Raw genomic sequence first — 57,671 nt, forward strand, 5'->3', positions numbered from 1 at the left:
CGCCCTTCGGCGGCTTCAAACTGTCCGGCCATGGCCGCGAGGGCGGGCTTGCCGCGGCCCTCGACTACACGCGCACCAAGACCGTGTGGCTGCGCACCTCGGACGATCCGATTCCCGACCCCTTCGTCATGCGCTGAAGGGGCGATGGAAGCATCAGGAACCACCAATCAAAATAAAGGGGAATACCAGATGAAGAAAACAGCAATCCTCGCGGCACTCGCCGCAACCCTCGCCATCACAAGCATGGCGAAGGCCGAAGACATGGTCTTCACGTCCTGGGGTGGCACCACCCAGGACGCGCAGAAGGCCGCTTGGGCCGACAAGTTCGCGGCTGAAAGCGGCGTCAACGTGCTGATGGACGGGCCGACCGACTACGGCAAGCTCAAGGCCATGGTGGAAGCCAAGGGCGTCACTTGGGACGTGGTCGATGTGGAGGGCGATTATGCCGTGCAGGCCGGCGCTCAGGGGCTTCTGGAGCCGCTCGACTTCAAGGTGATCGACAAGACCAAGCTCGATCCGCGCTTCGTCACCGATTACTCGGTCGGCTCGTTCTATTATTCCTTCGTGATCGGCTGCAACAAGGATGCCGTCGCCGAGTGCCCGAAGACCTGGGCCGACCTTTTCGACACCGCGAAGTTCCCGGGCAAGCGCACCTTCTACAAGTGGTCGGCGCCGGGCGTGATCGAAGCGGCACTGCTGGCGGATGGCGTGACACCTGACAAGCTCTACCCGCTCGATCTCGATCGCGCCTTCAAGAAGCTCGACACGATCAAGTCCGACATCATCTGGTGGTCGGGCGGTGCGCAGTCGCAGCAGCTTCTGGCGTCCGCCGAAGCGCCCTTCGGTTCGTTCTGGAATGGCCGCCTGACCGCACTGGCCGCCGATGGCATGACCGTCGAGACCTCGTGGGAGCAGAACATCACGGCAGCCGACAGCCTCGTCGTTCCCAAAGGAGCGAAGAACAAGGAAGCGGCGATGAAATTCATAGCGCTCGCCTCTTCGGCACAGGCGCAGGCCGACATGGCGACTGCGACGGGCTATGCGCCCACCAACACCGACTCGCCGGCGCTGATGGACGCCAAGATCGCCGGTACGCTGCCCGACAAGCAGACAGCTTCGCAGGTGAACGCGGACATGAACTATTGGGCTCAGCATCGCGACGAGATCGGGACCCGCTGGTACGCCTGGCAGGCAAAGTAAACGTCAGCCGGCTTGTTTGGCTTGTTCTGGGCCGCGGTGACGGCCCAGAATATCCACAGAGGTTCGGGGAGCCAAAACCTCGAACACGGCATCTCATCACCGGAAGGATGGCGAGACACCATGTCCAATGCATCGAGCACCTCCGCTTTGGTCGTTCGCGCGCCGCGACGAAATCTCTTGCCCAAGACTCTTGGGCCGGCGATGCCCGCGCTTATCCTGCTTTTCCTGTTCTTCGTCTTGCCCGTGGTGTCGCTGCTTTTGCGCAGCGTTCTCGAACCGGAGCCGGGTCTGAGCAACTATGCGACGCTTCTGGGCTCTGAGACCTACCTGCGCATTTTCCTGAACACCTTCCTGGTGTCGGCCCTGGTCACCGTGCTGTCGCTCCTGATCGGCTTTCCGGTTGCTTGGACGCTCGCTATCATGCCCGCCCACTGGTCGCGGATCGTGTTCGCGATCCTGCTTCTGTCGATGTGGACCAACCTTCTCGCGCGGACCTATGCCTGGATGGTGCTCTTGCAGCGCACCGGCATCGTCAACAAGACGCTGATGAATCTCGGCCTCATCGACCAGCCGCTGACCTTGGTCAACAACCTCGTCGGCGTCACGATCGGCATGGTCTATATCATGCTGCCCTTCATCATCCTGCCGCTCTATGGCGTGATCCGGCGTATCGATCCGGCCATCCTTCAGGCCGCTTCGCTGTGCGGAGCCACGCGCTGGCAGTCGCTCTGGCGTGTTCTCGTGCCGCTTGCGGCCCCCGGCATGGCCGCAGGCGCTTTGATGGTCTTCGTGATGTCGCTCGGCTATTTCGTGACGCCAGCGCTTCTGGGGGGCACATCCAACATGATGCTGGCCGAACTCATCGCGCAGTTCGTGCAGTCTCTCGTGAATTGGGGCATGGGCAGTGCCGCGGCCTTTGTGCTTCTTGTCGTGACGCTCGCGCTCTACGCGCTTCAACTGAAACTGTTCGGCACTTCGCAGATGGGGGGGCGCTGACCATGCTGCTGCACTTCGAGCGCCTTGGCTCGTGGAAATGGGTCCTGGTCGGCATCACGGCGCTGACCACCGCCTTCCTGCTCTTGCCCATCCTCTTCATCGCGGCCCTGTCGTTCGGCTCCTCGCAATGGCTGATCTTTCCGCCACCCTCGTGGACGCTGCGCTGGTATCGCGAATTCTTCGCCGACCCGCGTTGGATCGAGGCCGCTTGGACGAGCTTCAAGATCGCGGCACTCGTCACCGTGTTTTCGGTCGGCATCGGGCTCTGCGCTTCGTTCGCGCTTGTTCGCGGCCGGTTCAAGGGGCGTGAAGCGCTGAAGGCGCTGTTCCTGACGCCGATGATCCTGCCGGTCGTGGTGCTGGCGGTCGCGCTTTATGCCTTTTTCCTGCGACTAGGGCTCAACGGCACCGTGACGGGCTTCGTGATCGCCCATCTCGTGGTGGCGCTCCCCTTCTCCATTCTTGCCATCACCAATGCGCTGGAAGGCTTCGACAAATCGATCGAGGATGCCGCTGTGCTTTGCGGGGCGAGCCCGCTCGAAGCCAAGTTCCGCGTGACGCTTCCGGCCATCGGGCACGGCCTGTTCTCGGCTGCGATTTTCTCGTTTCTGACTTCGTGGGACGAAGTGGTTCTGGCGATCTTCATGGCGAGCCCGACGCTGCAGACACTTCCCGTCCGCATCTGGACCACCCTGCGTCAGGACCTGACCCCGGTGATCGCCAGTGCGTCGACGCTGCTCGTTCTCTTCACGATTCTGCTGATGATGCTCGTCGCTCTTGTGCGCAAAGGATTCAAATCGTGACCGCACCCTTTCTTCAGATCCGCGGCATCCGAAAGGACTACGGCAAGGTCACCGCCGTACAGGATGTCAGCCTCGAGATACGCCGGGGCGAGTTCCTCACTTTTCTCGGGCCTTCCGGCTCGGGTAAGTCGACCACGCTCTACATTCTCGCGGGCTTCCAAGACCCGACGGCAGGCGACATCCTTCTCGAAGGCCGCTCGCTTCTTTCGACACCCTCGCACCTGCGCCAGATCGGCATGGTGTTTCAACGCTACACGCTGTTTCCGCACCTGACGGTGGCTGAGAATATCGGCTTTCCGCTCAAGGTCCGGCGCAAATCCAGAGCCGAGATCGACGCCAAGGTGAAGCAGATGCTGGAGCTGGTTCGCCTCGAAGGTTTCGAGGACCGCCGGCCGTCCGAGATGTCGGGCGGCCAGCAGCAGCGCGTGGCGCTCGCCCGCGCGCTCTCCTATGATCCGCCGGTGCTTCTGATGGACGAGCCGCTTTCCGCACTCGACAAGAAGCTGCGCGAGGAAATTCAGCACGAGATCCGGCGCATCCACCAGGAAACGGAAGTCACCATTCTCTACGTCACGCACGACCAGGAGGAGGCCTTGCGCATGTCGGACCGTATCGCGGTCTTTTCCAAGGGCGTGATCGATCAAGTCGGCACCGGCTCGGAACTCTATGCCGAGCCCGCCACGCGCTTTGTCGCGGAGTTCATTGGCGACAGCGATTTTCTGTCCTGCGCGGTGGTGGCCTCCAACGGCCAATCTGCGGACATACGCTTGGGCGATGATTGGTTGGTGGAGGGCGTCCCGCTTCACGCCAGGGGCGGCGGCCGGAATGAGGGCGCGCTTTTGTTGCGCCCCGAGCGCGTCCAGCTGCATCGCAACCAGCCGGCCGCCACCGGTGCGCTGCCGGTGCGCGTCGACGACCTGACTTTTCTCGGCAGCAATGTCCATGTCGCGACGACTACCGGCTGGGGCGAGCCTGTCGCCATCCGCCTGCCTTTCGGCCATGACGCTATTGACGGCCTGTCGCGGGGAGATACGGTCTGGCTCGGTTTCGACCCGAGAACCGCTCATGTCTTTTGCTGACGAGACGTGAGCTGAAATCATAACGAATAACAACATGGTGGAAACGGCATGGCGGTGACAGCGGAAACGGCACCGAACAAACGTTCGACTCATATCAGGGTCGAGCGTCCCCAGAGGACGCTGCGAGAGCTGGCGCTCGAAAAGATGCGGGAATCGATCCTTGAGCGCTACTTCAAGCCGGGCGAGCGTCTCGTCGAGCGCGACCTTTGCGAGCAGCTTGGTGTCAGCCGGACCATCGTGCGCGAAGTGCTGCGGCATCTGGAGTCGGAAGGGCTCGTATCCTCCACGGGCCTGCGCGGGCCGGCAGTCGCTGAGACATCCCTTGAAGAAGCGCGCCAGATCTACGAAATCCGCGGCGCGCTCGAAGGCATGGCCGCCGGCATTTGCGCCGAGCGCAAGGGCGCTGCTGCGGCCGACGAACTCGATGCAGTCCTCGCGCGCATTCGTGAGGCTTATGCCGTGTCCGACATGCGGCAGGTGCTGGCCGAAACCATCGAATTCTACCGGACGATGTTTGCCGCCGCCGAATGCGATGTCGCTTGGAATATCGTTTCCTCGCTGACGGCCCGGATCAATCATCTGCGCTCGATGACGATCAACACCAAGCGCCGCGACATCGAAGGCCCGACACAGATGGGAAGGATCGTTGAGGCAATCCGCTTGGGCAATCGAGCCGAGGCTGCCCAGGCTGCTGCCATTCACGTCGCCAACGCATCGCAGATCGCACAAGCTCTTCTTCAGAAAAGCGACGATCGTGCCTAATGCATGGACCACGCGAGCACAGCCGCATAGTCCGACCGATAGAGGCCTGCTGTCGGCTTTTCGGACAATGGGTCAAACTAGCATAGCTTTGTTCTCGAACTCGGCTGAGGCCGGTATGAAAGCCTGAGCGGATACATCCAACGCACTGCACAGCCATGCCACCGGCCAGATGCTCCGGTGCTTCGCGATGAAAGCGAACCTCATGTCACTTTCCTCGCAAAGTAGGCTGAGGCCTTTTTGACGTCGCGTTCCGCCTTCAGCCTCGCCACTCCTTGTGCAACCGGTCGATCTCCAACTGCTCCGGCCTCGCCTGGCCGTGGTCGGGAATGGCATGGTGCGGGTCAGCACTCGTCTCACGGACCCATTTGCGCAGCACGTTCTCATGGAGATACGGATCACAAGCTGCCTGTGCCGCGGCAACGCCTCGATCCTTTACCAGCCTTATTGTCTCGAGCTTGAACTCGCGGCTGGAGGGGGTCGCTTAGAGATTGGGAATAAGCGCTACGAACCGCGCATCGTGCTCGACATCGAGAATGCTTCGACGTCGGAGGCCTCCTTAATCACCCCAGTCTTGAGGGACCGTTGGACGATTTTCTGACCGAATGCTTCAGCAAGCTCAGGTGGAACGCGTCTGCGACAATACTAGAAGCCATTACGTAGCTTCAGGCATTTGCAGTCAGGCAACTCGTCCATACCCCTTGTGTAACACGAGGAACGTCTGAAGCCCTGTTATCGTAGGCGTTTTATGAAAACCAAGCACTTAGGGAAAATTTGGTGGAGCAGGCAGTCATAGGCGAACGCGTCTCTACTGCCGCATTCCCTCATAAAGCGCCAAAAACAGGGAAATCCAACGAACTCACGTCTCCACGCGTGTTGATGCAATGGAATTCAGATGCGTATCAGTGGTTTATGAGGAAATTCCCTGTCGAAGATAACAGGGAATTCTGTTTGGTGAACAGGGAGCGATCTGGGTCGAGGAGACGAGTTTGTAGGGAACCAGCATTGCTTCGCGAGTTGGCATCCTCTGTTAAACTATCGCTCTGCCGTGCGACCCCAGGAGAGGGCCCAGCCCAGCAAGAAATAGTCGACAACGATCAGGCCCACCACTCCACTAGCAGTTGGAAGTCTATCCCTTCAGTCGTCTAAGCTGATCGCCCAATGCTTACTGAAGATAGTAGCAGTAAACAAACGGGAGACCGAACGTTTGGCTCTCACCCACATAGGAACTCAGCAAAATCATTCGTCCTCCCCGGCAGTCTGAGCGGCCAGCCGTTAGATGATTTGAAGAACTACGGGCTCCCGGACATACCTTCTGCGGTGTGCACGATTAGCTCGCCCATACGAGCAACCGTATCTTCGACCAAGGCACGCTGGCCGCGATGGCGCTGGGTCATGATTGAGATGACCACAGCCCTGCCGCATGGTGGGGTGAAAAGCCCAAGATCTGACGAGATGAAAGGGGGAAAGTTGCCTGTCTTATGAGCGCAGGAGACGCCCCAGAGATACTTGGGCAACATAGTCTGGAGCTGCTGGCCTCCAAGCATGCGCAGCATCAAGCCGCAGGACTCTGGCGAGGCACAGCGGTTGTCCCTTACTTGAAGCATTAGCTGGCCAAGCGCGCGGGCGCTAGCCAAGCTGAATGGCCGGTTCGCATCGCCAAAGTGAAATCGCTCTCTGGCTGCTGAGAAACTTGCGGGGGTCTTGAAAGGGTAGCCGCGCATGACGAGCTCGCTAGGCGAGACAGATGCGAGGTTGGGGTCCATGCTGCCGGCCAGCGCGCGAAACCAGGAAAGCGCGTCGCCTGTCATGACGATGTTGTCGAGACCCAGCGCGCGCATCTCCCGGTTGACGGCTTCAGGACCGCCAACACTGCGCAGGCAAAGATCGGTCGCCGTGTTGTCGGAAACCACAATCATCAGCCATGCCGCGTCGAGAAGCGTAAAAGATGCTCCTCTCTCGAACAGAAAGAGTACGCCAGTGCCTAGGCGCTTGTGGTCGTCTTCGAGCACGATGCGTTCGTTGAGATCTGCTTCGCCGCGTTCCACCGCGCGCATGAGCGCGACAAGCAGCGGAACCTTGATCAGGCTCATTGTGTCCTGCTGCCGATCCGCGTCGATGTCGATCTCCTCTGAGCCGCCTGTGAAATGAGCGTAGATGCTCCACTCCGCATCGACGCTCGCGCTCAGCTGCCGGAGGCGTTGTTCCAAGAGTTCGATCGGCGAAAGCTCAGACACAGAGATAACCCCCATCGACCACAAGCTGGGTGCCCGTGATATAGGAGGCATCCTCCGAAGCGAGGAAGCAGATGGCCTTTGCCACCTCTTCCGGGCGCCCCAGTCGGTTCAACGGGACGCGTGCCTGCAGCCAGGCGCGGCCCACGTCAGGATCGTCCATAAGACGCACCATGCTTGTGTCGATCACCCCAGGCACCACCACGTTGACGCGGACGCCTATCTTCGCCCAGTCGGCCGCCATGCCCACCGTCAGTCCGATCAGGCCGGCTTTGCTAGCGCCGTAGGAAAGGGCTGCGTCACCTGTTCCCATGCGGACGGCACCCGTGGAGGAGACGTGGACGATGCTCATCGGAGCGTTTGTGCCAGCGTCGCGCCGTGCCTGCACCGCAGCCTGCGAGACGAAGAAGGAAGCACGCAGGTTGATGCTTTGGTTGAACTCCCAATCGGGCAGCTCAACATCGAGCGCGGGCGCCAGCGCATAAACGCCGGCTGCATTGACGACCATATCGGGTGCGCCGCCCAGAGCGATGACGGCAGAATGGACGCCTTCACGTGCGGCTTCCACGTCCGCGAGGTCCGCCATGATGCCAAAGAAGCGGCGTGGATGCGCAGCTTCAATCATTTTCATGCCGGCCACATCGCGGTCGAGGCCCGCGACAGTGGCGCCCTCCGCGACCATCTGCGCGACCACCGCACGACCGATGCCGCCGGAGGCTCCAGAAACGAACGCTCGCTTGCCTGTGAAACGCGTCATGGATTAAGCTCCGAACATCGCCACAGTGTCGTCGCGTGCAAGTGCCGTTGCCGCGTATTCCGCGACTTCGCCGCATGTGGCGAACCAGATGTTTTCGCGCTCCTTGATACGTCCGATTAGGCGGTCGAGCATGGCGATGCGCCCAGGACGACCGATTACCTGCGGGTGCATGGTAAGAATGAAATGACCGCCGAGTGCGTGAACGGCGTCCAGCTCTTCCAGCCATGTGGCTTCTACCGTGGCCGCACTCTGGATCGGCCGTGCCATGTCGCCGGACGCAAAGGCAAAGAACGGCCAGTCGTCGAGCAGCCACTGGATCGGCAGCTCAATCACCTTGTTCGCAGCATGACGGTAGGGCCGGATGTCGGCCATCATCTGGCTGGAATAAAGAAAGCCGTGCTTGTCCAAGAGATCCAGCGTCGCCGGGCTGACATCCCAAGAAGGGGATCGGTAGCCTCTTACATTGGCACCCAAGTTGCTAAGAAGATTGCGCGCCTTGACAAGTTCGGCCTCTTCCTCGGCAGGTGTCAGGCGCTGGGGCGGGGTGTGGGTGTAGCCATGGACGGCAACCTCATGGCCTTCGTCCACAATGCGGCGCACGCGATCGGGATAGCGCTCGACGTTCTGACCGACCACGAAGAAGGTGGCCCGCACGTCATGTCGTTTCAATGTGTCGAGGATCAGCGGAAGGCCCACACGGGCACCGTAGTGACCGACTGAAAGGACACCTGGACGCTTGGCGTTCTCGGGGTCGAAGGCGATCCATACGGTTTCGGCATCGAAGTCGAAGGAAAGGCTCGCCGCCGCCTTGTGTCCGTCCGGCCATATCAAGCTTGTCATGCCCCAATTCCCTGCTTGCTGTTTCTGCGCAGCACCGTCAGCCGTTCCCCGAGCGACCACAGCCCGCCCGGTAGGAAGCGCAGGGTGAGCACGATCAAGACGGCTATGATCATGAAGCGCACCACGCCGAATCCAGCCAATTGCTCAGTGACGACGGTCAGTGCGATTGCTGCCATGATCGGCCCATAGATCGTGGCTCCACCGCCCAGCAGCACCATGGAAAGAATGAGCGTGGTCAGTGAGAAGGAGAAGACATCCGGCGAGGCAACAATGAGATAGTGGGCATAAACCGCACCCGCGGCGGCCGTGAAGAGCGAGCTCGCCACCATGGCCAGTACGCGCTGGCGCGTGGCCGAGATGCCACGGGCGACCGCATAGGCCTCGTTGTCGCGCAAGGCAACGATGCTGAGACCAAAATCGGACCGCACGAGAAAGCGCAGAAAGACCGTGGAGGCTATCAAGAGTAACTCGGCCAGAATCAGGTAATCGGGGCCGGATGGGGACAAGCGGTGGCCGAAAAGGGCGAGATCGGGCACGCCGACCAGGCCCACTGCTCCACCCGTCAGCCATTTCTGGCTGATGATGAGGGCTACGCATAGCTGCACGAAGGCAAATGTGACGAGCGCGACATAGATGCCGCGCAGCCGCAATGCGAGGGCTGCGGTGACCCCTGCAAGCACCGCCACCACGGCTACCGCGAGTGCGATGTCCAGCCAAACGGGCAGGCCGAAATAGATGGTGGCGATGGCGCTCACATAGCCGGCGATGCCGAAAAAGGCGACATGCGCGAAGTTGAAGATTCCGGCATAACCAAGCGTCAGGTCCCAGTTCGAAGCGACCACCGCGAATAGCAGCGCCAGAACCACGAGGTTCTTTGCGGCGCCGCCTGTCACAACGAACGGCAGGAGGATGGCGAGCAGGAGTACGACAACGGCCGCGGCGAGCCGGAGAGGGGTGGAAGGCAGGCTCATGGCGCTCTCCCCAAGAGACCGTTGGGCCGCACTAGGAGAACCAGGATCAGCACGCTGAACAACACGACAGGGGTCCAGTAGATGCCGATGTAGTAGGAGCTTGCGGCTTCGATCAGGCCGATAAGGTAGGCCGCAATCACGGTGCCAGGCAGGCTGCCTAGCCCTCCGAACACTACCACGAGAAAGGCGCGGAGCAGGGGGTCACTGCCCATGGAAGGCGTGATGTTGAAAAGGCCGCCGATCATCACGCCGGCTACGCCCGCGAGCAGCGCGCTGACAGCGAAGGTGAGAAAATAAGTTCGCTCGATCCGGATGCCGAGCAGGCGCGCAGCCTCGTCGTTCTGCGCGATAGCGCGGATGGCAAGTCCATGCTTGGAAAGCTTTAGAAACAGCGCAAGACCGCCGAGCAAGACAGGTGCCAGCACGATCACTAGCAGATTCTGCGCCTGCATGGCGGTGCCCGCAACGGAAACGGTGCCTGTTACCACTTGATCGAGCGCTTTTAGGCGGGCCCCGAAAGTATACAGTGCTAAGTTCTCAAGGAACATCGCGCCGGCCACCGTGGTCATGATCACTGTGAGTTCCGCCGCCGGCTTGCCGAGCCAGGGGCGAACGAGCAGCACGTAGAGGACGCCGCCTGCCGCGATCATGAAGATCATGGACGTGAGGACGCCGGCCGTGAGGCCCAAGTCAAGGCCTGCGGGGTCTGACACAAACCACGCGACGAAGGCGCCCGCCATCAGCAGGGCGCCATGGGCGAAGTTGAATACGCCAAGCGCGCCCCAAACGAGCGACAGGCCGCTTGCGATTAGCGCGTAGATGGAGCCGGACACGAGGCCGGCGACGATCACAGAACTCATCAGGCGGCCGTCCCAAAATAGCGTTGAACGATGTCTTGGTGCTGCAGTTCGCTGCGGTCGTTGATCTCCAATGCCACCATGCCGTTCTCGATAAGGTAGAGGCGCTCGCAAAGGCCGAGCAGAAGATCGACGTCTTGGTCGACCACGACGAGGCTGGTGCCGGTTTGGGCAACGAGACCGATCTGGCGAGCCAGTTCCTGCCGGATCTTCGGCGCCAGGCCCAGCGTGGGCTCGTCCAGCATCAGGAGACGAGGCATGGCCATCAAGCCGACACCGATGGCCGCCATCTGGCGCTCGCCCCCTGACAGCGTGCGACAGTTCTGCGAACGCCGCTCCGCAAGGCGTGGAAAGATGGCGAAGACCTTCTCCAGCGTCGCTTTACGGTGAGGCCAGGCCGCTTTGCGGTAGGCACCCAGCGTCAGCGCTTCAAACACCGTCATGCGAGGGAACAGCGCACTTGCTTGTGCCACATGTATGATGCCGGCTTCTACGATCGCATCGGCCGAACCATTCGCAATGTTGCGTCCGTCGAAGCGGATGGTGCCTTGCGCTGCGGGCAGAAGACCGGATATGGCGCGCAGGAGCGTGGTCTTACCGTGGCCGTTGGGTCCGAACAGGCCCACTGCTTCACCGGCATTCACGAACAGCGACACGCCGTGCAGGACCTCGATCCGACCATAGCCGGTACGCAAGCTCTCGACCTCAAGCTGCATGGGCGCTCTCCGAGTTCACGCCGCCGAGATAGGCGTCGATCACGCGAGGATCGCGTGCGATTTCGGCGGGGGAGCCTTCAGTTAGCTTACGACCAAAGTCCATCACCATCACGCGCTCGGACACCCCGAACAAAAGTGGCAGAATGTGCTCGATGAGCAGGATCGAAGTGCCCTGGTCACGCAGGCGCAGGATCAGCGTCTTTAATTCTGCCTGTTCGATTGTGTTGAGACCAGACGCTGGCTCGTCCATAAGGAGAAGCTTGGGTGAAGCCACCATGGCGGATGCAATCATCAGGCGCTTGGTGCCGTAGACAGTCAGTGCGCCGGCTTCTTGATGTTTTAGGGGAGTCAGTTCCAGCATCTCGAGGGCTGCATTCACCGCAGCGTTTGCGGCAGCCCCGCGCAGGCCCGCGCCATAGACCGCTCCAAGCCTTACGTTCTCTGCCACCGTGAGCTTGAAGAAGGCGGTTTCTTTCTGGAACGTGCGAGCGAGCCCGGCTCGAAAGATACGATGCGGGGAGAGGCGATCAATGCGCTGTCCGTCGAATATCACGTGGCCGCGATCGGCCACGATGGGGTTGCGGGAAAGCAGATTGAATAGTGTTGTCTTACCGGCGCCGTTCGGCCCTGCAATGCCCAGGATTTCGCCGCGTCTAATTGTGAAGGAGACATCGTCTACTGCCACAAGCGAGCCAAACGACTTTCCCAGGCCTTTAACGGCCAGAATTGTATCGGAATTGGTCATCGGAGTATCCGGGAGGGGCATGCGCTCCCCGCTTGTATGCGCAAGCGGGGAGCCGTTGCCTCACTTCATCCAGGGCGAAGTAGCGAAGGGCGCTTGTGACACCGCTTCAGGTGCGACGATAGCCGGCTTTCCATCAGACTGAAGCTGGTAGAAAAGTGTCGGCATGTAGTCGTTGCCTTGGCGCGCAAGATGCGTTTCAGCGTCGAATGCGAGGCGGCCGGAAGGAGTGTCTACATCGAGTTTGCCAATGCAGGTCCCGACGGCTAGCCGATCAGTCGGATCGTTCCCTTGACTGAGGCAGAGCGCGTAGAGCTGAACCGCATTGTAGCCGGCAACCGAGAAGTAGCCTCCTGGACCGAACTTCTCAGCAAACTTTGCCGATATCGTTTTGGTATCCTCGCGGCTGTCGATTGCACCACCCAACATAGAGTACATGACGCCTGCTGCCTGGTTGCGCGTGACGGTCTGGAATTCAGGAATCGACGGCGCATACTGGAGGAAAACGAGCGATTTGGTCGGCTGTTCAAAGAATTGGTTGAAAAAGGTGGCTGAGCCCGATGCAGACCATTCCGTGTTGACGATCACCGCTGGATCAACTTCACGGATTTTGGCAAGCTGGGTGCGCCAGTCGGTGACGGACTGAAAGGGCACAGTATCCTCGCCGACGACGTCCCAGCCAGTTTCGCGGAACACCTTGGCAAGTCCGTTGGCGATGGTCGATCCATAAGGATCATCGGAACCGATGATGTAGACGGTTTTCGCCGGCAAACTGAGCTTGCCGGACTCTAGATACTGGTTAAGCAGCGGCGGCAGATCGGTGAAGTAGCCGCCATAGTCCGGCACGCGCGACCATACAGTCGGATATGCGGAAGGATTTTTTTGGATAATGGCTTTGGTGGATTCCGCGCCGCCCGAGATCAAGTAGGGCATGTTCTCCCGCGCCATCAAGTCTATCTCGAAGTTCGAGGTGCTGGCATAGGGCGATAGGATAACGTTGAGGTTTTCGGTATCGTTGAGGCGACGGAAGGCCGTGACCACGGCGTCGTTGCGCATGCTGGTCGCGTCGGCTTCGACGAGCTCGAACTTGTAACGCTTTCCTTTGCCGCAAACGCCTCCCGCTGCGTTCAGCTCCTCGGCCGCAATCCCGGCCGCCCTGGAATAGTCGCTCGCATCTGCCGCGGTCGGTCCAGTCAGCGGGGCAAGAATTCCAATGCGGACGGGTTCGGTTTCAGTTGCATCGCAGGTGGTCAGGCTCTCAACTGTGGGTGCGGGCAGCATTTCGGCATGTGCTGCACCGAATGAGCAGAAGAGTATAGTAGAGGTGAGCGCCAGAGACTTGAGCCGTAAGCGCGCGGGTTGAGTCCTTGTCATGTTGGTTCCCATTGTTGGTTGGCGGCCCCCTTCGGCCGCGTGGGTTTAGTTGATAGCAACGCTCGGTCTTCAAGCCGGGTCGTGCCGTGGCGGAGAACGAGTAGGGCGAGCGCCTGGGCACGAGGCACCAGAGATGCGCGCTCGACATATTCGTTCGTGGTGTGGGCGTTTCCTCCGATCGGTCCGAGGCCGCAGAGCGTGGGTACGCCTAGAGATGCGGATAGGCCCGCATCCGAGCATCCTCCGGTGCTTTCTCCATCGACTGTGAAGCCGATCTCGGCCGCGCCCTGGCGGTAAGCCTCGAACAGTCTCAGGGACTGTTCACTTGGCTCCATCGGCAGAAACTCGCCAGTGACTTGGATCGTGGTGCGCGTGCCTGCGACTTCAGTAGCTGTGCAGATTGCCCTGATGTGCGCGAGTAAGCCCTCCCGCTGCTCGCGGACTGGATAGCGGATGTCGATACCCGCTTCGGCATAGGGTGCCACCGTGTTAACAGACTGGCCGCCCGACACGAGACCGACATTTGCAGTGATGCCCACTGCGTTGTCAGTCAAAGCAGTGATAGCTACGATCTTGTGGGCGATCGCCTCAATAGCGCTGGCGCCTTCAGTGAAGTTAACTCCTGAATGCGCAGATTGCCCCTCTATGGTTAGTTGTAGAAACAGCCCGCCCTTGCGCTTCACCACTACATTGCCGTTTGCACGCGCTGGTTCGGCGTTGAGCACGCAAGATGCATCTAAGGACGCAGCCTCGATGGTGCTGCGGGAAGAGGGCGAAGCCACCTCCTCGTCCACTGTGTAAAGACTGCGAACACTGGGCGCATCTGCACCAAGGCGACTGAAGGCGGCCAGCACGAAGCTGTTCATCACGAGCCCGGCTTTCATGTCAGCCACGCCAGGTCCAAGCAGCCGCTCGCCCTCGATGTGGAACGGCCGATGCGCAACAGTACCGGCAGGGAAAACAGTATCCATATGGCCGAGCAAGAGTGGTGCTTGCCCGTGTTCTGGACCGACCGAAGCATGTAGCATCGCTGAGGTAGAGTCAGCGCCTGGCCGCGTGACCACAATGCCATGGCTACGAAGGAAGGCTTCAACCCGGTCCGCAACGGTTTGAATGCCAATCGCGTCCCCACTGGGACTGTCAACATCAACCAGCACACCGAGCAACCGCTCCATCGCAGGTCCCTGAGCTGCGAGCCATCCAAGCACCTCGGCTTCTGGATTGCCCCTATCAACCATCGGACTGCCCGTCAGCTGAGCGTCCGCCAAAGCTCGGCAAGGCCGTACCATTGCTATGGCTCAAGTAGTTCGCTGCTTCCATTGCCTGCGGCGCGAAGCGGCGCTCGAACTCTTCCGCCTGCCATTTCGAACCGCTACCAGCGATGTGAACGGCTCCAATGGGGCGGCCCGCAGCGTCAATCACTGGGGCTGCAACTACAAGCTCTCCCGGAGAGCTCTCGCCGTTCACAAAGCCGTAGCCTAGTTGCGCTGCATGCCTGACTTTAGCGAGGATCTCATCAGGATCGGTCAGTGTCACAGCAGTTAGCGGGCGCAAGTCGGACTGTTCTAGGATTTCGCGTACTTCATCTTCGGGCAGGCGAGCGAGAGTTGCGCGCCCACCAGCTGAGCAGAAGGTTGGCATGCGACGGCCAATCAGCGTTGAATACTGTGGGTATTCCCGTTTGCCATGCAGCCGCAGCGCATAGACCACGCTTGTTCCATCGAAGAGGCTTAGATTGGTACGTTCGCCGCAGTCGCGCCGCAGTTGCAGCAGCACAGGTGTAGCTTTCAGAACTAGCGGGTGCGCCCGGAGATAATGGAAGGACAGGTCGAGGACCTTCTTTCCAAGTGAAAAGCGGCCCGACTGTAGGTCTTTTTCAAGATAGCCAGTTTTGACCAACGTGTGAACGCATCGTTGAGTTGCTGGCTTATCGAGCCCGCTGATCCTGGAAATTTCAGAGAGTCCGAGAAGGTGCTCCGCTGATGCAAAAGCTTCTAGGACGAACAACGCCTTTTCTAGCGACTGAATGAATAGTGGTGAGCGCTCGTTTCCCGTTCGGCTCCGAGTGGGCTTCGTTTGAGAGCTGTCACCTTCGAGTGCCATTCCATCTCCAATATTAAGTATTGCAATACGATACGGCGTATGGAATGGCAATACGTAATCAACGCGATTAGAGAGGATGTCCCATGCGGTTCAAGGGAAAGGTTGCGCTGGTCACCGGAGGATATCGAGGTATGGGCGGCGCAGCCGCCAAGGGCATGGCGCGAGAGGGCGCAACCGTGATCTCGGCCGACATCATCGAAGGCGCTCCTGCAGATGCCGAGAAAGGCATAACCTACCGCAAGCTTGATGTGTCCTCACCTGCTGCATGGCAGATCTTGGTCGACGCGATTGCTGCAGAGCATGGCTGCATCGACATCTTAGTGAACGCAGCCGGCGTCACTGAAGAGCGTTCAGAAGTTCACGGCACTGACCTTGCCGCTTGGGAAAAGGTCGTGGCCGTCAATCAAACTGGCGTAATGCTTGGCATGCGCGCCGTCTGTGCATTGATGCTGGGGCGCGGGCCCCTCTCCATCATCAATGTTTCGTCGATCTGGGGGCTGGTGGCCGGCTCAGGACAGCTATCCTACCATGCAAGCAAAGGTGCTGTGACGTTGATGACACTCAACGCGGCTGTCACCTATGCCGCTCGCGGCATCCGCGCCAACGCGGTCCTACCTGGCCTGATCGACACGGAAATGGTGCGCGATCAAGACCCCGCCATGCGTGCGGAGACGATAAGCAATACACCAATGAACCGCATCGGGACAGCGGATGAGGTGGCGAAGGCTATTCTGTTTCTGGCCAGCGATGAAGCAAGCTACATAACCGGCGCGCTTCTCCCCGTTGATGGGGGCTTCACTGCGCGCTGAAAGGTCCAAGCAATTCTTATTAGTGTTTGAGCCTTGGTGAAATGCTGACGGTATTACGTCGGTGTATTTGAAGGTGTACTAGCAACCCTACTTGTAAGCCAATCCGCACTTGGCTTTGATCCATTGGTGCCGACCTTTTCCGGGTTTCTACCTTTATTGCTCAAGCCGGACGAGGATGCCTGCAGCACTGCCGTCCTTCGTTGACTTCATGCGATTGAAGCCACGATGCCTTGATCTGAAGGTTGTTGCTAGGCACCATCAGCTTGGAGTGCTCTCGACATCAGCGCTTCGTATTGGATGTCATAACGGTGAGGGGTTCTACAGCCTGGCCAAGGCTGGGATCGTTATCGAAGGACGGCACGAGGACTGGAATGCCGTCAGTCCGCACTCACCGCTCGGCTACAAGACACCTGCGCCGGTCGCCGCGCCTTGTGGCCGTCCGCGCCAACCGGACAAGCTTCGTCAGCCACTTCAGCCGTAAGTTGCGCGGCCAACGATGCATTAAGATTAAACCCTATCTACCACATGATGTCAGGCCAGAACGCAAAGTCGATGGGGACGGAGGGCGTTGGATTTGCTTCGCGTATCATATGGGATCCTGCTTTTGAGATCCCGCCGTAATCGATCGTTGTAAAATATTGATTCATAAAGACCTGAGGTGGGGTTCTCATTCTCTACCCCAGACTTTGGTGACGAGCATGATCTGGCGCTGCGTCTCCCACCAAGCGGAGGCCAAGTTTAACCTAAGCCCATCCGAGCTTTTGATCGATACCCAGGCAATCTGAGGCGTATTTATCCAATTTTGCTGCTATCGAACGGTATTGCAGCGAGTTTTTGATTGATCCCCGATCAATTGCTCGGCTATAAGGGGTGGCGCCGCTTGGCGGTTGCGTTAGGGAGGAGACATAATGATTTCGGCTACCTTGAAACGACTTGCACTGCCGATCGCACTCGGATTGGCGGTTTCTACTGGCGCAGCCGCAGCGCAAGATGCTGCGGGCAAAAAGATCGGTATCGCTGCCCGAGAAATTACCAACGACTATAATCGTGACATTATCGCTGGCGCTGAGAAGGTACTAAAGGCAGCTGGCGCAGAGGTTGTTGTGACCGATGGGGGAGCTGATCCGCGCAAGCACAACGAAAATATCGAGAGCTTGATCAATTCCGGGGTGGCCGGAATTGTAGTGCAGCTCGGCGACGCGCAGCAGCTTGCGCCAGTAGTTGCCAAGGCGACGGCGGCAGGTATCCCGGTCGTGACTACCTCGATCGGCTCAAAGACCGAAGGTGTGCTGGCAGATGTCGGCGGCGACGACGCGTTGATGTCAGCGATGGTGAGCCGTGCGCTGCTGTCCAGCATTGACTACAAAGGCGATGTGTACGTGTTTTGGGTGCCAGGCGCGCCAATCCTTGAGACCCGCAAGCGTATTCTGCAGGCAATGGTCTCCGACTATCCGCAGGTCAAGCTGCATGAAGTGCCGACCGAGCACAGCGCAGCACGAGTGCAGGCGCAGATGGAGGACATTCTGACTGCCAATCCCGAGCCAGGCAGTGTCGCCGCAGTCTGGGGCGCATACGACCTGCTCGTATCGGGTGCTGTTGAGGCTGTCCGCCGCAACGACCGCAATGAAATTAAAATCGCTTCGATCGACGGCGACCGCGTCGGCTTTCAAATGCTGCTGGACGAGGAAAGCCCCTTCGTGGCGACCGTTGTTCAAGACGTTCCACGCATCGGCTCGCTGGCCGCTGAAATCCTACTGAAGGGCATCGGTGGCGAGAAAGAGTTCCCGAGCACACTGTTTACCGACGCTTGGCTGGCCACGCACGCCAATGGGGTAGCCTCTGCCGAGAAGCGCTGGGGTGCAGGGATTTGGGACGAGATGTCCATTCCGCGGGCCGATGTAGAAGGCCGTTGGGCGCAGAACGGCGACCTAATCGTCGTGCACCCAATCCTTCCCTGATAGCCTTTGTGCAGGGTGGCGGTAAGGGCCGCCGCCTTTTCTTATAGTTTGCCTACCGAGGGTCTGTCCCATGACAAGCACCATCGCAGTCGCGCGTCCTGAGGTCAGGCTCGCAACCCCTGTCTTGGAATGCCGCAACATCGGCAAGGAGTTTCCGGGGGTGGTCGCTTTAAGCGGCGTTTCGCTCACCATCCGATCCGGCGAGATTCATGCCTTTCTCGGCCAAAACGGCGCTGGCAAGTCGACCCTGGTGAAAATTTTGACCGGTGTCTATCGTGCCGACCATGGTGACGTGCTTGTTGACGGCGAGCCGCTGCGGTTTCGTGACCCGCGAGACGCTGAGGCCAATGCTATAGCGATCGTCCATCAGGATCAGCCGCTCGTGGCGCAGCTCGACGTCACCCGCAACGTGTTCTTGGGCCGTGAAATCACGCGCACCGGTGGTGTGCTGGACCTTAGCACGATGCGTGCGCGGACAGCCGATGCACTGAGGCAGGTTGGCGCCACCTTCGATGCGGATACGTTGGTTGCCGAACTCAGCGTCGCCCAACGAGAACTTGCTGCGATTGCCGCAGCGTTGGTGCGCAAACCTCGTATTCTTATTCTCGATGAGCCCACAGCTTCGCTGAGCGACAACGAGGCTGAACTCCTCTTCGGCATCGTGCGCAGCCTACGAGATGCTGGCGTGACGATTATCTATATCTCGCATTATCTCGACGAAGTGCTCGACCTCGTCGACCGCGTCACTGTGCTGCGCGACGGCAAGCTGGTTGCGACCATGGATGTTGGCGAAACGTCACGCGCTGGTATCGTTCAGATGATGGTTGGTCGCGACATCGAACAGCTCTACCCCAAAGAGACTATCGCGATTGGTGAGCCGCTTCTTGAAGTTCGCGGGCTCGCCCAGGGAAATATGCTGCGCGGCGTCGATCTGGACGTCCGGCGCGGCGAAATTTTCGGCATTGCCGGACTGATGGGCGCGGGACGAACCGAGCTTGCGCTTTCACTAATCGGCGCTCTGCCGCGGTCGGCCGGCTCGGTAATGCTCCGCGGTGAGCCATCCAGTCCAGCCAGCCCGCGCGCGGCCAAGCGCGAAGGTTTTGCGCTCATCCCGGAAGACAGGCGGCACGAGGGTCTTGTCACCGACATGACTGTGCGTGAGAACCTGACATTGCCTGAACTGTCGCGGTTCTCGCGCTTCGGCATCATCGGATTTCGAAGTGAGCGAGCAACCGCTACCTCACTTGTTGAGCGGCTGCGGATCCAGCCGCCGAACCTGAGCCAGCTGACACGGAACCTATCCGGCGGCAACCAGCAGAAGATAGTCATTGGCCGTTGGCTTGCAGGCGATGCAGAGGTGTTCCTTTTCGATGAGCCGACAACCGGCGTCGATGTCGGCTCCAAGGTTGAGATCTACAAGCAGATGATTGAGCTGGCACGCCGTGGTGCGGCCGTCATATTCATTTCGTCAGACTTCGAGGAAATCGCCGGCATGAGCGACAGAATCGCCGTCATGCACAAGGGGCGTATCAATAAACTGTTTCAGCCCGGCGAGGCGACGCCCGAAACACTGCTTTACTGGGCATCGGGGTCCGCAGACGAGGTGATGCCGAATGCGGACGCCGACGCCTCTCCGGCTGATGACGCCGCCACCCAGATGCCGTCGGCGACGGCGATCGCATCCGGCGCTGAGATGGCAGCGTCGCAAAGTTTCTGGGCCCGCTGGGGCACAATCGGCGGGATGGTCGTCGTTCTGACACTGATCGCGATCCTCGCCCCGCAGTTCCTTTCCCTCAACAACATCTTCGACGTCCTGAAGCAGGGCAGCGTCCTTGCATTCATCGCACTTGGCTTGACCGTTGTGCTGATTGCCGGCGGCTTCGACATGTCGGCCGGTGCCGTCAGCCAGTTTACTACTAACTTGGCAGCTGGAACGATGATTGCAGGCATGGGCTCGGCCGCTGCCATCGGGCTTGGCGCGCTTATCGGGCTGCTCGCTGGCGCAATCAACGCCGCACTGGTGCTTGTCTTCGGCATGCCGGCCTTTGTGGCGACCCTCGGGGCGATGTTCGTCGCGATGGGGGCAACGCTACTCTACAATGGCGGCCAGGCGTTGACGCTTTCCAACCAGCCAAGCTTCTTCTTCATCGGGCAGGGCTATATCGGCCCGGTGCCCTTCGTGCTCATCCTCCTGCTTTTGGCCACCGCCATTTTGCATTTCGTGCTAAAGCACACCCGACTTGGTTTGCGCATGTATGCCGTCGGCCAGAACCTCGTCGCCGCTGAACTCCGCGGCGTTGGCCGCGCTCGCTACGCGACGGCCTCCTTCATGATCGGCGGGCTAGTGCTTGGCTTGGCCGGTGTAATCTTGGCTTCCTATGCCTATGGCGCATCGGCACTGGCGACCGGTATCGACTTTCTCATCAGCGCATTGGCGGCCGCATTCCTGGGCAGCACCTTCAACCGCGCCGGCGAACTCAACGTTGTCGGCACGCTCATTGCAGCGCTCTTCCTCGCGTCACTCTCAAACGGTCTGATTCTGATCGGCATTTCGAGCCAAGCTTTGCCTGGCATCCAGGGCATAGTCCTCATCCTCTCCATCGCACTCGGCGTGATCCACAAGCGTGGCATCGGCCAGGTCCTGATCTTCTAAGGAGCTCTGCGATGTCGGTCTCCATGACTTCGAAGCCACACCCATCGTCTGCCGCAGTGATTGGCTTGTTGCGCGACTATGGCGCAATCCTCGGCATGATCGCCGTGCTTTCTATCTTCTGGTATCTGAAGCCTGCATTCCTGACGACTGGTAACATTGAGAACGTCTTTCGGCAGAGTGCAATCGTAATGATCATGGCGCTGGGGCTAACCGTCGTCATGAAAATGCGCGGCGTGGACCTCTCAATCGCGCAGACGGCAGATGCCGCAGGTCTAATAGCAGCGATGCTTATTATCGCTGGCTATCCCGTCTGGATGGCCTTTGCGATCCCCCTGCTTTTCGGACTTGTGGTCGGCCTCGTGAACGCTGTGCTGATGGCCTATATCGGCGTGCCTGCCATCATTGGAACGCTTGGTATGATGTTTGTCATACGCTCGGGTGAACTGATGGCTACGAACGGCGCCGAGCCGCAAATATTGTTCACACTGCCACGCGGCGTCACGCGCAACTTCCTGTGGCTGGGTCAACGCGACTTCGGTCCGATTGCGGCGTTGATCGTGCTTGCGATAGCGGTCTTTCTGATTTCTTTCGTGGTCATGCGCTACACGCGCTTTGCCCGTTACGCCAAAGCGGTTGGCAGCAATGTCCGCGCCGCATTCTTGGCCGGCATCGACATTCGCATGACGTTTGGTTTGGGTTTCGTCATCGCAGGTGTCCTTGCAGCCTTGGCGGGCGTGGCGCTCGTTTCACGCACCGGCATCGCGATGCCGCGTGGTGCAGAGCCGTTTCTCCTCGACTCTTTCGCTGCCGCTTATCTCGGCACACTCGCTTCACGTCGGGGTGAGATGAGCATTCCCGGAACGCTCATGGGTGCCTTGTTTATCGGCTTTCTTGGCAACGGTTTGACCCTTTTGGGCCTTGGCGCGCCGTATCGCTACGCCCTGAACGGCGGCTTCATCTTGCTTGCGATGGCCATCGGTGCACTCAAGCGCAGAAACTGACGGAGGACTTTTCATGACGCTTATTATCGACGCGCACAACCATCTCGGCACCCGCCATGGCGCGAGCCAGACTGGAGCAGATCTTGTGGCCAAGATCGATGCCGTGGGGGTCGACAAGGCGGTGATGTTTCCTTTTGTAGAGGGCAACTTCACCAACGATCCAATTAAGGAGGCCTACGACCAGTTTCCTGACCGACTCATCCCATATTGTGCTATCAACCCTTGGCAGCCAGACGCTGCAGACGAAGTGCGTCGCTGCGTCCGCGACTGGGGTTTCAAAGGGCTAAAGCTGCACCCGACAATCAACGGTTTCCACTTGTCGGATGCTGGCCTCGTCGACCCACTATTCAAGATCGCTGATGAGTACGGTATTCCCGTCATCGTCCATGGTGCGAGCGACCTGCTGAACAGCCCGCCCGAATTCCGCATCATGGCCAAGCGCTTTCCAAATGTGGTGCTGCTCATGGCACACATGGGCTTCTTCTGGTCAGTAGAACAAGCGATCGAATACGCGCAGGAGTGTCCAAATCTATACTTGGAAACCTCGCGCGCACCGATCTTTGAAATTCAGACCGCTGTCAAAGCACTGGGGGCCGAGAAGGTAATTTGGGGGACCGACTCACCTTTCGTCGATTATGAGTGGGAATTCAAAAAGATGGAGCGAGCCACCTCCGATCCGGACGGCTACCGAGCCATCGTCGGTGGCAATATCGCCAAGATCCTGAACATCCCAGGCTGACCGGGGCGCATACGCGTATGGCGATATCCGAACGAGGCGAAGCTGATAGGCGGCTCGATCAGGCGGCACGCGCGGCTTGGCTTTATTACGTAAAGAGCAAGCGCCAGGACGACATTGCGCAGGAGCTCGGTATCTCTCGTCAGGTCGTTCAGCGCTTGATCGCGCTGGCGCTCAGTGAGAACCTGATCAGCTTCCAAGTCAGGCATCCTCTTTCAGAATGCATCGCGCTGGCGGACCGGCTGAAAGAAAAATTTGGGCTGCAGTTTTGCGAGGTAGCCCTAAACGAAGCCGGCAATACTGAAGACATTCCAGCCGTGGCAACTGTAGCGGCACACTACCTCGACAACGTTCTGATGCAGAAGGCGCCGGTCACTATTGCAGTCGGCAACGGCACTGCTATGCGCGAAACAGTCATGCGTATCAGTTCAGCAGACCGGCCCCAACATCGCTGCGTTTCGCTTATGGGTAACCTTACCCCTAACGGCAGGGCAAGCCGCCACGATGTAGTTACGAAGCTTGCCGAGCGCATCAATGCGCAGAGTTACCCACTACCGATGCCGCTTGTTGCGGCGACAGTTTCCGAGCGAGAAATCCTGCAGGCTCAACTGGGTTATAAGACCTTGCGTGGGCTTGTCGACGACGCGAACCTGCTGGTTATGGGCAGCGGCAATGTCGGCTGGCAGGCAGGCATCCATGCCGACGGCTTCATCACCGATCCGGAGTTAGCCGAAGCCATGGACGCTGGGGCGGTTGGCGAGGTGCTGGGCGGCGTGATCGACAAGGCTGGGAGGTTTGTCGAGGTCAGCTATATCGAACGTTTGACCTCCCTGATGCGAGCGCCGAACAGCCGCCAGCCAACGCTGCTCGTCAGTTCTGGTCAGATTCGAGTCCCTGCAATTTATGCCGCTTTGACGGGAAAGCTGGCCAACATGCTGATAACCGACGAAAATACGGCAAAATCCATCTTGGCGGTCAAGTGACGAGGCTGAGTTTAAATTAGTCAGTTATCTTAACAGCGATAGGCAAGCTTTCAGCAGGGGTGTGCAAGATTGGCAATTAATACCTCCTCAGCTCTGCACCTTATTGCGTCGATCTCAGCTACCGTACCATCATGCCAGAGTCGAAGGCCTAAGTTGTTTGTCCTGCCATAAAGAAGTAGGATGGGTGATGTTCGCCTTTATCTGCTCCAAGATCGTGGTGCCAAAGTATAAACAAATGCCGGAGAAAGGTGAAATAATCGCACGGCTGCGTTGTATCGAAAGATTATGTTTCGGGAGGGCCGGTGTATCGTTGAGTTCGCTTGCCCGTTGGGGGGGGGGCTGCATGGCCTTGTCCTTTGTCTGAAAATTTCGCTAGAAGATTGCTTCGAAGTGTTTTTGTCGAACGTCTTGTCGCTACGAGCTTTTATTCAGATGCTGCCGGCCCTCGTTTTGCTCCGGCACCATGCGCCGGAGCATGAAATCTGCGGAGGCGAAGACCGAGAAGGGGTGCCTAGATTTGTGCGAGCCCACCGTCGACGGCGACTTCGCTGCCGGTCATGAAGCTGCTGTCGTCCGAGGCGAGAAACGCAGCGGTTGCTGCCGTCTCGGTAGGATCGCCAATGCGACCGAGCGGCGTGATACTGCCGAGTTTGCGGAAGTCCTCTTCTCCTACGACTTCCATCGCGAGTTCAGTCAGGATCGGTCCGGGCGACAGCACGTTCACGCGGATACCTGTTCCACGGAGGTCCTCCGCCCAGCTGCGTGCAAAGTTGCGAACCGCAGCCTTTGTCGCGCTGTAAACACTGAACTTCGGGGTGCCCATCGATCCGGTGCTCGAACCGGTCAGGATAACGGATGATCCGGCCTTCATCAGCGGTAGGGCCTTCTGCACGGTGAAGAGCAATCCTTTCACGTTGACGTCGAAAGTCTTCTCATAGTGCTCGAGACTGATTTCGCCGAGCCCGGCAAACTCGCCGGTTCCGGCGTTGGCGAACAGGATGTCGAGTTGTCCGCGGTCTTGTCGGACTGTCTCATAAAGCCGGTCGAGATCGGCCAAGTCGGTGACCGAGCCTCGAACCGCCCGAGCATTCTCGCCAAGTTGACCGAGTGCTCCATCAAGTGCATCCTGCCGCCGCCCGAAGATATAAACGAACGCGCCTTCCTCGACGAAGCGTTTGGCGGCGCCCAAGCCGATACCGCTTCCGCCTCCGGTGACAACCGCCGTTTTGCCTTGCAACCTATTCATCACACGTCTCCTGCGTTGAGGTTGCATAGAGCTGGTATGGCACACACCTATGGACAAGTATGCACCTTTTGGTAAGTATCAGAATTATGGATCAGATCGTTTCACCGCCGCGGGGTTTCAGTTGCGGACTGGATGCCACGCTCCGCGTCATCTCCGGCAAATGGAAGCCCTTGATCCTATATTTCCTCGGGCAGGGACCCAACCGCTATGGAGAGCTGAAGCGTGCGGTTCGCGGCGTCAGCGACAAAGTGCTGATCCAGCAATTAAAGGAACTCGAAGGCGATGGGATCATCGTGCGGCACGACTACAAGGAAGTGCCTCCGCGCGTGGATTACGCACTGACGCCACTGGGCCGTGGCTTAGCTGAGGCCCTGACCCCGCTTTGCATATGGGGGACGGAAAACATGGCAGAAGTCGCGCAGGTGCTCGCACAACGCGAAATAGAGACGAATTCAGTCAGTTGAGCCAGTCTGCAAGGCTCTTGCTCATCAGGTTATGAGGTCCAATCCAAGTTGCTCAACGCCGGGAGAGCGGCAACCAAAGCCAAGCAATATTTTATATTTGGCATCAGTCAGGCCAGTGACGAATTGCAGCTTCGCGCTCCATCCACCAATCAGCTATAGGCGTTGCCACCACTTCGTTTGACTTTCGGGCTCGCTCTAACTCCTCGGTTAGGCGTTCAGCAACTACTTCGTCTTGACCAGGGTGAAGATTGCACGGATCGAGAAAGAAATGACCATGTTCAATTTCATGGTCACGAACAATGACGGGCATGTCACCGCTAGCTAGCTTCCGGGCAAGATCCCATGCGCTAATGTGCGCGAGAATTGGGTCAATGCTGACTTTGAGGCGATCCAGAGGGTTACAAGTTGGGTCAGGCACGACCTCCGTTCTCACGCCAGGCCGATCCTTGAGTGTATTCACCCATAAATCGAGTGAATCCTGTTCGCGTTTGCGAATTGCATTGTGGTCGCGCGTCTTCCAGGCAGCAAGGGCTGCCATCACCCCGACGATGCTTTCCTTGCCTACCTTCATGCCGCGACCAATACCTCGGTTCTGAAGGTAAGTGCTGCGCACGAGATTTTTTGACCCAGCTACGATTCCACTGGTAGGTCCGCCCAGGAACTTATGGCCTGAGTAGATAACGAGGTCGGCGCCATGGTCCAGAAAGTAACGAAGGTCGTACTCGGATGCGGCGTCTATTATTACGGGCACGCCGCGTTCGTGACAAACATGGATGAATGTCGAAAGCGGAACTTGCGCGTAGTCTACTACGTGATGTGAAACGACATAAAGGGCTGCAGCAGTCCGTTCAGTGATGGCGGCTGCAAGTTGATACGCGTGGGAAGCTGTCGCCTGTCCGACGGAGACAACCTTTGCCCCAGAAAGCCTGATCATTTGATCGATAGGTGCCCCGAAGCTAACCAGGTGGCCGGAAAGGGCTACTACTTCGTTTTTCAAGGTACCTGTTTCTGGAAGCTGCTCGATTGCGGCCAGGTTATCGCCTGTCATGCATGCTGCGACTGATAATGTGATCCCAGCCGCACATGACGCCGTGACGAACCCTGCTTCTCCTCCAGTCAGTTCGGCAATGAGCGCCGAAGCCCGCTTATGTAAATCACTAATCTCCATAAACTGCGGCAAGCTTCGCTGCATTGCGTTGATAGCATCGGGAACGACAATCGAGGCCCCTAACGCTGTCATTGTACCTGAGACATTGATAATCTGACGCAGTCCTAATTCTGGTCTGATATCATCAATCATGGTAGAGATCCTTATAGGGCCCGTAGGCTGGTTCTAGTCTTTAGTTTTAAGCGAGAACTTCGAATATTGCCTCAATCTCAACCGAAATGTTGTTAGGTAGCGAGCCTACACCAATCGCGGAGCGGGCGTGTTCACCTGCTTCGCCAAAGACTTGTACGAACAAGTCAGAGCACCCGTTGATCACTTCTGGATGCCGCGTAAAGTCAGACGATGCATTGACCAGTCCGAGCACCTTAACCACCTGCACGGTTCTGCCGAGGTCGCCTATGGCCTCGAGCAGTACAGCTAAAATGTTCAAGCCTGTTAGTTGGGCATGACGGTAGCCGTCCTCGACAGTGACGTCACTGCCGACCTTACCCTTATGGAGCTCGCCATTAGATTCCCGGGGGCCTTGACCAGAAACGTAGAGAAAATTCCCAGAGCGTTTGAAATTTCGAAAATGTCCGATGGGGCGAGCAGGTGAGGGAAGTGTAAGACCTAGAGCGTTAAGGCGCTCTAACGGAGAATGTTCGGAGAGCACTTGAACGCTCATATGCGCGATCCACGGAAACGAGAGAGAAAAGCTTCGAGGCGGTCATTGCCATCAGCGCCGGACATGATGTGATCGGGGCTGCCCTCGGCTGAGACACGTCCATCCGCCATAAAAACGATCCGATGGCTTGCATCTCTGGCGAATGCAATCTCATGGGTCACCATGAGCATCGTCATGCCGTCTGCGGCCAACTGCGTTACGACGTCCAAAACCTCTCCAACCAGTTCTGGATCGAGTGCAGAAGTTATTTCATCAAGCAAGAGAACCTTCGGCTCCATCGCAACGGCGCGAGCAATGCCGACACGCTGCTGCTGTCCACCTGACAGCTCAGACGGCAGGCTTCCAGCTTTGTGTTCTAAACCAACTCGAGCCAACCAATGGCGAGCTGTATCGCGGGCGTCTTTTCTGCTTTTTCCTCGCACCTGCTGCAAGCCAAGCGTGACGTTTTGTTCGGCTGTCAGGTGTGGGAATAGGTTGAAGCTCTGGAATACCATTCCCGTTTCAGCGCGCATGCGCGCCAGATCACGCTCTGTACGCCTCCTTCGTTGGCTTCCATCGCGGAAACCGACTTCGCTGCCATCGATGCGTATTGACCCACCATCATAGAATTCGAGAAAGTTCACGCATCTCAGCAACGTCGTTTTACCACTGCCAGATGGTCCAATGATGGTGACCACTTCGCCGGCGGACACAGAGAGATCGACGGACTTCAGGACTTCATTCGAACCGAAAGATTTCGACAACTGCTCGATAGCAAGCAGAGGTACCACTTCCATTGCGATTACTCCCGCACGAAGGCATATCGACGCTCCAAGACGCGGCTGAAGCTCGAAAGACTGTAGTTGATTGCGAAGTAGAGTGCGGCTCCAAGCAGGTAGAGAGGGAGTGGCTCGTAAGTCCGCCCAATCACCTGATTGATGGCGTGCATGAGATCAACAACTCCAAGAAGCGAAACTAGAGCGCTTCCTTTCACTGCATCAGTTACGCCATTGATCCATGGCGGTAGAAACCGGCGCACAGCTTGAGGAAATATCACAAACCGAAGTCGATCTGAGAAAATCAACCCTATGGCTTTACCCGCTTCCATCTGACCGCGTGGGATAGAGCCGATAGCGCCACGAACGTACTCAACGACTTGGGCAGCTTTGAACAGAGTAAGAGCGGCGACCGCAGCCCAAAACGGATCAAGCCTGAGACCTAAGGGTGGTAGGCCATAGTACACCATAAATATCAGGACAAGGATAGGAATGCCGCGGACACAATCGCTTAGGATGCGCACGGCAAGCCGTACCGGCAACGGCCCATAAACAAGCCCCACACCAAGCGCAGCGCCAATCACAAGGGAAAGCGCCACCACGATCGCAGAGACCAGAATCGTTGTCCAAAGTCCCTGTAAGAGAAATGGAAAGGCATAGACAATCTGGTCCATCCTACCGCTCCACCCGAAAGCGCCGTTCCACCAGTCGAAGCAACAAGAGAATCATATAGCCTGCGATCAGATAGATCGTGGTCACAACAAGATATACTTCAACGATCCGAAAAGTCGTATTGTTGATCCACTGAGCTCCAAAAGTGAGCTCCGGTACCGCTATAACTGAAGCAATCGAAGTGTCTTTGAATAGCGATATGAATGTGTTTGACAGCGCGGGAAGGCTAATTCGGGTCATGATCGGCAACCGGACGTAGGCGAGCCGCTGAATCGGTGTAAGGCCAATTGCGCGCCCGGCGTCGATTTGCCCCCTTGGCACTGCATCCAGTCCCGATCGGAAAACTTCGACTAGGTAGGCCCCTGAGTAGAGCGATAGCGTCAGCACGAATGAAGTGGTGGCATCGTATGCGATGTTCACGACGGTCGGCAGACCATAGAACACTAGATATACCAGCAGGAGCAGCGGAACGTTGCGAATGACTTCGACGTAGCCAGAAATCAAACCGCGCGCGAACCGACCTGCCGAAACGTACCAGACGGCCAGTGTTAGGCCAATCACGGCGCCGATCAGGATGGAAAGCAGCGCGAGCTCGAGGCTGAGGACTAGCCCGTTCAAGAGCTTGTCGAAATGTCGCCAAACAAGATTGAAGTTGAGGTGATAGCCCATCAGACCGTCGTGACATGTAGGAGGAGCCGGAGGAGCGTGGAGCGCATCCTCCGGTTCATGGATCAGACGGAGGGAAAGCCCGGTTTGCGTTCTGGCACTTGTGCGCCGAAGTATTCCTTGAACGCCGCGTCATACAGGGCTGTTTCGTGGCCGAAGATGCCAATCGTGAACGCCGTATTGACGAACTGCAACCAGTCAGGGTCTCCTTGGCGCATTGCCGCACCATAGAGCATGGATCTCCAAGACTTGCCTGAATCGAAGTAGCGATCTGGCGTCCGAGCGACTAACCAGCGAACTGTTGAAAGATCGACAGCCGCTGCGTCTGCGCGTCCCGCCTCCAAAGCTTGGATGACGTTTGCTTGAGTATCAATCTGCAAGACTTGTGCGTCAGGCAAGACCTCGTGGATCGCTGTGTCAGCGTCAACGTTCTGCAGAATCGAAACACGTGTACCGCTTCCTTTGGCAAGAAGCTGGTCGAATGTCTTTTCCTGCGCGTCAGGTCGCGTAAGCAGGGCCACTCCCTCAACATAATAGGGTCGCGAGAAAGCAATAACTTGGGCGCGCGCCGACGACATCGTCATGAATTGGATCGTTATATCCACCTGACCTGTTGTCACATTCGGGATGCGTTGCGCCGCGTCCTGCTTAATGAACTCGACTTTGGTTTCGTCGTCAAAAAGCGCTTTCGCCAAGATGCGGCCCATGGTGACATCCATCCCAACGAGTTCACCTGCATCATTCTCGAAATGCCAAGGTGCGTTCGTGCTGCCAGTTCCGACACGAAGCGTTCCGCGCTCCAATACGGTTGGCAAAAGGCTGCCGCTTGCCGCTTGAGCTGCCGCCTGTTGAGCATTCAATGTTGTGAGGCCAGCCGCGCCGGCCAGCGCGAGGCCTGTTGCACTAAACTTAAGAAATTCCCGGCGCTGCTTTGATTCTGTCATGTTCACCTCCATTGCAGGGCGTAGGTTCGCCCGATGTTGCACCCTCATAGTCGTCCAGTATACTGGACTTGTGTCTAGCATATGAGACGTTACGTTAGGTGATTCGGGTTGGCAATGGGCGAAAGTGCAAAAGCTGAGAGGGGTGGTTCTTTGCGACCGCGAACAAATCGCCAAAGCAGGGAAAGGAGCCTCGACCGTATGGCTAAGCTCTTCGCCTACTTGAACAACCACAACCAGCCAGTGCGTGTTGCTGATTTAGCCAAGGCGCTCAGTGCACCGCGCTCGTCGATCTACGAACTTGTAAGCGTGCTATCAAAAGAAGGACTTTTGGAGTTTTGCGGCGAAGGCAATAAAGTGTTTTTTGGAAAGCTCATGTATGTGTATGGCGCAAACTTCCTTAGTCAAAACTCTATATTGCGTGAGGGGCAATTAGAAGTTGATCGACTAGCACTCGAAACCCACGAAACATTTGAGCTGTGTACCTTGAACCAAAATCGCCAAGCTATTTTGTATACGCGTTTGGGTCCGCGGCCCATGCGGATCGGTTCAGAAATCGGTTCGCAATTTCCCTTGCCTTGGACGGCGTCAGGTCGCTTGCTGCTGTCGCATATGGATGAAGAGGCTATCGACTCTCTCGTTCTGCCGGAAGATTACATCCTTCCCAACGGCTCGGTGGTCGACAGCGGTAAGTTCAAAAACGAGTGCCGAGACGCGTTAGGGGCTGAAATCGTAGTTACTCAAGGCCTCATTAATACGTTCACTCAGTGTCTTGCAGCCCCTCTTAAGGGGTCATCTGGTCTGATTGAAGCGACACTTTGTTGCGTTTTGCCTATTGATGTCGATGGAGATCATAAATCCTTCATTAGCGCGGCACTTAAAGAGAGTGCGAGCCGTTTATCTAGGCGAACATAAATTCTTTGCAGGCGCATCAAATCAAAAATTATCTTTATATTCGCAAATGTGGAAGGAGAGCTGAATAAAAAACTTGGTGTATATTGGTGCTGCTGGCCTGAAAAAATGCTATGACAAAGCTAATTATAAGTTTCTGAGTTGGTGTATCGAAGCAAAATATAAAGTAAAAAAGTTAAATGATGAAGGGTTATGGTAATTGATTGATGAAAAGAAATATTATATTTTTCTAGTTGAGGAAGTAATTGCCGTGATAAACTCTAGATTGCTTGGCCTGCCCGCCTCCAAACAAGCGGAAAGCCTAAATGTCATTTCAGTGCGCTTAGAGCGGACGATGGTCTAAAAACCTCCCTTCCTGTCCTCGAGTGCCACTCCTGCAGAGCTTCGGCTACTTTCTTGTATCCGAGCGTTCGTGCCCAGAACATCGGTCCACCCTTGCCTCGAGGAAAGCCATAGCCGTTCGCCCAGACAACATCGATGTCGGATTCTCTTGCCACGATACCCTCATCCAGTATCCGTAGACCCTCGTTGACCATCGGGAAAAGTGTTCGTTCACAAATCTCCTGTGTTTCAATACGACGACGATCAACGCCCTTCTCACTTGCGAGGCGCGCTGTCAGTTCAACGAGTTCAGCATTGGGCTGGGGCTCCCGCGGGCCAGCTCTGTAGTCATAGTAACCCATGCCGGCCTTTTGCCCAAACTGGCCACGTTCACAGAGCGTGTCGGCGATATCAGCCTTCTTGCCGAGGGATCTCCGGTTTCTCCAGCTGATATCTAAGCCCGCGAGGTCCGCCATTTGAAACGGTCCCATCGGCCATCCGAATTCGGTAAAGGCCCGATCGACACCTTGGGGCGTCGCGCCTTCCAAGAGAAGCTGTTCAAGTTCCGCAGTGCGTGCGGCCAGCATTCTATTGCCGACGAAGCCGTGGCAGATACCAACGACAACGGGGATTTTTCCGATCGTCCTGGCGAGTGACAGAGCGGTCGCGACAACGTCGGGTGCTGTACTAGGTGTGCGCACGACTTCCAGAAGCTTCATAACATGGGCCGGCGAAAAAAAGTGCAGACCGATCATATCGGCCGGCCTTCCCGAAAGGAGTCCGAGTTCGCTGGGATCTAGATAGGACGTGTTGGTCGCAAAAATCGCACCGGACTTTGCGACAGCATTCAGTGTCTCGAAAATCTGCCGCTTGACTGCTTTGTCCTCGAAGGCAGCTTCAATCAACAAGTCACACTGGGCTAGTCCCTCAACGTTCGGAGAAGAGGTGATAAGCGCGACCCGCTGTTTGGCGACATCTTCGTTAAGAGATCCTCGCTTGACGGACGATGCGTAAACGTCGCGGATTCCGGCTAGGCCGCGTTCGAGGGCGTCGCGATCAGCGTCATGAAGAAGGACTGAGATGCCGCCATTGGCCAAAGCCATGGCGATCCCCCGGCCCATTGTACCCGCACCAATCACGCCCACTGTTTCGATCGAGCGTGGCAGGGTGGATGCAGGAAGGGTTGAGACCTTGGCTGCCTCTTTTTCGGCGAAAAACAAGTAGCGCTGCGCACGCGACTGTTCCCCCTCCTTGAGAAGTTCGAACGTCGACCGCTCGTTCGCAAGCGCTTCCTCGAAAGGAAGATGGAGGCCAGCAATCAGTGTCTCTGCAGCCTTTACAGGGGCCAGTAATCCTCGAGCCTTCTGCTGGACGCTGATCTTTTCCTGTTCGAGCCAGTCCCAGTCGATGCCGGCTTCTTGGAACCGACCACTATCTCGCGTTGACTTCGAGCGCTTGCCTTCTGCCAGCGCTTCATGCGTGAATTCGATCGCAGCAGATACCACGCCGTCATCGGTGACTGCGTCGACGAGACCCATGAATTCCGCCTCGTCTGCGTTGATCAAGCGGCCCGTTGTAATCATTTCTAAAGCCGCGCCTGGGTCGATCAGGCGCGGCAGGCGGACGGTCCCTCCTGCGCCAGGAATCAGGCCAAGTTTAACTTCTGGAAAACCGAGCCTGGTGGTGCGGTGCGCCACGCGAAACCGGCATGCGAGCGCGAGTTCGAGACCTCCGCCGAGCGTCGTGCCATGCAAGGCCGCCAGCGTCGGTTTCGCGAACGATGCAAGCTCGGCGATCAAGGTACTCAAATCCGGCTGCCGCGTTGGCTTGTCGAACTCCGAGATATCGGCGCCAGCGCAAAATGTCCGCCCTGCACAGGTTAAGATCACTGCATCGACAGAGGTATCATCTCGCAGGTCTCGAAGTTCGATCATCAAACCATCACGAACCGCATGGCTGAGGGCGTTCACAGGTGGGTTGCTGATCGTGAGAATGGCAGCAGTGCCATCCATGCGCCTTGAAACGACTTCTGCGCTCACTTCATCCATGAAATTCATCCTGTCTGAACTTGGCTGTCGGCTTGTTTGCCGAACCGTCCGTCACACCCGTCACACCCGTTCCAAGCTGACTGCGATGCCTTGGCCGACGCCGATGCACATGGTGGCAAGTGCACGTTGTTTGGCGGTCAGGCTCAGTTCGAGGGCAGCGGTACCGGTGATGCGGGCGCCTGACATGCCGAGCGGATGACCGAGTGCAATGGCCCCACCGTTGGGGTTCACACGTGGATCGTTGTCAGCGATGCCCAGATCGCGCAACGTGGCGAGGCCTTGGCTGGCAAAGGCTTCGTTGAGTTCGATCACGTCGAAGTCCGACTGCTTCAGGTTCAGCCGAGCCATCAGTTTCTTGGAAGCAGGGGCGGGCCCGAAGCCCATGATGCGGGGAGCAACACCCGCTGTGGCCCCACCCAGAAGGCGCGCGATCGGTGTCAGGCCATGCCGCTTGGCGGCTGCTTCGGATGCGATGATCAGAGCGGCAGCCCCATCATTCACACCCGATGCATTGCCCGCCGTCACCGTGCCGCTCTCGCGGAAAGGCGTTGGAAGCTTGGCCAACGCTTCAAGCGTGGTTGCACGGGGGTGCTCGTCGCGATCCACCACCTTTGGATCGCCTTTCCTTTGCGCGATGGTGACCGCCACGATCTCGCGAGCCAGGCGGCCGTTTCCTTGGGCTTCAGCGGCCTTCTCCTGCGAGCGCAGGGCAAAGACGTCCTGATCTTCGCGGCTGATCTGAAAGTCCGCAGCCACGTTCTCACCTGTCTCGGGCATGGAATCGACACCGTACTGCGCCTTCATCAGGGGGTTCACGAAGCGCCAGCCAATGGTGGTGTCGTGGATCTCGGCATGACGCGAGAAAGCGCTCTCGGCTTTGGGCATCACAAAGGGCGCGCGCGACATCGACTCCACGCCGCCTGCAATCATCAACTCGGCTTCGCCCGCCTTGATGGCGCGTGCCGCAACCATCACCGCATCCATGCCTGAGCCGCAAAGGCGGTTGATCGTGGTGCCCGTCACCGTCTCGGGCAGCCCAGCAAGCAGCAGGGCCATGCGCGCAACATTGCGGTTGTCCTCGCCCGCCTGGTTGGCACAGCCAAAGACCACGTCATCCACGGCGTCCCAATCGATGGTCGGATGTCTTTCCATCAGCGCGCGCAAGGGCACCGCGCCCAGATCGTCCGCACGCACTGAAGACAGTGCCCCGCCAAAGCGACCGATCGGGGTGCGAACATAAGAACAAATGAAAGCGTCAGGCATCAGGAAAACTCCACGCGACTAGACTAAAAAATATTGATTGATTGAGCAATCAGTTTTCTTGACAGCGCCGTTGCTCGGACGGTAAATCTCGAGACATCCAGCGTTCAGACCGCAGCGCGCTCTGTTCCGATACGGACATATTGCGCTGTGACTGACTCAGACTGAGAACAGGGGGGACGTTCCTTGAATAAGATGCCAGGCTCACAGTGGGGCGCTACGGAAACGCAAGCTTCGGCGCGCGAGCATTTGCTGGTGCCTGCCGAGGAAATGGCGAAGCTTGGGCAAAGCCAGAAGCCTTTGCTCGCCTATGGCGATGGGATCTATGTCGTGGATTCCGAGGGGCGTCGGCTCATTGACGGTCCTGGGGGCATGTGGTGCACGCAGATTGGCTACAATCGTCGTGAAATCGCCGACGCGCTGGCTGAGCAGGCTCTGCGGCTGTCTTACAATTCGCCGTGGTATACGATCAATTCGCCCGCATCGGAACTCGCTGAACGCGTCGCCAAGGAAACACCGGGTGATCTCAACCGCGTCTTCTTCACGACGGGCGGGTCGACAGCGGTCGATACGGCCCTGCGCTTTTCGGAATATTATAACAATGTGCTGGGTCGGCCGGAAAAAAAGCAGATCATCGTCCGCCGCGAAGGTTATCATGGAAGCACGAGCCTAACGGCAGCCTGTTCTGGTCGCGCGGGCAACTGGCCGAATTTCGATATAGCCTCAGAGCGTATCACGTTCATATCGAGCCCGAGGTTTCGTCCCGCGAAGGGCTTGTCGGAAGCCGAATTTCTCGATGAACTCGTTCAGGAATTCGAGCAGACGATTGAGCGGATCGGTCCTGAAAAAGTCGCGGTGTTTCTAGCCGAGCCGCTTCTCGCTTCGGGCGGCGTTATCATTCCGCCCAAAGGCTATCATGCCCGGATGAAAGAAGTCTGTGAGCGCCACGACATCATCTACGTGTCGGACGAAGTGGTAACCGGCTTCGGACGTTGTGGTGAATGGTTTGCATCCGAAGCGGTTTTTGGCGTCGTTCCCGACATCATCACCTTCGCGAAGGGAGTAACGTCCGGCTATGTTCCCTTGGGAGGCCTGGCAATCTCGGAGCAACTTCTTGCTCGCGTTAGCGGCGCCAATGCCAAAGGTGGCTTCTTCACTAACGGCTACACCTATTCGGGCCATCCCGTCAGCTGCGCGGCGGCTATCGCAAATATGGACGTAATCGAAAAGGACGGGATTCTCGATCATGTAAGGGAGCTCGCTCCATACTTCGCCGAGCGCCTCATTGAGCTCAAAACCTTGCCCTGCGTGGTCGACGTGCGCGCGAGTGGTTTGGTTGGCTGCGTCGAGTGCATGCTGGATCCGGACGCGGACGAGCCGACTGCGCTCGACAAGCGCCTTGGCTCGCTGATCGACAAGCACTGCTTCGAACTCGGCCTAATCGTGCGTCCGCTTGGCAACATGTGCGTGATGTCGCCTCCATTGGTGATCACTAGGGAAGAAGTCGACACCATGGTCGATATCCTCCGGCAAGGCATCGTCTTGGCAACAGAAGACATGCGAACCAGCGGCTGATCACGCACCCAGCGTGTTCCGGCTTACTAGAACATCTTTGATTTTGGGTACTCGAAGTCGATCTCGGAGGCACACTCATGAATGTTGAACTTAAGTCAGATTGGCACCGTCGTGCAGAGGCATTGAAACTGCCAAGCAAGGCCTTCATTGATGGCGCTTACGTCGATGCCTTGTCCGGCGAGACGTTCGACTGCGTCTATCCGGGTTCCGGTAAGGTCATCGCTTCGGTAGCTGCATGCGGCCCGGCTGACGTCGATCGCGCAGTGCGCTCAGCGCGCAAAGCTTTCGAAAGCGGGGCTTGGTCTCGCACAGCGCCTACCGAGCGCAAGAAGGTGCTCCTACGCTTTTCAGAACTACTGCTCGAGAACCGCGAGGAACTTGGCCTGCTCGAAACGCTGAATGTTGGCAAGCCGATCACCAACAGTACAAATGGCGATATCCCTAGTGCCGCGAATTGTATCGCTTGGTATGCCGAAGCCATCGACAAGGTGTATGGCGAGGTTGCGGCGACGAGCGATGACATGACCACGCTGGTTGTTCGCGAACCGGTCGGCATCGTTGCCGCGGTCGTACCTTGGAACTATCCGCTTTCCATGGCGGCGTGGAAGCTTGGGCCTGCGCTTGCAACCGGCAACTCGGTTATCCTCAAGCCAGCGGAGCAGTCACCGTTTACGGCCCTACGCATCGCGCAACTTGCGATCGATGCCGGCCTTCCGGCGGGCGTTCTCAATGTGCTTCCCGGTCTTGGGCATGTCACTGGTAAGGCCCTCGGCCTCCACATGGATGTGGACTGCGTGGGCTTCACCGGCTCCACAGAAGTCGGCCGCTATTTCATGCAGTACTCCGGTCAGTCCAACATCAAGCGCATCGGCTTGGAACTTGGCGGCAAGTCCCCGCAGGTAGTGCTTGCCGACTGTCCCGATCTCGATGTGGCGGCACGTACCGTGGCTGCCGGTATCTTCAGCAACACGGGGCAGGTTTGCAATGCGGGATCCCGCCTAATCGTTGAAGACAAGATCAAGGACAAATTTCTCGAAAAGGTCTTGGCGCACGCCAACGACCTCAAGCCCGCCGACCCGCTCGACCCGTCGACCAAACTCGGCTCGATCGTTTCAGAAGAGCAGCTGAACCGGGTCATGTCTTATATCGAGCAGGGCCTTTCCGGCGGTGCGCGGATCATCGCTGGTGGGAACCGCGTCGCTCAGGAAACCGGCGGTTTCTTTGTCGAGCCAACGGTGTTCGACGGGGTCGCGAACAACATGAAGATTGCGCAGGAAGAAATTTTTGGCCCGGTCCTTTCAGCTATCACTGTGCGTGATTTCGATGAGGCCATGAGCGTCGCCAACGACACGATCTACGGGCTCGCTGCAGGTGTGTGGACTGGTGATCTGAAAAAGGCGCACAGGGCGGCGAAAGCCATCAAGGCCGGCGTGGTCTGGGTGAACTGCTTTGACCGTGGATCGATGTCGGTTCCCTTTGGCGGCTTTAAGCAATCCGGCTTTGGTCGTGACAAGTCACTGCATGCCATGGACAAGTACTCCGACCTCAAGGCCATCTGGATCAATCACGGATGAGCCGCTTACCGGTCCTTTCGGAAGCTGTTCCGGATGTCGCCGAGCGGCGGCGGCGGATCGAAGCGGAACCGTTGCCGGCAAATATCGGCGCGCTGATCGACGAGGCGGCCGTCGAAGCCGGTGACAAGGTTCTCTGGAACTTCTTTGAAGCTGGGTCGACGATCACCTACAAAGAGATGCGGCGGGCGGTCAACGGGATAGCCGCTCGGCTGACGGAACTAGGTGTCGGCAAAGGCACGCACGTGGCCGTGATGCTGCCCAACATTCCCGAGTTTCCGCTTTGCTGGCTGGCGCTTGGGCGGATAGGAGCCGTCATGGTTCCTGTCAATGTGAGCTATCGCGAGCGCGAGCTCGCGCATGTGGTGAATGATGCGCAGGCAACTCTGATCGTCGCCCATGCCGATTGCATGTCAGTGGTCGAAGCATGCCTGGATCAGGGACTGGTCGAACTTCTGCCTTCTCGAGTGGTGCTCGTCGGCAAAGACAACGTGTCATCCAAAAGCGAAACGCATATGTGGAGCGATATCGCAAGCGAGCCGCTGGAACGGTTCGACGTGTCCGAACCTGTTTCGCACGACGATCTCCTCAACATCCAATACACATCGGGTACTACGGGCTTTCCCAAGGGCTGCATGCTCACGCAGCGCTACTGGATTTCCAGTGGCAAGGTGAACGCATTTCGTGACGGCCGCCGCTTCGAGCGCATTCTCGCTTCTACGCCGTTCTTCTACATGGACCCGCAGTGGCTTCTCCTGATGACGCTCTATCAGCGGGCCACACTGTTTGTCGCCGCGCGCCAGAGCACCAGCCGCTTCATGCAATGGGTGCGTGAGCACCGGATTAATTTCTGCCTTCTGCCTTGGGTGCTTCATTCGCAGCCCGGACATGAACACGAAAACCAGAACGAGATCGTGCGCGCCAACATCTACGGCGCCCCCAAGGATATCCATGCTAAGCTCGAAATACGCTACGATCTGAACGCGCGCGAAGCTTTCGGCATGACGGAGATTGGCCCAACTCTGTTCATGCCGCTCGAGCGTGAGGACATGGTTGGGTCAGGCTCGTGCGGCGTTCCCTGTCCATTCCGCGAAACAAAGGTGGTGGGCGAGGCCGGCGAGGAACTACCCCCGGGCGAGGTCGGTGAGCTTCTGGTCCGCGGACCGGGCATCATGAAAGGTTACTACCGCAACGCCGAAGCCACAGCTGCCGCGTTCACGGATGGCTGGTTTCACACTGGCGATCTGTTTCGAAAGGATGCCGATGGCTTTCATACGATTGTGGGCCGAAAAAAGGATATGATTCGGCGCAGTGCGGAGAACATCGCCGCACGCGAAGTGGAATCCGTCCTGAATGCCGTGCCCGCGGTTGCCGAATCTGCTGTCATCGGCGTGCCGGACCCCCTGCGGGGCGAAGAAGTCAAAGTCTACATCAAGCTCGTCGGGGACGCCGTGGCGGAAGACGTGCTGCCCCGCATTATCGAAGCGGCCCAGCGCGGGCTGGCGCCTTTCAAGGTCCCCCGCTTCTATGCCTTCCGGGACGAGTTTCCTCGCACGGTTTCGCTTAAGATTGCCAAGCAGCTCCTGGCACAAGAAACCGACGATCTTCGCGCCGGCAGTTTCGACCGTGTGGAAAGCCGATGGCTGTAAGGGGTCTGTGTGATGGCTGAAACATGGGATGCCGTCGTCGTGGGAGGCGGGCACAATGGTCTCGTCTGCGGAGCTTATCTGGCACGTGCGGGCGCCCGGGTCTGTGTTCTTGAACGGCGCTCCCTGACAGGCGGTGCTGCCGTCACCGAGGAAGTTTGGCCAGGATACAAGGTTTCGACCGCTTCCTACATCATGGGTCTTCTGCAGCCTAAGATCATCTTGGATCTGGAACTTCAGAAGCATGGTTTCGAGGTGATGGATACGCCGCCTGCCGTATTCCCCCTAGCAAGCGGAAAAATTTTCACTGCGTGGGGGAGCGCGGACAAATTCCTTGCCGAAATTGCAAAATGCTCGATGAAGGATGCGGAGGCCTATCCACATTATCGCGCTCATCTCATGGGATTGGCGCCATTCCTCAAGCAGTTGATGTTCGAAACACCGGTCGATCCGGGGAGCAAATCGCCTCGCGACTTGGCGCGGCTGAGCGGGTTCGTCTGGCGCTTCCGCAAGATCGGATCGAAGTTCTTCGACATCTACGATTTGCTCACGCTGAGTGCATATGACTATCTCAGCCGATGGTTCGAGTCGGACGAGGTAAAGCTTGTTTTAGGCTTCTTTGCCGGAGGCGGCGGTGGAAACTCTTCCCTCCGTACGCCCGGCTCGGCGTATATGCTGGTACGATCGGTGGTGCGGGATCAGGACACGCCGGCAGGCCCCTCCGGTTTCGTGAGAGGCGGCATGGGAGCGATCTCAGACGCGATACGGCGCTCTGGCGAGGCTCACGGCATGGTGGTTCGCACCGACGCGACCGTGGATGAGATTCTCGTCGAGAACCATGCGGCCACCGGCGTTAGGCTTCAGGGCGGAGAAACGATCCGAGCCAAGATCGTGATTGCGAACGCCAACGCCAAGACAACCTTTCTGAGGCTTCTCCCTGCCCACGCGTTGCCTGCGCCGTTCGTCCGGCAGATCGAGAGCTTCCGTTCCCAATCGACTGTCTTTCGCATCAATCTCGCCCTTGATGGTTTGCCGTCCTTTCCTGCGATCCAGGCTGAGGGACGCAACGCCTATCCGGCGCAGGTCACGATCGGCGACAGCGTTGATTACATGGACCGTGCACATGACCAAGCGCGCTACGGCCGCATCGCCGACAAGCCGTTTCTGATCGTCAAGACGCCGAGCGTGGTCGATCCCACCCTTGCGCCAACGGGCCACCACGTCATGAACATCTTCGGGGGCCATGCGCCCTATGAGTTAAGGGACGGCGACTGGGACACTCGGCGAGAGGAACTCTACGAAACAGCGATGAACGTCTTGCGCGCGCATGCGCCCGACATCGACCGCCATATCCTTCACCGCCAGATTCTGACGCCACTCGACCTCGAACGCATTTTCGACCTGCCTAACGGGCATGTCCACCATGGCGAGATCAGCGCGGACCAGATCTTCTTCCGCCGACCTGCGCCGCATTACGCGGATTACCGCACGCCGGTGAAGCGGCTCTACCAATGCGGCGCTTCTACCCATCCGGGCGGGGGCGTCACGGGTGTGCCGGGTCACAACGCGGCGCGGGTCATCCTTTCCGAACGGCGGCAATGGAGCTGATTTGCCGATGTGGATCGACTTCTCGAGCCGTCCGCCCGCACTTGGGTTCTCCGGAGCTGCCGCACACTTGCAGAACTATCGACGGGTGTATCAGAGCAGCGAGGCACGCTCAGCACAGTCGGAAGCTTCGCAGGATCTTCAAGGCTATCTCGATACCTACGAACGTTTGGGGGCCCAGCACGTCGTCTTGAAGGCGCGGGATGTTGAGACGACGTTCGGTTTCAAGATATCGAACGAAACCGTTGCGGGCTTCTGCCGCGAGCACGGACCTCGCTTCATCGGCTTCGCCGGCGTTGACCCGCACAAGGGAAAGCAGGCCGTGGAAGAGTTTGAGCGGGCCGTGCGGGAGTTAGGGCTGAAAGGGCTCAACCTACAGTGCTTCGAATTGAAGCTGTGTCCCAATGATCGCCTGCTCTACCCGCTCTATGAGAAGGCTGTGGAACTCGGCGTTCCCGTCAATATTCACTGCGGCATCAACTTTTCTAACTCGACGCCGATGCACTATGGCAGGCCAGAGTATCTCGATGAGATGATGGTGGATTTTCCCGCAATGCGGGTCTGCGCGTCGCCGCCGGGATGGCCTTGGGTCAACGAATTGATCGGCGTTGCCTGGCGGCACCCCAACCTCTGGATCGGCGTGCTTGCTGTCCGTCCCCGGCTCTTGGAAAAGAGTCATTCCGGTTACGAGCCCCTTCTGCAATATGGGCGAACCGTTCTGCAGGACAAAATGATCTTCGGCACATCCTTTCCGATGATGCCGATTGAAAAAGCTTTAGATGAAATGCAATCGCTATCGATGGACGATGCCATCCGCTCGAAATGGCTACATGGCAACGCCGCAAGCTTTCTAGGCCTCAATAGCGGCGTGTGAGTTGCAGCGAAGTTGCGGCTGAGGCCGATCTTTGCCAAAGCTCGCCCGAACTCAATTTGGCGATGGGAGCCGCGCATGAAAGCAGTCGCTGCGACGCGGAAGGCGGTGCCTGCTGAAAGCTCTCCGCGCCCTGGTCCATCGAAGCGCGAGGATCAGGTGGCGGAGCGTCGCCGAACGCTGCTCGACGCTACCTTGGCCGTTATTGCGCGCAAAGGCCTGACTGGCGTCACTATCAGCGACATTGCCAGCGAAGCACAATGCAGTTTCGGTGTGGTCTCGTTCCACTTCAAGTCCAAGGACGGCATCGTTCTCGCCGCACTTGACCATATCGTGGAGAGATACGACAGGACGCTTAACGTGCCTTCGCCCAGTGACGACAACCCTGCTGGTCGATTACGCGCCATGCTTGAGCTCGACTTTAACGCTCAAATCTCAGGTGCGGATAGCATCGCTGTTTTCAGCGCCTTCTGGGCCGAGTCAGTGAGGAATCCTGAGTACCGCCGCCGATGCGCGGAGCTGAAAGGTCGTTACGATGCAGTTGTCGAAGCCGATGTCGCAGCGCTTGCGCGGCAGCGCGGGATCGATCTCGACCCCGCCTTAGTCGCAAGAAGCTTCAACGCGATGATTGATGGCCTTTGGATATCTAATCAGGTCCATGACACAGTTGGCAGCGAAGGGCTGCAGCTTGCAAAGAATGCCTGCCTATTTTACCTGAAGTCGATCTTCCCACAGGACTTCTGAACACGCGATCACGCGTTCTCGAAACCGCTTAGAACATTGACGACGTTCAAACCAATAGCCTCGACGGCATATCCCCCTTCCATGACGAAAACGGTTGGCAGATTGAGCTTTGCGATCGTTTTGCCCAAGTAGAGGAAGTCGTCGCTCCTGAGCTTGAAGCGGGAGATGGGATCGCTCTCGAAGGTGTCGACGCCAAGCGAGATCACCACGGCTTCTGCTCCGAATTGCTTGATACGCGAAACGCCAGCCACCAACGCTTCGCCATATGTCGCGTAGTCACTTCCCCATGGCAAAGGCAGGTTGCAATTGGCGTCGGCGCCTGGGCCTTCTCCTGTCTCGTCAGCATAACCAAGATAGTAGGGATACTCTTTGGTTGGGTCGGCATGGATGGAGACGCACAGCACGTCACCGCGATCATAGAAGATGTCTTGGGTTCCATTGCCATGATGGTAGTCGACGTCGAGAACGGCTACGCGTGAGGCGCCTTGGTCGATAAACGACTGAGCGGCGATGGCCGCATTGTTGAGGAAGCAGTAGCCGCCGAAATAATCTCGCCCCGCATGGTGACCTGGAGGGCGGCACAGTGCAAAGGCCGCACGGTCGCCTGCGGAAACGAGAGCCTGTGCCGTTAAAGCGACATCTGCTCCTGCTGAAACGGCTCTCCAGGTTCCTTCCATGAGGGGACTGCTCATGTCGACGCAGAAACGGCCAAGTTCTGCTCCGATGCGCTGCGTCTGCCGGCGGTGCGCGCGGGGCGGAGGCCAGGCGTTCGGGAATGCATCGACAGCACCATTCTCTTCCGACCAACGCGGCCAGAAGTCTGAAAGGAACGAGACCATCCGCTCGTCGTGCACTTCGAGTAAGGGCTGAAGACCGAACTCTCTCCGTTCCAAGACCGACTCTAGCCCAAACGCTTCCTTGACACGTGCGAGCACCAGCTCGGCTCGGCGTGGTCCCTCGAAGCTTGGCACACGCTTTCCGCGGATGAATTCTGCTTCCGCGTCCTGAAGTCCATGAAGATCGCTGTAAACGGTTTTCATGCTGTTTCGCCCGTTATCAATTCGCGGAACGCCACATAGGACGGTTGGAAGGCGTCGCGTACCAACCTCCCACGGCGTCCTCGTAAGCTAGCCCTGCTTTGAAGACTGCATTGTCGTCGTATGTAGGACCAACCAACTGGATGCCGGTTGGCACGCCATTGGACGCTCGCCCAGACGGGACGCTGAGAACTGGACAACGGCTTAGCATGTTGAAGGGATAGGTCATGACCCAGCCGTAGGACGGATGGACGATCTTGCCGTTGATCGTCAGCACGTCCCGCGTCGGCTCGTGGTCCGCGCGTACGGCAGGCAACGCTAGCGTAGGGCAGACAAATAACTGGTGATCCTCGAGAACGGGCCCGAGAGACGCGTACATTGATGCGCAGGTATCCAAGGCGGAAAGGTAGTCACGTCCCGTAGTTTCAAGAGAGGTGCGCGCGAAATGCCGCGCGTAATCGGTAAGCGAGTCGGAACGCTCATCGAGGTATTCCGCGAGCCAGGATCCGAAAATCGTCCGGAGATAATTCAGCGCCGCAGTTTCGCTTTGAGCGGTCCATCCGAGGTCGACTTCCTCCACGGTGGCGCCGAGTGAGCGCAGAACATCCAATGCCTCTAGCGTGTTGCGGCGTACGTCCTCGTCGATTTCGAAGTAGCCGAGGTCAAGAGAATAGGCGATTTTCCAGCCTTTGATGCCGCCGCGATCAGGTGCGAGCGTCAGTTTTGGTTTCAGCGAGGCGATGTCGAGCGGGTGGGGGCCAGACATGACGTTCTGCATAAGCAGGCAATCTTCGACCGTTCTGGCCATCGGTCCCGGGTGGTTGAAGAAGTCGAGATTGAAAGGTGCCGAAGCAGGGTTTCTCCCGTAAGGGGGCTTGAACCCGACAACTCCGGAAGCAGACGCTGGAATCCTGATTGACCCACCGATATCGGAGCCCGTGGCCAACGTCGTGAAGCCACCAGCAAGAGCGGCACCTGCACCGCCCGACGAACCGCCGGGTGTGTATTCTAGGTTCCAAGGATTGCGGGTTACACCCCAAAGACGTGAGTGGGTGAAACCCTCACAGGAAAATTCCGGGGTTAGAGTGCGACCGTGGACGACGGCGCCAGCTTCGATCAGCCGCTCTACGACGACCGTCGTGGTATCGGCTACGCTATCCTTGTATAGCAAAGAACCATAGGTCGTGACCTTGCCGGCAATTTTGTTCTCATCCTTGATCGCGGTCGGCAGTCCCTCGAGCGCACGAGGTCGGCCGTCCGAACGGGCATAGCGACTTTCGGCCTCGCTTGCCGCAGAGAGCGCTTCTTCCTCGTATAAGAAGCCAAATGCGTTGACTGGCCCACCGTCGCACGAAACTCGCTCAATCTGAGCGGAAAGGAGTTCGACAGGAGACAACGACCGCTCCTTGAATCTCCGAAGAGCTTCGGACGCGCTCAAGTAGCAAAGTTCAAGATCCATTGGCTGTCGTCCCTCCTGCATGCACGATCACCAAACCGACTATCGCCACAAATGATTGATCGATCAATCAGAAATTCTTGACAGTGCGTTCCACGAGCGTCTAACTTTCAAATACAAGAGGGCGCCGCATGCACCTCGCATGCGGCCCCAAGAAGGCGTTGGCCTGGAATGCCTGTCCAGTTCATGCGCAAAAAGGGGAACAGGCATCGGGAGTTCATCATGTCTGAATTTGGCTACTGGGCAGAGCGGTACCGCAAGAACCTCATTTCAAGGCGTGAATTTTTGGGAAGGTCGGCAGCGCTGGCTGCTGCGGCGGGATTAGGCAACATTGCCGTGCCCTCCGTGCTGATGGCTCAAGCTCAACAACCCAAGAAGGGTGGGTTCGCCCGGTTCGGGATGTCGGATGCATCTCAGAACGATACGCTCGATCCAGGAACTTGGCCGGCGAGCTTCGCACAGGTCGCGTTCAACGGCTCGCTTTGCAACAATCTGACCGAGATGGCGTCGGACGGCAGCATTCAGGGTGATCTTGCGGAAAGCTTCGAGCCCACTGATGGTGCTAAGAAGTGGGTCTTCACCTTGCGAAACGGTGTGACTTTTCACGATGGCAAGAGCCTGACGCCAGAGGACGTTCGCGAATCCTTCCGCTACCACATGGGCGAGAAGTCCACTTCAGGCGCAAAGGCTATCCTCGGTCAGGTCGAAAACGTGGAGGTAGATGGGAAAGACAAGGTAGTCTTTACCCTGAAGGGCGGCAGCGCCGATTTCCCATACCTCGTTGCCGACTATCACCTGTCAATCATGCAGGCCAAACCGGAAGGAGGTATTGATTGGCAAAAGGGAGTGGGAACGGGAAGCTTCATCCTTGAGGATTTCCAGCCCGGCGTATCGGTGAAGATGACCCGAAACCCGAACTATCACAAGGATAACAAGCCCTACTTCGACGAGATCGAACTCGTTGCGATCATGGACGCCATGGCCCGAGGTAATGCGTTCACGACAGGTGAGGTGGAGTTTATCAACGACCTCGACCTCAAGACAATTCCACTGATTGAGCGAAACGCGAACCTTGCGGTGCTCCGAATCCCGAGCCTGCGCCACTTTACATTCGATATGGACACCTCGGTTGAGCCGTTCAACAACCCTGACGTACGCACGGCGCTCAAATATGCTATCGATCGAGACGAGATGATCCGCAAAATCTTCTTGGGTGAGGGCACTAAGGGGAATGACACGCCAGTAGCGTCTGCCATGCCGTACTACAAGAATCCGACGCCACAACATGACTATAATATCGATAAAGCGAAGGAGCATTTGGCCAAGGCGGGGATGACCAGCCTCAACATCGATCTTTCAGTCGCTGAGGCCGCTTTCCCCGGTGCAATCGATGCGGCGGTTCTCTTCAAGGAACAGGCGGCGAAGGCTGGCATCAACATCAATGTCGTGCGTGAGGCTGATGACGGCTATTGGGAGAATGTTTGGCTTAAGAAGCCTTTCAGCGGTGTTGACTGGTACGGCCGGGCAACATGCGACTGGCTGTTTTCCACGGTACTGGCCGAGGACGCGCCTTGGAACAGCACGCACTGGAAGAATCCCCGCTTCAACGAGCTTCTGCTTGCGGCCCGTCCCGAAACCGACGAGCAGAAGCGCGGTGAGATGTACGCCGAGATGCAGCAGATAATTCACGACGACGGTGGCATGCTCACGGTTTCCTTCGTGAATTGGACTTACGGTATATCGAAGAAGGTCGGGCATAACGAGATTGGCGGGATTTTCCCGTGCGATAATCTTCGCATGACCGAGCGGTGGTGGATGAACGAGGCTTGAAAGCGCAGTTCGTTCGATAGGTCTGTGCCTGCCGCACGCTTTCTTCGTAAGAGTTGCGGTAGGCGACAGCGAGCTTAAACACTCGAAATGATGCCGGCTTGGTACCCGGCATGGCAGAAGAAAGATGCCATTCGATGAAATCCGCGTATAGCCCGATCTTCCGTCTGATTGCAGGGCGCCTCGCATTGGGCATCCTCAGTCTTGTGATCGTGTCTCTGGTGATATTTCTGGCTGTTAGCATGCTGCCGGGGGATTTTGCGACAGCAACTCTCGGACGGTCGGCGACACCAGAAACCGTTGCTGCTTTTCGAGAGCGTTTGGGCCTCGATCTGCCTTGGTATCTTCGGTACTTCGCATGGCTCGGCCACGCGATTGCCGGCGACTTCGGTCAATCCTTTTCCGGCCGGCCTGTGGGTCAGATCATCGGCCCGCGCCTGCTGAACACGCTTTATCTCGCGGCCCTGACCGCGCTTGTCGCGGTTCCGTTGGCGGTTGGCTTGGGCATCGTCGCCGCCCTTTACCGCAACCGTTTGCCTGACCGAATGCTCAGCGCGGCAAGCCTTGCTTCAATTTCCGTCCCGGATTTTTTCTTTGCCTACGTCTTGATGCTTCTTCTTGCTATCAATCTCGGACTGTTTCCCACTTTGGCCAGCATACGCCCAAGCATGGGATGGGATGACAAGCTCTACAGGATGGCGCTGCCCGTTCTGACACTGACACTGGTGATTTTGGCGCATATGATGCGCAACACTCGGGCGGCCATCATTTCGATTATGTCACGGCCGTTCATCGAGATGGCAAAGCTGAAGGGCGAGTCACCGTTCAGCATTGTAGTGCACCACGCATTGCCCAATGCCATCGGTCCGATTGCAAGCGTCGTGGCGATCAATCTGGCTTACCTCGTTGCTGGTGTCGTCGTGATCGAGGTCGTGTTCGTTTATCCTGGTATTGGACAGACGATGGTTGATGCTGTGCGCAATCGCGATATTCCTGTCATTCAAGCCTGCGCACTAATTTTTTCCGTCACCTACATTCTCTTAAACATGATTGCTGACATCGTTTCCATCGTCAGCAATCCTAGGCTCCTTCACGCGCGTTGAGATTACCGATGGCCCTGTCGAGCATGTGGCGGCAACGAGCCGCCGACGCGACCCGCCCCGGTCTGCTGGCAACTATACGCCGTATACCTCCAACGGCGTGGTTCGGCTTCGCGGTAATCCTGTTGTACGGCGGTGCCGCGCTTCTCGCGCCGTGGGTCGCGCCATACGGGGAAAATGAAGTTGTTTCACAAACTCCGTTCGCTCCCTGGGGAGCGGAGTTTTGGCTCGGAACGGACCAACTCGGTCGAGATTTCCTGAGCCGTATCATTTTCGGTGCTCGCAACTCGATTGGCATCGCGCTGGTCACCACGATATTGGCGTTTCTAATTGGTGGAACTCTCGGCATCGTCGCAGCCACTATGCGAGGATGGACCGACCAAATTTTGAGTCGTCTCGTCGACTCTCTGATGTCCATTCCTGACCTGATCTTCACACTGATGCTGTTGGCGATTTTTGGATCGTCTGTATTCAACCTGATCGTGATCATCGCAGTCATCGACGCCACCCGCGTGTTCAGGCTCGCCCGAGCATCGGCGTTCAACGTCGTGACACTCGAGTTCGTCGAGGCAGCGGAGGCGCGTGGTGAAAAGCTTCCTTGGCTCGTCCGGCAGGAGATACTGCCCAACATCCTTCCCGTTCTAGTTTCTGAGTTTGGTCTGCGGTTCTGCTTTGTGTTTCTTTCGATCGCAGCCTTGTCTTTCTTGGGTGTCGGGCTGCAGCCGCCGATGGCCGAATGGGGCTCTATGGTGCGTGACAACGCTGCCCTTATCAGCAGTGGAGACATCACACCTCTAATTCCTGCTGCTGCCATCGCGCTGCTGACGGTCGGCGTCAATTTCGTCGCTGATTGGTATCTCAACGAAACGGGTGGCCTCTCACATGATGAAGGTTGAGGATGCCAAGGTTGAAGCCGGGCCGGACATCTTTTCGGTTGAGGACCTAAGAATCGAAGCGCAGATCGGTGGGCGCTGGGCTGAGATCGTCAAAGGTATAAGCTTTCAGCTCAAACGTGGCGAAGTGCTTGGGTTGGTCGGAGAGTCGGGGGCAGGCAAATCGACAATAGGGTTGGCGGCACTGGGTAATGTGAAGCAGGGCTGTCGCATTGCTGGCGGTCGAGTTTCCTTTCGCGGACAAGACTTGTTCGCCTCACCTGAAAACATCAGGCGAAAGTTGCGCGGCACGCGCATCGCTTATGTTGCGCAGAGTGCGGCAGCGTCCTTTAACCCCGCAAAGCGGCTGATGGACCAAGTCACCGAGGCAGCTGTGAAGAGAGGTGGTCAATCCAAGGCAGAGGCCAAGCGCAATGCGTGCCGGTTGTTTCGTGCATTGCAGTTGCCAGATCCTGAGATTTTCGGTGATCGCTATCCGCATCAGGTCTCAGGAGGTCAATTGCAGCGCGCGATGGCGGCCATGGCACTGATCTGCGAACCCGACCTGATTGTCTTTGACGAACCAACCACGGCGCTTGACGTAACGACGCAGGTAGAAGTTCTCATGGCGGTGCGAAATGCCATAGAGACCTTCGGCGTTGCCGCAATTTACATCACCCATGACCTTGCAATTGTAGCCCAGATGGCCGACCGCATCGCCGTCTTGCGTTACGGCGAGATCGTCGAGCAAGGTCCAACCAACCAGATCCTCGAAAATCCTCGCCACTCATATACCCGTTCGCTTTGGGCGGTCCGGGAAATTTTAACGGAGCCAAGCCAGAAAACGAGGACGCTGCTCAGGGTCGATAGGGTTAGCGCATTCTACGGCCTATTACAGGTTCTGGACGATGTATCGCTTGAAATTGGACGTGCTGAGACGGTTGCACTTGTTGGAGAGTCCGGCTCTGGCAAATCTACGCTCGGGCGTCTTATCGCTGGATTGAAAGAGCCGGAGTCGGGTTCTGTCACTTTCGACGGTGTCTCTTGCCCACCATCGGTCTCAACTCGTTCCAAGGAACTATTGCGACGGATCCAGATCATCTATCAATCAGCTGACACTGCGCTTAATCCTCGCCATACCGTACGGAAAATCATTGGACGCCCTCTGTCATTCTACCATGGCGCCACGGGTGAAAACCGGGAAGCAAGGATAGGGGAGCTTCTGAAGCTAGTTGAACTCGACCCCGCTTTCGCTGACCGTCTCCCTGGTCAGTTGTCGGGTGGTCAGCGTCAGCGTGTTGCAATCGCGAGAGCCCTTGCGGCGAACCCCGAGCTCATTGTCTGCGACGAGATCACATCGGCTCTCGACCAAATCGTCCAGGCAGACATCCTGAAGATGCTTGTTTCCCTGCAGGAGAAATTGGGCATCTCGTACCTGTTCATCACGCACGATATTGCCACCGTGAAAGCAATCGCCAACCACGTTGTGGTCATGCACCGCGGACAGATTGTTGAGCAAGGACCAAAAGCCGACGTACTGTCTCCGCCTCACCCTGAATACACTCAGCTTCTACTAAGTTCGGTGCCAGAAATGACGTCCGGCTGGCTTGATAAGGTGATCAGCGATCGAAGGAAATTAGCAGCAGCGTGAAGTCAAACGATTGAAACTAGAGCTGTGAAAATGGCACATTTAGTTTCGACGGGGTTCGACTTCATCATCGTCGGTGGTGGATCGGCTGGCTGTGTTCTTGCGAACAGACTTTCTGAAGATCCTTCGAACCGGGTGCTTCTGCTTGAGGCTGGCGAAAAGCCGCGTGGGCTGATGATGCGTATGCCCGCTGGGGTCTATAAGGTTTTCGGCGACCGGCGAATTAACTGGAACTACGAGAGTGAGAGCGAACCCAATCTCAATGGTCGCCGAATACCTGTGCCACGCGGTAAGGTGCTTGGCGGGTCGTCGGCAATCAACGCCATGGTTTATCTTCGAGGCCACCCGCGTGACTACAATAGGTGGGCGGAGGCGGGCCTGACCGACTGGTCCTACGCTCATTGTCTGCCTTATTTCAGGAAATCTGAGACGAGCGACAGAGCGCCAAGTCCCTACCATGGCTCCGATGGTCCCCTCCGCGTCAGCCGCGGAACGATGCAGTCGCCGATTTTTGACGCCTTTCTTGAAGCCGGCAAGAACAACGGGCATTCGATCTCAGAGGACCTGAACGGCGCGCAGCCCGAAGGGCTAGGCCGCATGGATGCCACCAAACGCGATGGGCAGCGCTGCAGCGCATATGATGCCTATTTGAAGCCTATTATGCATCGGAAGAATTTGGTTGTCGTTTCCGGTGCGCATGTAAATCGCGTCGTCATCGACCGAGGGCGCGCTATTGGCGTTGAGTTCAAGCGTAATGGGTATGAACTTTCTTGCACTGCCGATCGAGAGGTTATCCTCAGCGCAGGTGCGATCAACACCCCACAAATCCTCATGCTGTCAGGCATCGGCGACCCCGATGCGCTCGCGCGGCATGGCATCCTGCCGATGATCGAAAATCGTGAAGTTGGCCGTAATCTCCAAGACCACTTAAATCTTGGTTTGTCCTTCCGCTGCACCAAGCCTGTTTCGCTTGCCTGGCTCGGGCACCCAGTGGGCAAAGCCTACGCTGGAGCCCGTTGGCTTGCGACCCGATCGGGACCAGCTGCATCGAATATCTGGGAGGTCGGCGGCACAATCCGCAGCTCATCAGCCGTCTCATATCCGAATATACAGTATCATTTAGGCCCAATGAAAATTGAGAAGCGTGCAAATGGCTTTGGTCTAGCTCACGGCTTCATGCTGCATTTGGCACAACTACGGCAACGGAGCAGAGGAAGCGTTCAGATCCGCTCCAGCGATCCGAACGACACTCCCCTTATTGCCTTCGATTATCTCGCTGCAGAAGATGACAGAACAGAGCTTCGAGACGCATTGCGCGTGACCCGCGAGATCGTGAGGAATCCAGCGTTTGAGATGCTCGGTGCAAGCGAAGTTTTTCCAGGAGCAAGCTTGCAATCAAATGAGGCGATCGATGCCATCATCCGGTCAAGCATAGAAACCGAATTTCATCCAAGCTGCACATGTAGAATGGGGACTGCTGCCGACAGCGTTGTCGATCCCGAGTTGCTGGTGAGAGGTATCGACAGGCTGAGAGTTGTAGACGCTTCCGTTATGCCCGACATCGTAAGTTCTAATCTCAACGCGCCTACGATCATGATCGCTGAGAAAGCGGCGGATATCATCCTGGGTCGGCTGCCGCTTGAGCCAGCGCAAATTGCGCGAATGAACTCCCCGTCGTCTGAACCTAGACTGCAGTAGATCTCGCAAAGGCCAAGCGATGCAAGCCCGTGTGCAACTTGAGGTTCAGCCGCGATCGGCCCCAGACGGTGAGCGTCTATCTGCGGATGTAGTTGTGTTTGGCGGCGGCATCGCGGGCGTTTCGACGCATTTTGGCTCGCAAAGCGGGGCATCCGTGTGATCTTGTGCGAGAAAGGCGAAATCGGTCGAGAACAGTCAGGTCGGAATTGAGGGTGGTGCTCCACGCTTGGACGCGACGAACAAGGATCTGAACTTCGACGAATCAACGCTAGCCTCTGGTTTAGCGTGGAGCGATTGACTGGCAGAACCATGGGGTTTCGCAAGTCCGGATTATTCTCTTGGCGCATGACGACAAGTCTTAGCGCAGGGTCATGACCTGTTCGCATTCGCATCGAGGGCTTCGCTTGGTGCAAGACTGCTGTCATCGAACAGATGTTCGAACTTCACTTCGCGTGCCACCCGTAGATGGCTGGGAGGCGTGTACTCGTCCGATGAAGAGCGTGCGGAACCGGGCTTTGCATCTCAAGCTGCAAGATCGGAGGCGCTGGTGACGACAATTGATGCTTGCAACCAGCGGTTCGAGTGCGGGCACCGTCGGGCCGCTACAGCTGGCATCCAGGACAAGCGCAAGAGGGCAACCAAGTTTGAGATGCGCAGTCCGCTCTATACAACGCGTATGGACGAGCTGCCGACTGTGCAGGCTTAAGCCACCGACGTGCGTGTCGAGCGGGCTAGAAAGCAAACACCTTGACGAAACGACGTCATCCTGATTTGTTCGTCCACGGAACGAATTAAATCGGCTGGTGATGAACGACGTCTCTCGCATCTCCCGACGTATCGCGCTGTGCAGTGTGATGGAAACAATAGTCCATTGTGCGCCCATCTCGCGTGCAAGCATCGCTAAGCAGACCGGTCTTTCCAAACAGACGATCTCCGAAATCGCTCGCCAGCTTGAAGAGGAAGGCTGGATCCGTGAGACGGGTCGCACAAGTGGTCATGTCGGGCGCACAGCCGTTACCTACGACATCGTACCAGATCGGGCGGTGATTGCAGCTGTAGATCTCGGTGGCACCAAGGTTCGCGCTGCGATCGCCGATCTTTCATGTCAAGTCTTAAGCGATGTAGAAGAGCCCACCGATAAACGGGGCGGGCACCACGTCGTTGCTCAGATCGCAAGGCTTTGCAGGCAAGCTGCGGCTCAAGAGGGGTTGGATTTCTCCAAAGTCAGGCTTGCTGTCATAGGGGTTCCTGGAGCACCTGAAAGTGCCACGGGTCGTGTCCTGATGGCTCCCAATATTCCTGGATGGGACAGCATCGACGTCACTGCCGCTCTTTCTCAGGAGCTCGGCGTCGAAAGCATCGTAGAAAATGATGTCAACTTGGCAGCGCGCGGAGAGCACTGGATTGGTGCTGGCGCAGACTGTGACGACTTGGTGCTGATTGCTCTCGGTACAGGTATCGGCGGCGGCGTCATGGTTGGCGGCGAACTTGTCCGCGGCGTCAGCAATGCAGCCGGCGAGCTCGGGTTCCTGCCTTTTGGATCCGATCCCTTTGAGCCGCAGTCGCTACACATGGGTGCGTTGGAGCGCTCGTTGGGATCTGAAGGAATCGCCGAGCGCTACAAAGAGCTCTCAGGACGGACGGCAGATGTGAAAGCCATCTTCGATGCTGCAGCTGACGGAGACAAAGAAGCGACCAAAACATTGGATGAGACGGCTCGTCTTCTCGCTCGGGCGGTAGCCTCCGTTGCAGCCATTACAAATCCGGCAAAGGTTATCTTGAGTGGATCGATCGGCGTGCGCTCGGAGCTGGTGGAGCGTGTGCATGCGCTCTTGCCGCTTTGCTTCCCGCGTCCTGTGTCCGTTGAGGCATCAGCCCTTGGGTCAAAAGGTGCGTTGATCGGTGCGGCAGCTGTTGGGTTGGCGAGTCTGCATGCAGCACTTTGGACTGCGGGAATGCAAGGCGCGACGATCGCTTTGCCGTCCGCCGCAATCATGCGTGAACGCGGGGTTGCAGCTTGAGCATCTCGATAGAACTCATCCCAACGCTCGATCCGCTTCTCAACCGGTCCGAAGCTATTTCATTCTTCCGCGATGCAATTGCTTGCGAGAGCATCACCGGCAACGAGGCAAATTTTGTTGGGTGGCTTGAGCAGCGCATGACAGCGCTTAGTCTCGCGCCTTCAGTCTCTGCTTTCGCTCCTGGCCGTCCAAATATTTGGGGCGAACGCAAAGGAATGGGCGGCGGTCCACGACTGTTATTTGTTGGTCATACTGACACTGTGCACGTCCGTGGTTGGGCTGATCACTGGCGGGGTACCGAACGTGAGAACCCGTTCAGTGGTGCAGTGGTCGATGGCGCCGTCTGGGGTCGCGGTTCCGGTGATTTGAAAGCTGGCATTTGCGCAAGCCTGCTGGCACTCGATCTTTTGGACCGTGCCGGCATCACACTGAAGGGTGATGTCCAGTTCGCCTTCGTGGGCGATGAGGAAAGTGGTGAGCCAGGCAGCGGGCGGAGCGCGGGCATCGAGGATTATGTCCAGCGTGTCCAGAGAGATGTGGTCGCCGAGCCAGATTTCGCGATCTACGTCGAGCCAACTCAGCTTAATGTCTTTCCCGCCCAGATGGGCTTCTTCATTGCAGAGATTACGGTTACCGGGCGATCGGCTTACTTTGGCGTCCCAGAGCAGGGGGTAGACGCCCTCAAGGCGACTCACCGTGTGCTTTCGGCGCTGTGGGCACATTCGGACGAACAGGCCGCCAAAGGATCTCATGACTTGGTGGGGGCACGCTTCGTTCTCGTCACAGAGATAAAAGGGGGCGGTCTGATTGCCGTTCCAGGCGAATGTTCATTCAGCTTGATCGCGAAGCTGTTGCCTCATGATGACCTTGGTCAAGCCGTGGCTGATCTTGACGATGTGATACGCAGTGCCGCGGGCCCGGACGTCACGGTATCAATCGACTATCCTGCTGGCCGCGACCATCGCTATGGCGGGACTGGAACGGACATCGATAAGTCGCATCCGGCAATCGCCATGCTTTCAAGCACAATGGCAGCAGCCATGAACGATCGGGGCCAGATCGAAGGCGCCCCGTACTGGTCAGAAGCACCATTTCTCGTCGACCGCTTGGGGTGTCCCGCTGTCTATTGCGCACCAGGCGACATCAGCAACTGCCACACATTCGAGGAGCGCGTGGAGCTGTCTGAGTTCCTAAACGGGATCGTCGCCTTCGCCGCATTTATCGCCGCCTATTGCGGCATTGCTTCCAGCAACTGAACAAAAAAGGGGAATGATCACATGCGTATGAAAACAGCTTTCGCGACCTCTCTGCTGGTCGCAATTCTTACTACGGGAACTTCTGCCTTTGCGCAGACCGTTGGGCCCCAAGGTGAAAGCGCGACACCATCTGCGACCGTCACTGTTCCAGACGCCAAGGCTGCTGAACTCAAGGGAAAGAAAGCTGCTCTTGTCTGGCACGAGCAGTCAGACTTTGTGAACGCTGTGACGGCTGGTGCCACCGATGAGTTCAAGAAGTTTGGCATGGAGGTCGTGGCAACCACGAGTGCAAACTTCGACGCCGCCAAACAGCGCTCAGACATCGAAACCGTAATGGCGCAGAAGCCGGATGCCATCCTGGCGCTTCCGCTCGATCCTGCGACTTCCGCTGCAGCCTTCCAAGCTGCCAAGGAACAGGGCACCAAGCTCGTGTTCCTGTCCAATCTGCCGCAAAACTACAAGCATGGCTCGGACTACGCTGCGATCGTCACGGACGATCTTTTTCAGATGGGCAGTCAGGCAGCGGATGCGTTAGCCTCAGCAATGGGTGACAAGGGCACGGTTGGTTTCATCTTTCATGACGCTGACTACTACGTCACCAACCAGCGTGACCAAGCTTTCAAAAAGACCATTGAGACAAATCATCCGAACATCAAGATTGTTGCTGAGGCGGGCATCAGCGATCCGGCACGTGCCGAAGAGATTGCCAATGCCATGCTTCTTCAGAACCCAGACCTTGGCGGCATCTATGTGACTTGGGCCGGCCCGGCGGAGGGCGTCCTGTCAGCACTTCGCGCGAACGGCAACACGACGACTAAGCTCGTCACACTCGACCTTTCCGAGCCTATAGCACTCGATATGGCGAAAGGTGGGAACGTAGCCGCTATCGTTGCTGACGAGGCTTACGAACTAGGACGCGCCATGGCAGCTGCCGGAGCGCGGGCTATCGTAGGCGAGGGGACACCACCCTTTGTGGTCGCGCCGGCTGTAACCGTCACGAAGGCGAACATCGCAGAAGCTTGGCAGCGTTCGCTTCATCGCGATGCGCCGCAATCGGTACTGGACGCCGCCAAGTAGGCAGTCGCACCAACATTGATCCCAAGGAACGTGATATGTTGAAATCAGTTCTCGCAACGGCCCTCGTGGCAGCGGCCATGCTGTCAAGTAACGCGGCAAACTCAGCGGAAAACACCACCGTTGGTCCGCACGGAGAGAAGCCCGCGCCAGCCAAGGAATTTGTGCTCTCAGCGGATGAAGAGGCGAAGATCAAGGCTGGCAACTTTACGGCAGCGCTCGTGTGGCATGAGACAAGCGAATACACGAGCGCTGTAGACCGCGGGGCAAAGGAAGAGTTCCAGCGCCTCGGTATCAACGTGGTTGCTCAAACTGACGCTGGCTTCGATGCTGCTCGCCAGCAGGCTGACGTCGAAACAGTTCTTGCGAAGAAACCCTCAGTGATTGTTTCGCTGCCCGTTGACCCTGCTACGGCCTCAACCGTCTACGACCCGGCGCGGTCGTCCGGGGTCAAGCTTGTGTTCGTAGACAACTCTCCAGCCGGCTATGAGCACGGCAAGGATTACGCCGCGATTGTATCTGACGATCTCTTCCAAATGGGAGAAAAAGCGGCTCAGGCGATGGGAGCTGCACTCGGCGGTAAGGGTAAGGTTGGCTACATCTTTCACGATGCTGACTTCTACGTCACCAATCAACGCGATCAGGCATTCAAGACCGTTATCGCGAGAGATTACCCCGGCATAACAATTGCTGCAGAAGCTGGGCTTGCTGATCCCGCGCGTGCGGAAGATGTCGCGCAAGGCTTGCTCACTCAGGCTCCAGACCTTGACGGGATCTATGTGACATGGGCCGAACCAGCTTTGAGCGTTCTTTCTGCTTTGCGTACAGCTGGCAACACCCACACTAAAATCGTCACGCTTGACCTCAATGAGCCCGCGGCACTCGACATGGGCAAGAGCGGTAATGTCGCAGCATTGATAGCAGATGAAGCTCACATGATTGGTGTGACGGCAGCACGTGCGGGTGCGGCCGCGCTACTGGG

At 57.7% G+C, this 57,671-nt stretch carries 50 protein-coding genes and 4 pseudogenes (2 of these 54 running past the window's edge); 30 read left to right on the top strand and 24 right to left on the bottom strand.

All coding sequences use genetic code 11. The features are described from left to right. The 6 genes and pseudogenes from NGM99_RS05415 to NGM99_RS05440 form a co-directional block, all read left to right on the top strand. Positions 1-137, top strand: partial view of an aldehyde dehydrogenase gene (locus NGM99_RS05415; protein WP_252816772.1) — the 3' portion only. The gene continues 1,327 nt to the left of window position 1, outside the view; only the last 137 of its 1,464 coding nucleotides appear in the window; the start codon falls outside the window, past its left edge; its stop codon occupies positions 135-137. 52 nt (positions 138-189) lie between these two features. After that, positions 190-1,200: an ABC transporter substrate-binding protein gene (locus tag NGM99_RS05420; protein WP_252816774.1), complete on the top strand. Its 1,011-nt coding sequence runs from the start codon at positions 190-192 to the stop codon at positions 1,198-1,200. Positions 1,201-1,425: 225 nt separating this feature from the next. Beyond that, positions 1,426-2,196: pseudogene (locus tag NGM99_RS05425) on the top strand (ABC transporter permease); the annotation flags it as partial. Positions 2,197-2,198: 2 nt separating this feature from the next. Then, entirely contained in the window at positions 2,199-2,999 is an 801-nt protein-coding gene (locus tag NGM99_RS05430) for an ABC transporter permease (RefSeq protein ID WP_252816777.1), read from the top strand. Further along, complete coding sequence (locus NGM99_RS05435; RefSeq protein WP_252816780.1) at positions 2,996-4,078, top strand: ABC transporter ATP-binding protein; 1,083 nt, start codon at positions 2,996-2,998, stop codon at positions 4,076-4,078. Before NGM99_RS05430 ends, NGM99_RS05435 begins: the two co-directional genes overlap by 4 nt. A gap of 48 nt (positions 4,079-4,126) precedes the next feature. After that, the gene (locus NGM99_RS05440; RefSeq protein ID WP_252816782.1) at positions 4,127-4,840 is read left to right on the top strand and encodes a GntR family transcriptional regulator; all 714 of its coding nucleotides are present in this window, start codon (positions 4,127-4,129) and stop codon (positions 4,838-4,840) included. A gap of 100 nt (positions 4,841-4,940) precedes the next feature. Here the strand turns inward: NGM99_RS05440 and NGM99_RS05445 are convergent. The 13 genes and pseudogenes from NGM99_RS05445 to NGM99_RS05495 form a co-directional block, all read right to left on the bottom strand. Then, positions 4,941-5,285, bottom strand: a pseudogene (locus tag NGM99_RS05445) (IS3 family transposase); the annotation flags it as partial. A 56-nt stretch (positions 5,286-5,341) separates the two neighbouring features. Beyond that, positions 5,342-5,470: pseudogene (locus NGM99_RS21700) on the bottom strand (hypothetical protein); the annotation flags it as partial. Between the two features lie 659 nt (positions 5,471-6,129). Next, positions 6,130-7,074: a serine hydrolase gene (locus tag NGM99_RS05450; RefSeq protein ID WP_252816784.1), complete on the bottom strand. Its 945-nt coding sequence runs from the start codon at positions 7,072-7,074 to the stop codon at positions 6,130-6,132. After that, entirely contained in the window at positions 7,067-7,828 is a 762-nt protein-coding gene (locus NGM99_RS05455) for an SDR family NAD(P)-dependent oxidoreductase (RefSeq protein WP_252816786.1), read from the bottom strand. Before NGM99_RS05455 ends, NGM99_RS05450 begins: the two co-directional genes overlap by 8 nt. 3 nt (positions 7,829-7,831) lie before the next feature. Further along, a complete protein-coding gene (locus NGM99_RS05460; RefSeq protein WP_252816788.1) occupies positions 7,832-8,668 on the bottom strand; it encodes a polysaccharide deacetylase family protein in 837 nt (278 codons plus the stop codon). Further along, positions 8,665-9,639 (bottom strand): branched-chain amino acid ABC transporter permease, encoded by a 975-nt coding sequence (locus NGM99_RS05465; RefSeq protein WP_252816790.1) that lies wholly within the window; start codon positions 9,637-9,639, stop codon positions 8,665-8,667. Before NGM99_RS05465 ends, NGM99_RS05460 begins: the two co-directional genes overlap by 4 nt. Further along, positions 9,636-10,499: a branched-chain amino acid ABC transporter permease gene (locus tag NGM99_RS05470; RefSeq protein WP_252816792.1), complete on the bottom strand. Its 864-nt coding sequence runs from the start codon at positions 10,497-10,499 to the stop codon at positions 9,636-9,638. The genes NGM99_RS05465 and NGM99_RS05470 overlap by 4 nt, the downstream gene beginning before the upstream one ends. Next, positions 10,499-11,212 (bottom strand): ABC transporter ATP-binding protein, encoded by a 714-nt coding sequence (locus NGM99_RS05475; RefSeq protein ID WP_252816794.1) that lies wholly within the window; start codon positions 11,210-11,212, stop codon positions 10,499-10,501. Before NGM99_RS05475 ends, NGM99_RS05470 begins: the two co-directional genes overlap by 1 nt. Next, on the bottom strand, positions 11,202-11,462 hold the full coding sequence (locus NGM99_RS21895) for an ABC transporter ATP-binding protein C-terminal domain-containing protein (RefSeq protein ID WP_435371395.1): 261 nt from the start codon (positions 11,460-11,462) through the stop codon (positions 11,202-11,204). Before NGM99_RS21895 ends, NGM99_RS05475 begins: the two co-directional genes overlap by 11 nt. After that, positions 11,460-11,897: pseudogene (locus NGM99_RS21900) on the bottom strand (ATP-binding cassette domain-containing protein); the annotation flags it as partial. The pseudogene NGM99_RS21900 and the gene NGM99_RS21895, both read right to left, overlap by 3 nt. Before the next feature lie 120 nt (positions 11,898-12,017). Then, on the bottom strand, positions 12,018-13,235 hold the full coding sequence (locus tag NGM99_RS05485; protein ID WP_252816797.1) for an ABC transporter substrate-binding protein: 1,218 nt from the start codon (positions 13,233-13,235) through the stop codon (positions 12,018-12,020). 89 nt (positions 13,236-13,324) lie between these two features. Then, positions 13,325-14,503 carry a M20 family metallopeptidase gene (locus tag NGM99_RS05490; protein WP_252816799.1) on the bottom strand — a complete coding sequence of 393 codons (1,179 nt, stop codon included), beginning with the start codon at positions 14,501-14,503 and terminating at the stop codon, positions 13,325-13,327. A 55-nt stretch (positions 14,504-14,558) separates the two neighbouring features. Next, entirely contained in the window at positions 14,559-15,431 is an 873-nt protein-coding gene (locus NGM99_RS05495; protein WP_252816801.1) for an IclR family transcriptional regulator, read from the bottom strand. Between the two features lie 83 nt (positions 15,432-15,514). Here NGM99_RS05495 and NGM99_RS05500 point away from each other — a divergent pair, with 83 nt between their 5' ends. The 6 genes from NGM99_RS05500 (at position 15,515) to NGM99_RS05525 (ending at position 23,571) form a co-directional block, all read left to right on the top strand. Further along, positions 15,515-16,240 (top strand): SDR family NAD(P)-dependent oxidoreductase, encoded by a 726-nt coding sequence (locus NGM99_RS05500; protein ID WP_252816803.1) that lies wholly within the window; start codon positions 15,515-15,517, stop codon positions 16,238-16,240. Between the two features lie 908 nt (positions 16,241-17,148). Continuing rightward, positions 17,149-18,198, top strand: coding sequence for a substrate-binding domain-containing protein (locus NGM99_RS05505; RefSeq protein WP_252816810.1), 1,050 nt, complete (start codon positions 17,149-17,151; stop codon positions 18,196-18,198). A gap of 70 nt (positions 18,199-18,268) precedes the next feature. Then, entirely contained in the window at positions 18,269-20,851 is a 2,583-nt protein-coding gene (locus NGM99_RS05510) for an ATP-binding cassette domain-containing protein (RefSeq protein WP_252816811.1), read from the top strand. Between the two features lie 11 nt (positions 20,852-20,862). Beyond that, positions 20,863-21,852 carry an ABC transporter permease gene (locus tag NGM99_RS05515; RefSeq protein ID WP_252816813.1) on the top strand — a complete coding sequence of 330 codons (990 nt, stop codon included), beginning with the start codon at positions 20,863-20,865 and terminating at the stop codon, positions 21,850-21,852. Between the two features lie 13 nt (positions 21,853-21,865). Next, positions 21,866-22,591 carry an amidohydrolase family protein gene (locus NGM99_RS05520; RefSeq protein WP_252816815.1) on the top strand — a complete coding sequence of 242 codons (726 nt, stop codon included), beginning with the start codon at positions 21,866-21,868 and terminating at the stop codon, positions 22,589-22,591. Positions 22,592-22,608: 17 nt separating this feature from the next. After that, positions 22,609-23,571: a sugar-binding transcriptional regulator gene (locus NGM99_RS05525; RefSeq protein WP_252816817.1), complete on the top strand. Its 963-nt coding sequence runs from the start codon at positions 22,609-22,611 to the stop codon at positions 23,569-23,571. Positions 23,572-24,082: 511 nt separating this feature from the next. Here the strand turns inward: NGM99_RS05525 and NGM99_RS05530 are convergent. After that, complete coding sequence (locus tag NGM99_RS05530; RefSeq protein ID WP_252816946.1) at positions 24,083-24,817, bottom strand: SDR family NAD(P)-dependent oxidoreductase; 735 nt, start codon at positions 24,815-24,817, stop codon at positions 24,083-24,085. 86 nt (positions 24,818-24,903) lie between these two features. Here NGM99_RS05530 and NGM99_RS05535 point away from each other — a divergent pair, with 86 nt between their 5' ends. Beyond that, positions 24,904-25,281 (top strand): winged helix-turn-helix transcriptional regulator, encoded by a 378-nt coding sequence (locus NGM99_RS05535; protein WP_252816819.1) that lies wholly within the window; start codon positions 24,904-24,906, stop codon positions 25,279-25,281. Between the two features lie 103 nt (positions 25,282-25,384). Here NGM99_RS05535 and NGM99_RS05540 read toward each other — a convergent pair whose 3' ends face one another. The 6 genes from NGM99_RS05540 to NGM99_RS05565 all read right to left on the bottom strand — a co-directional run bounded on the left by NGM99_RS05540 (position 25,385) and on the right by NGM99_RS05565 (position 30,150). After that, entirely contained in the window at positions 25,385-26,581 is a 1,197-nt protein-coding gene (locus tag NGM99_RS05540; protein ID WP_252816821.1) for an aminotransferase class V-fold PLP-dependent enzyme, read from the bottom strand. 46 nt (positions 26,582-26,627) lie between these two features. After that, on the bottom strand, positions 26,628-27,113 hold the full coding sequence (locus NGM99_RS05545) for a RidA family protein (protein ID WP_252816822.1): 486 nt from the start codon (positions 27,111-27,113) through the stop codon (positions 26,628-26,630). Further along, positions 27,110-27,889, bottom strand: a complete 780-nt coding sequence (locus NGM99_RS05550; protein WP_252816824.1) for an amino acid ABC transporter ATP-binding protein — start codon at positions 27,887-27,889, stop codon at positions 27,110-27,112. The genes NGM99_RS05545 and NGM99_RS05550 overlap by 4 nt, the downstream gene beginning before the upstream one ends. 5 nt (positions 27,890-27,894) lie before the next feature. Then, complete coding sequence (locus NGM99_RS05555) at positions 27,895-28,542, bottom strand: amino acid ABC transporter permease (RefSeq protein WP_252816826.1); 648 nt, start codon at positions 28,540-28,542, stop codon at positions 27,895-27,897. Between the two features lies 1 nt (position 28,543). Further along, a complete protein-coding gene (locus NGM99_RS05560) occupies positions 28,544-29,209 on the bottom strand; it encodes an amino acid ABC transporter permease (RefSeq protein WP_252816828.1) in 666 nt (221 codons plus the stop codon). Positions 29,210-29,271: 62 nt separating this feature from the next. Further along, positions 29,272-30,150, bottom strand: a complete 879-nt coding sequence (locus NGM99_RS05565; RefSeq protein ID WP_252816829.1) for a transporter substrate-binding domain-containing protein — start codon at positions 30,148-30,150, stop codon at positions 29,272-29,274. A 198-nt stretch (positions 30,151-30,348) separates the two neighbouring features. Here NGM99_RS05565 and NGM99_RS05570 point away from each other — a divergent pair, with 198 nt between their 5' ends. After that, positions 30,349-31,062 (top strand): IclR family transcriptional regulator, encoded by a 714-nt coding sequence (locus NGM99_RS05570; protein WP_252816831.1) that lies wholly within the window; start codon positions 30,349-30,351, stop codon positions 31,060-31,062. Between the two features lie 305 nt (positions 31,063-31,367). On the opposite strand, the gene NGM99_RS05575 is transcribed toward NGM99_RS05570, so the two are convergent. Together NGM99_RS05575 and pcaF are read right to left on the bottom strand one after the other, a co-directional pair. Beyond that, entirely contained in the window at positions 31,368-33,428 is a 2,061-nt protein-coding gene (locus tag NGM99_RS05575; protein ID WP_252816833.1) for a 3-hydroxyacyl-CoA dehydrogenase NAD-binding domain-containing protein, read from the bottom strand. Between the two features lie 60 nt (positions 33,429-33,488). Continuing rightward, the gene (gene pcaF, locus NGM99_RS05580) at positions 33,489-34,691 is read right to left on the bottom strand and encodes a 3-oxoadipyl-CoA thiolase (RefSeq protein ID WP_252816835.1); all 1,203 of its coding nucleotides are present in this window, start codon (positions 34,689-34,691) and stop codon (positions 33,489-33,491) included. A gap of 192 nt (positions 34,692-34,883) precedes the next feature. Between pcaF and NGM99_RS05585 the strand changes: the two genes are divergently transcribed. The 6 genes from NGM99_RS05585 (at position 34,884) to NGM99_RS05610 (ending at position 42,700) form a co-directional block, all read left to right on the top strand. After that, on the top strand, positions 34,884-36,263 hold the full coding sequence (locus tag NGM99_RS05585) for an aminotransferase (RefSeq protein ID WP_289852368.1): 1,380 nt from the start codon (positions 34,884-34,886) through the stop codon (positions 36,261-36,263). 77 nt (positions 36,264-36,340) lie between these two features. After that, a complete protein-coding gene (locus NGM99_RS05590) occupies positions 36,341-37,837 on the top strand; it encodes an aldehyde dehydrogenase (RefSeq protein ID WP_252816838.1) in 1,497 nt (498 codons plus the stop codon). Continuing rightward, a complete protein-coding gene (locus tag NGM99_RS05595; RefSeq protein ID WP_252816840.1) occupies positions 37,834-39,483 on the top strand; it encodes a class I adenylate-forming enzyme family protein in 1,650 nt (549 codons plus the stop codon). The genes NGM99_RS05590 and NGM99_RS05595 overlap by 4 nt, the downstream gene beginning before the upstream one ends. A gap of 12 nt (positions 39,484-39,495) precedes the next feature. Next, complete coding sequence (locus NGM99_RS05600) at positions 39,496-41,088, top strand: phytoene desaturase family protein (RefSeq protein WP_252816842.1); 1,593 nt, start codon at positions 39,496-39,498, stop codon at positions 41,086-41,088. A 7-nt stretch (positions 41,089-41,095) separates the two neighbouring features. Further along, a complete protein-coding gene (locus NGM99_RS05605; protein ID WP_252816844.1) occupies positions 41,096-41,959 on the top strand; it encodes an amidohydrolase family protein in 864 nt (287 codons plus the stop codon). Positions 41,960-42,034: 75 nt separating this feature from the next. Continuing rightward, entirely contained in the window at positions 42,035-42,700 is a 666-nt protein-coding gene (locus NGM99_RS05610) for a TetR family transcriptional regulator C-terminal domain-containing protein (RefSeq protein ID WP_252816846.1), read from the top strand. 8 nt (positions 42,701-42,708) lie between these two features. On the opposite strand, the gene NGM99_RS05615 is transcribed toward NGM99_RS05610, so the two are convergent. Together NGM99_RS05615 and NGM99_RS05620 are read right to left on the bottom strand one after the other, a co-directional pair. Continuing rightward, the gene (locus tag NGM99_RS05615; protein WP_252816848.1) at positions 42,709-43,740 is read right to left on the bottom strand and encodes a histone deacetylase family protein; all 1,032 of its coding nucleotides are present in this window, start codon (positions 43,738-43,740) and stop codon (positions 42,709-42,711) included. 16 nt (positions 43,741-43,756) lie between these two features. After that, positions 43,757-45,133, bottom strand: a complete 1,377-nt coding sequence (locus NGM99_RS05620) for an amidase (protein ID WP_252816850.1) — start codon at positions 45,131-45,133, stop codon at positions 43,757-43,759. Between the two features lie 282 nt (positions 45,134-45,415). Here NGM99_RS05620 and NGM99_RS05625 point away from each other — a divergent pair, with 282 nt between their 5' ends. The 10 genes from NGM99_RS05625 to NGM99_RS05670 all read left to right on the top strand — a co-directional run. After that, the gene (locus NGM99_RS05625) at positions 45,416-47,023 is read left to right on the top strand and encodes an ABC transporter substrate-binding protein (protein ID WP_252816852.1); all 1,608 of its coding nucleotides are present in this window, start codon (positions 45,416-45,418) and stop codon (positions 47,021-47,023) included. A 110-nt stretch (positions 47,024-47,133) separates the two neighbouring features. Then, a complete protein-coding gene (locus NGM99_RS05630; protein ID WP_252816854.1) occupies positions 47,134-48,123 on the top strand; it encodes an ABC transporter permease in 990 nt (329 codons plus the stop codon). An 8-nt stretch (positions 48,124-48,131) separates the two neighbouring features. Beyond that, complete coding sequence (locus tag NGM99_RS05635; protein ID WP_252816856.1) at positions 48,132-49,016, top strand: ABC transporter permease; 885 nt, start codon at positions 48,132-48,134, stop codon at positions 49,014-49,016. Further along, on the top strand, positions 49,006-50,643 hold the full coding sequence (locus tag NGM99_RS05640; protein ID WP_435371396.1) for an ABC transporter ATP-binding protein: 1,638 nt from the start codon (positions 49,006-49,008) through the stop codon (positions 50,641-50,643). Before NGM99_RS05635 ends, NGM99_RS05640 begins: the two co-directional genes overlap by 11 nt. A 30-nt stretch (positions 50,644-50,673) precedes the next feature. Beyond that, positions 50,674-52,338 carry a choline dehydrogenase gene (locus NGM99_RS05645; RefSeq protein ID WP_252816861.1) on the top strand — a complete coding sequence of 555 codons (1,665 nt, stop codon included), beginning with the start codon at positions 50,674-50,676 and terminating at the stop codon, positions 52,336-52,338. A 547-nt stretch (positions 52,339-52,885) separates the two neighbouring features. After that, positions 52,886-53,044: a DUF4113 domain-containing protein gene (locus NGM99_RS21710; RefSeq protein ID WP_353937382.1), complete on the top strand. Its 159-nt coding sequence runs from the start codon at positions 52,886-52,888 to the stop codon at positions 53,042-53,044. 100 nt (positions 53,045-53,144) lie between these two features. Then, complete coding sequence (locus tag NGM99_RS05655; RefSeq protein WP_252816950.1) at positions 53,145-54,359, top strand: ROK family transcriptional regulator; 1,215 nt, start codon at positions 53,145-53,147, stop codon at positions 54,357-54,359. Further along, positions 54,356-55,615, top strand: coding sequence for a M20 family metallopeptidase (locus NGM99_RS05660; protein WP_252816863.1), 1,260 nt, complete (start codon positions 54,356-54,358; stop codon positions 55,613-55,615). The genes NGM99_RS05655 and NGM99_RS05660 overlap by 4 nt, the downstream gene beginning before the upstream one ends. A 27-nt stretch (positions 55,616-55,642) precedes the next feature. Further along, entirely contained in the window at positions 55,643-56,692 is a 1,050-nt protein-coding gene (locus NGM99_RS05665; RefSeq protein WP_435371397.1) for a substrate-binding domain-containing protein, read from the top strand. A gap of 35 nt (positions 56,693-56,727) precedes the next feature. Beyond that, positions 56,728-57,671 carry the 5' portion of a substrate-binding domain-containing protein gene (locus tag NGM99_RS05670; RefSeq protein WP_252816867.1) on the top strand. Its footprint extends 124 nt past the window's final position, so 944 of the gene's 1,068 nt are visible here — the first part of the coding sequence; its start codon is at positions 56,728-56,730; the stop codon falls past the right edge of the window.

It is taken from the genome of Mesorhizobium liriopis, from assembly GCF_024053505.1.
Lineage (GTDB): Bacteria > Pseudomonadota > Alphaproteobacteria > Rhizobiales > Rhizobiaceae > Mesorhizobium_B > Mesorhizobium_B liriopis.

What these genes read in the sequence shown, in the direction of transcription:
- NGM99_RS05630 (WP_252816854.1), top strand. Translation starts at nt 47,134, where the DNA reads ATGGCAGAAGAAAGATGCCATTCGATGAAATCCGCGTATAGCCCGATC.
- pcaF (WP_252816835.1), bottom strand. Translation starts at nt 34,691, where the DNA reads ATGCCTGACGCTTTCATTTGTTCTTATGTTCGCACCCCGATCGGTCGC.
- NGM99_RS05520 (WP_252816815.1), top strand. Translation starts at nt 21,866, where the DNA reads ATGACGCTTATTATCGACGCGCACAACCATCTCGGCACCCGCCATGGC.
- NGM99_RS05430 (WP_252816777.1), top strand. Translation starts at nt 2,199, where the DNA reads ATGCTGCTGCACTTCGAGCGCCTTGGCTCGTGGAAATGGGTCCTGGTC.
- NGM99_RS05475 (WP_252816794.1), bottom strand. Translation starts at nt 11,212, where the DNA reads ATGCAGCTTGAGGTCGAGAGCTTGCGTACCGGCTATGGTCGGATCGAG.
- NGM99_RS05640 (WP_435371396.1), top strand. Translation starts at nt 49,006, where the DNA reads ATGAAGGTTGAGGATGCCAAGGTTGAAGCCGGGCCGGACATCTTTTCG.
- NGM99_RS05460 (WP_252816788.1), bottom strand. Translation starts at nt 8,668, where the DNA reads ATGACAAGCTTGATATGGCCGGACGGACACAAGGCGGCGGCGAGCCTT.
- NGM99_RS05455 (WP_252816786.1), bottom strand. Translation starts at nt 7,828, where the DNA reads ATGACGCGTTTCACAGGCAAGCGAGCGTTCGTTTCTGGAGCCTCCGGC.
- NGM99_RS05555 (WP_252816826.1), bottom strand. Translation starts at nt 28,542, where the DNA reads ATGGACCAGATTGTCTATGCCTTTCCATTTCTCTTACAGGGACTTTGG.
- NGM99_RS05565 (WP_252816829.1), bottom strand. Translation starts at nt 30,150, where the DNA reads ATGACAGAATCAAAGCAGCGCCGGGAATTTCTTAAGTTTAGTGCAACA.
- NGM99_RS05560 (WP_252816828.1), bottom strand. Translation starts at nt 29,209, where the DNA reads ATGGGCTATCACCTCAACTTCAATCTTGTTTGGCGACATTTCGACAAG.
- NGM99_RS05440 (WP_252816782.1), top strand. Translation starts at nt 4,127, where the DNA reads ATGGCGGTGACAGCGGAAACGGCACCGAACAAACGTTCGACTCATATC.
- NGM99_RS05595 (WP_252816840.1), top strand. Translation starts at nt 37,834, where the DNA reads ATGAGCCGCTTACCGGTCCTTTCGGAAGCTGTTCCGGATGTCGCCGAG.
- NGM99_RS05585 (WP_289852368.1), top strand. Translation starts at nt 34,884, where the DNA reads ATGCCAGGCTCACAGTGGGGCGCTACGGAAACGCAAGCTTCGGCGCGC.
- NGM99_RS05530 (WP_252816946.1), bottom strand. Translation starts at nt 24,817, where the DNA reads ATGAATAGGTTGCAAGGCAAAACGGCGGTTGTCACCGGAGGCGGAAGC.
- NGM99_RS05500 (WP_252816803.1), top strand. Translation starts at nt 15,515, where the DNA reads ATGCGGTTCAAGGGAAAGGTTGCGCTGGTCACCGGAGGATATCGAGGT.
- NGM99_RS05575 (WP_252816833.1), bottom strand. Translation starts at nt 33,428, where the DNA reads ATGGATGAAGTGAGCGCAGAAGTCGTTTCAAGGCGCATGGATGGCACT.
- NGM99_RS05540 (WP_252816821.1), bottom strand. Translation starts at nt 26,581, where the DNA reads ATGATTGATGATATCAGACCAGAATTAGGACTGCGTCAGATTATCAAT.
- NGM99_RS05485 (WP_252816797.1), bottom strand. Translation starts at nt 13,235, where the DNA reads ATGCTGCCCGCACCCACAGTTGAGAGCCTGACCACCTGCGATGCAACT.
- NGM99_RS05535 (WP_252816819.1), top strand. Translation starts at nt 24,904, where the DNA reads ATGGATCAGATCGTTTCACCGCCGCGGGGTTTCAGTTGCGGACTGGAT.
- NGM99_RS05525 (WP_252816817.1), top strand. Translation starts at nt 22,609, where the DNA reads ATGGCGATATCCGAACGAGGCGAAGCTGATAGGCGGCTCGATCAGGCG.
- NGM99_RS05420 (WP_252816774.1), top strand. Translation starts at nt 190, where the DNA reads ATGAAGAAAACAGCAATCCTCGCGGCACTCGCCGCAACCCTCGCCATC.
- NGM99_RS05495 (WP_252816801.1), bottom strand. Translation starts at nt 15,431, where the DNA reads ATGGCACTCGAAGGTGACAGCTCTCAAACGAAGCCCACTCGGAGCCGA.
- NGM99_RS05615 (WP_252816848.1), bottom strand. Translation starts at nt 43,740, where the DNA reads ATGAAAACCGTTTACAGCGATCTTCATGGACTTCAGGACGCGGAAGCA.
- NGM99_RS05625 (WP_252816852.1), top strand. Translation starts at nt 45,416, where the DNA reads ATGTCTGAATTTGGCTACTGGGCAGAGCGGTACCGCAAGAACCTCATT.
- NGM99_RS05570 (WP_252816831.1), top strand. Translation starts at nt 30,349, where the DNA reads ATGGCTAAGCTCTTCGCCTACTTGAACAACCACAACCAGCCAGTGCGT.
- NGM99_RS05510 (WP_252816811.1), top strand. Translation starts at nt 18,269, where the DNA reads ATGACAAGCACCATCGCAGTCGCGCGTCCTGAGGTCAGGCTCGCAACC.
- NGM99_RS05590 (WP_252816838.1), top strand. Translation starts at nt 36,341, where the DNA reads ATGAATGTTGAACTTAAGTCAGATTGGCACCGTCGTGCAGAGGCATTG.
- NGM99_RS05610 (WP_252816846.1), top strand. Translation starts at nt 42,035, where the DNA reads ATGAAAGCAGTCGCTGCGACGCGGAAGGCGGTGCCTGCTGAAAGCTCT.
- NGM99_RS05605 (WP_252816844.1), top strand. Translation starts at nt 41,096, where the DNA reads ATGTGGATCGACTTCTCGAGCCGTCCGCCCGCACTTGGGTTCTCCGGA.
- NGM99_RS05665 (WP_435371397.1), top strand. Translation starts at nt 55,643, where the DNA reads ATGAAAACAGCTTTCGCGACCTCTCTGCTGGTCGCAATTCTTACTACG.
- NGM99_RS05545 (WP_252816822.1), bottom strand. Translation starts at nt 27,113, where the DNA reads ATGAGCGTTCAAGTGCTCTCCGAACATTCTCCGTTAGAGCGCCTTAAC.
- NGM99_RS05600 (WP_252816842.1), top strand. Translation starts at nt 39,496, where the DNA reads ATGGCTGAAACATGGGATGCCGTCGTCGTGGGAGGCGGGCACAATGGT.
- NGM99_RS05635 (WP_252816856.1), top strand. Translation starts at nt 48,132, where the DNA reads ATGGCCCTGTCGAGCATGTGGCGGCAACGAGCCGCCGACGCGACCCGC.
- NGM99_RS05550 (WP_252816824.1), bottom strand. Translation starts at nt 27,889, where the DNA reads ATGGAAGTGGTACCTCTGCTTGCTATCGAGCAGTTGTCGAAATCTTTC.
- NGM99_RS05505 (WP_252816810.1), top strand. Translation starts at nt 17,149, where the DNA reads ATGATTTCGGCTACCTTGAAACGACTTGCACTGCCGATCGCACTCGGA.
- NGM99_RS21895 (WP_435371395.1), bottom strand. Translation starts at nt 11,462, where the DNA reads ATGGACGAGCCAGCGTCTGGTCTCAACACAATCGAACAGGCAGAATTA.
- NGM99_RS05645 (WP_252816861.1), top strand. Translation starts at nt 50,674, where the DNA reads ATGGCACATTTAGTTTCGACGGGGTTCGACTTCATCATCGTCGGTGGT.
- NGM99_RS05470 (WP_252816792.1), bottom strand. Translation starts at nt 10,499, where the DNA reads ATGAGTTCTGTGATCGTCGCCGGCCTCGTGTCCGGCTCCATCTACGCG.
- NGM99_RS05655 (WP_252816950.1), top strand. Translation starts at nt 53,145, where the DNA reads ATGAACGACGTCTCTCGCATCTCCCGACGTATCGCGCTGTGCAGTGTG.
- NGM99_RS05490 (WP_252816799.1), bottom strand. Translation starts at nt 14,503, where the DNA reads ATGGAGCGGTTGCTCGGTGTGCTGGTTGATGTTGACAGTCCCAGTGGG.
- NGM99_RS05515 (WP_252816813.1), top strand. Translation starts at nt 20,863, where the DNA reads ATGTCGGTCTCCATGACTTCGAAGCCACACCCATCGTCTGCCGCAGTG.
- NGM99_RS05465 (WP_252816790.1), bottom strand. Translation starts at nt 9,639, where the DNA reads ATGAGCCTGCCTTCCACCCCTCTCCGGCTCGCCGCGGCCGTTGTCGTA.